The 57671-nt window shown below is 63.7% G+C and carries 51 protein-coding genes, 1 tRNA gene and 5 pseudogenes (2 of these 57 only partly in view); 36 read left to right on the top strand and 21 right to left on the bottom strand.

The window, feature by feature from the left end:
- On the bottom strand, positions 1-719 hold the start of the coding sequence (locus EN869_RS02280; protein ID WP_127228675.1) for a fatty-acid--CoA ligase. It extends 910 nt beyond the left edge of the window; the window shows 719 of its 1629 coding nt (coding positions 1-719); it begins with the start codon at positions 717-719; its stop codon lies off the left edge, out of view.
- Between the two features lie 190 nt (positions 720-909).
- Between EN869_RS02280 and EN869_RS02275 the strand changes: the two genes are divergently transcribed.
- Entirely contained in the window at positions 910-1266 is a 357-nt protein-coding gene (locus tag EN869_RS02275; protein ID WP_127228676.1) for a hypothetical protein, read from the top strand.
- A 19-nt stretch (positions 1267-1285) separates the two neighbouring features.
- Here the strand turns inward: EN869_RS02275 and EN869_RS02270 are convergent, their stop codons facing one another.
- Complete coding sequence (locus EN869_RS02270) at positions 1286-1474, bottom strand: hypothetical protein (protein WP_127228677.1); 189 nt, start codon at positions 1472-1474, stop codon at positions 1286-1288.
- Here EN869_RS02270 and EN869_RS02265 point away from each other — a divergent pair.
- Entirely contained in the window at positions 1473-1862 is a 390-nt protein-coding gene (locus EN869_RS02265; RefSeq protein ID WP_127228678.1) for a DUF427 domain-containing protein, read from the top strand. The genes EN869_RS02270 and EN869_RS02265 overlap by 2 nt on opposite strands.
- A 199-nt stretch (positions 1863-2061) precedes the next feature.
- Here the strand turns inward: EN869_RS02265 and EN869_RS02260 are convergent, their stop codons facing one another.
- The 3 genes from EN869_RS02260 to ppdK form a co-directional block, all read right to left on the bottom strand.
- Complete coding sequence (locus EN869_RS02260; protein WP_127228679.1) at positions 2062-2805, bottom strand: polysaccharide deacetylase family protein; 744 nt, start codon at positions 2803-2805, stop codon at positions 2062-2064.
- Positions 2806-2917: 112 nt separating this feature from the next.
- Complete coding sequence (locus EN869_RS02255) at positions 2918-4018, bottom strand: glycosyltransferase family 9 protein (RefSeq protein ID WP_245489535.1); 1101 nt, start codon at positions 4016-4018, stop codon at positions 2918-2920.
- Between the two features lie 324 nt (positions 4019-4342).
- Complete coding sequence (gene ppdK, locus EN869_RS02250) at positions 4343-7027, bottom strand: pyruvate, phosphate dikinase (RefSeq protein ID WP_127228681.1); 2685 nt, start codon at positions 7025-7027, stop codon at positions 4343-4345.
- A 217-nt stretch (positions 7028-7244) separates the two neighbouring features.
- Between ppdK and EN869_RS02245 the strand changes: the two genes are divergently transcribed.
- The 6 genes and pseudogenes from EN869_RS02245 to EN869_RS02220 all read left to right on the top strand — a co-directional run bounded on the left by EN869_RS02245 (position 7245) and on the right by EN869_RS02220 (position 12729).
- On the top strand, positions 7245-7589 hold the full coding sequence (locus EN869_RS02245; protein WP_127228682.1) for a VOC family protein: 345 nt from the start codon (positions 7245-7247) through the stop codon (positions 7587-7589).
- A gap of 89 nt (positions 7590-7678) precedes the next feature.
- Positions 7679-9103: a phosphomannomutase gene (locus EN869_RS02240; protein ID WP_127228683.1), complete on the top strand. Its 1425-nt coding sequence runs from the start codon at positions 7679-7681 to the stop codon at positions 9101-9103.
- A gap of 22 nt (positions 9104-9125) precedes the next feature.
- Positions 9126-9362 (top strand): annotated as a pseudogene (locus EN869_RS02235) (GDP-mannose 4,6-dehydratase); the annotation flags it as partial.
- A 74-nt stretch (positions 9363-9436) separates the two neighbouring features.
- Positions 9437-10414, top strand: coding sequence for a GDP-mannose 4,6-dehydratase (locus EN869_RS02230; RefSeq protein ID WP_127228684.1), 978 nt, complete (start codon positions 9437-9439; stop codon positions 10412-10414).
- A gap of 231 nt (positions 10415-10645) precedes the next feature.
- A tRNA-Gln gene (locus tag EN869_RS02225) sits at positions 10646-10720 on the top strand.
- 296 nt (positions 10721-11016) lie between these two features.
- Positions 11017-12729, top strand: a complete 1713-nt coding sequence (locus EN869_RS02220; RefSeq protein ID WP_127228685.1) for an HAD family hydrolase — start codon at positions 11017-11019, stop codon at positions 12727-12729.
- Positions 12730-12759: 30 nt separating this feature from the next.
- On the opposite strand, the gene smc is transcribed toward EN869_RS02220, so the two are convergent.
- The 3 genes from smc to EN869_RS02205 all read right to left on the bottom strand — a co-directional run bounded on the left by smc (position 12760) and on the right by EN869_RS02205 (position 17710).
- Positions 12760-16221, bottom strand: a complete 3462-nt coding sequence (gene smc, locus EN869_RS02215; protein WP_127228686.1) for a chromosome segregation protein SMC — start codon at positions 16219-16221, stop codon at positions 12760-12762.
- 63 nt (positions 16222-16284) lie between these two features.
- Positions 16285-17046 carry a DsbA family protein gene (locus EN869_RS02210; protein WP_127228687.1) on the bottom strand — a complete coding sequence of 254 codons (762 nt, stop codon included), beginning with the start codon at positions 17044-17046 and terminating at the stop codon, positions 16285-16287.
- 154 nt (positions 17047-17200) lie between these two features.
- Entirely contained in the window at positions 17201-17710 is a 510-nt protein-coding gene (locus EN869_RS02205; protein ID WP_127228688.1) for a DUF721 domain-containing protein, read from the bottom strand.
- Between the two features lie 32 nt (positions 17711-17742).
- Here EN869_RS02205 and mutY point away from each other — a divergent pair, with 32 nt between their 5' ends.
- The 3 genes from mutY to EN869_RS02190 are packed head-to-tail and all read left to right on the top strand — an operon-like array spanning position 17743 to position 19891.
- The gene (gene mutY / locus EN869_RS02200) at positions 17743-18861 is read left to right on the top strand and encodes an A/G-specific adenine glycosylase (protein WP_127228689.1); all 1119 of its coding nucleotides are present in this window, start codon (positions 17743-17745) and stop codon (positions 18859-18861) included.
- 24 nt (positions 18862-18885) lie between these two features.
- Positions 18886-19497 carry an HAD family phosphatase gene (locus EN869_RS02195; protein WP_127228690.1) on the top strand — a complete coding sequence of 204 codons (612 nt, stop codon included), beginning with the start codon at positions 18886-18888 and terminating at the stop codon, positions 19495-19497.
- Position 19498: 1 nt separating this feature from the next.
- Complete coding sequence (locus tag EN869_RS02190; protein ID WP_127228691.1) at positions 19499-19891, top strand: hypothetical protein; 393 nt, start codon at positions 19499-19501, stop codon at positions 19889-19891.
- A gap of 123 nt (positions 19892-20014) precedes the next feature.
- On the opposite strand, the gene EN869_RS02185 is transcribed toward EN869_RS02190, so the two are convergent.
- Positions 20015-21148, bottom strand: coding sequence for a site-specific DNA-methyltransferase (locus EN869_RS02185; protein WP_127228692.1), 1134 nt, complete (start codon positions 21146-21148; stop codon positions 20015-20017).
- Between the two features lie 170 nt (positions 21149-21318).
- Between EN869_RS02185 and EN869_RS02180 the strand changes: the two genes are divergently transcribed.
- Positions 21319-22008 (top strand): HAD family phosphatase, encoded by a 690-nt coding sequence (locus EN869_RS02180; RefSeq protein ID WP_127228693.1) that lies wholly within the window; start codon positions 21319-21321, stop codon positions 22006-22008.
- A gap of 15 nt (positions 22009-22023) precedes the next feature.
- Here the strand turns inward: EN869_RS02180 and EN869_RS02175 are convergent, their stop codons facing one another.
- Positions 22024-22485 (bottom strand): cupin domain-containing protein, encoded by a 462-nt coding sequence (locus EN869_RS02175; protein WP_127228694.1) that lies wholly within the window; start codon positions 22483-22485, stop codon positions 22024-22026.
- A gap of 109 nt (positions 22486-22594) precedes the next feature.
- On the opposite strand from EN869_RS02175, the gene EN869_RS02170 reads away from it, so the two are divergent.
- Positions 22595-24157, top strand: a complete 1563-nt coding sequence (locus EN869_RS02170; RefSeq protein ID WP_135916102.1) for a winged helix-turn-helix domain-containing tetratricopeptide repeat protein — start codon at positions 22595-22597, stop codon at positions 24155-24157.
- A gap of 221 nt (positions 24158-24378) precedes the next feature.
- Here EN869_RS02170 and EN869_RS02165 read toward each other — a convergent pair whose 3' ends face one another.
- The gene (locus EN869_RS02165) at positions 24379-24816 is read right to left on the bottom strand and encodes a nuclear transport factor 2 family protein (protein WP_245519970.1); all 438 of its coding nucleotides are present in this window, start codon (positions 24814-24816) and stop codon (positions 24379-24381) included.
- Between the two features lie 837 nt (positions 24817-25653).
- Here EN869_RS02165 and EN869_RS34275 point away from each other — a divergent pair.
- A complete protein-coding gene (locus EN869_RS34275) occupies positions 25654-25830 on the top strand; it encodes a hypothetical protein (protein ID WP_167506984.1) in 177 nt (58 codons plus the stop codon).
- Between the two features lie 138 nt (positions 25831-25968).
- Here EN869_RS34275 and EN869_RS02160 read toward each other — a convergent pair whose 3' ends face one another.
- The 8 genes from EN869_RS02160 to EN869_RS02125 all read right to left on the bottom strand — a co-directional run bounded on the left by EN869_RS02160 (position 25969) and on the right by EN869_RS02125 (position 30917).
- Positions 25969-26289, bottom strand: a complete 321-nt coding sequence (locus EN869_RS02160) for a thioesterase family protein (RefSeq protein WP_245489515.1) — start codon at positions 26287-26289, stop codon at positions 25969-25971.
- Positions 26290-26405: 116 nt separating this feature from the next.
- On the bottom strand, positions 26406-27161 hold the full coding sequence (locus EN869_RS02155; RefSeq protein WP_127227855.1) for a class I SAM-dependent methyltransferase: 756 nt from the start codon (positions 27159-27161) through the stop codon (positions 26406-26408).
- Entirely contained in the window at positions 27151-27645 is a 495-nt protein-coding gene (locus tag EN869_RS02150) for a helix-turn-helix domain-containing protein (protein ID WP_127227856.1), read from the bottom strand. The genes EN869_RS02155 and EN869_RS02150 overlap by 11 nt, the downstream gene beginning before the upstream one ends.
- Positions 27646-28392: 747 nt before the next feature.
- Complete coding sequence (locus EN869_RS34270; RefSeq protein WP_167506983.1) at positions 28393-28545, bottom strand: hypothetical protein; 153 nt, start codon at positions 28543-28545, stop codon at positions 28393-28395.
- 676 nt (positions 28546-29221) lie between these two features.
- Positions 29222-29650, bottom strand: a complete 429-nt coding sequence (locus tag EN869_RS02140) for an SgcJ/EcaC family oxidoreductase (RefSeq protein WP_127227859.1) — start codon at positions 29648-29650, stop codon at positions 29222-29224.
- An 85-nt stretch (positions 29651-29735) separates the two neighbouring features.
- A complete protein-coding gene (locus tag EN869_RS34265; RefSeq protein ID WP_189341252.1) occupies positions 29736-29948 on the bottom strand; it encodes an RNA-binding protein in 213 nt (70 codons plus the stop codon).
- 343 nt (positions 29949-30291) lie between these two features.
- Positions 30292-30585, bottom strand: coding sequence for a hypothetical protein (locus tag EN869_RS02130; RefSeq protein ID WP_127227860.1), 294 nt, complete (start codon positions 30583-30585; stop codon positions 30292-30294).
- A gap of 155 nt (positions 30586-30740) precedes the next feature.
- Entirely contained in the window at positions 30741-30917 is a 177-nt protein-coding gene (locus tag EN869_RS02125) for a Flp family type IVb pilin (RefSeq protein WP_127227861.1), read from the bottom strand.
- A 1301-nt stretch (positions 30918-32218) separates the two neighbouring features.
- On the opposite strand from EN869_RS02125, the pseudogene EN869_RS02120 reads away from it, so the two are divergent.
- Both EN869_RS02120 and EN869_RS02115 read left to right on the top strand, forming a co-directional pair.
- Positions 32219-32419: pseudogene (locus tag EN869_RS02120) on the top strand (IS481 family transposase); the annotation flags it as partial.
- Positions 32420-32619: 200 nt separating this feature from the next.
- Positions 32620-33885 carry a pilus assembly protein TadG-related protein gene (locus tag EN869_RS02115; protein WP_127227862.1) on the top strand — a complete coding sequence of 422 codons (1266 nt, stop codon included), beginning with the start codon at positions 32620-32622 and terminating at the stop codon, positions 33883-33885.
- Positions 33886-33947: 62 nt separating this feature from the next.
- Here EN869_RS02115 and EN869_RS35625 read toward each other — a convergent pair.
- A pseudogene (locus tag EN869_RS35625) lies at positions 33948-34338 on the bottom strand (hypothetical protein); the annotation flags it as partial.
- A 19-nt stretch (positions 34339-34357) separates the two neighbouring features.
- On the opposite strand from EN869_RS35625, the pseudogene EN869_RS02105 reads away from it, so the two are divergent.
- Positions 34358-34813, top strand: a pseudogene (locus EN869_RS02105) (transposase); the annotation flags it as partial.
- 3 nt (positions 34814-34816) lie between these two features.
- On the opposite strand, the pseudogene EN869_RS02100 reads toward EN869_RS02105, so the two are convergent.
- A pseudogene (locus tag EN869_RS02100) lies at positions 34817-34945 on the bottom strand (helix-turn-helix domain-containing protein); the annotation flags it as partial.
- Positions 34946-35041: 96 nt separating this feature from the next.
- Here EN869_RS02100 and EN869_RS02095 point away from each other — a divergent pair.
- From EN869_RS02095 to EN869_RS02005, 19 genes are all read left to right on the top strand, one after another.
- Positions 35042-36016, top strand: coding sequence for a sugar-binding transcriptional regulator (locus EN869_RS02095; RefSeq protein ID WP_127227863.1), 975 nt, complete (start codon positions 35042-35044; stop codon positions 36014-36016).
- Between the two features lie 45 nt (positions 36017-36061).
- The gene (locus EN869_RS02090) at positions 36062-37507 is read left to right on the top strand and encodes an extracellular solute-binding protein (protein WP_127227864.1); all 1446 of its coding nucleotides are present in this window, start codon (positions 36062-36064) and stop codon (positions 37505-37507) included.
- Positions 37508-37703: 196 nt separating this feature from the next.
- Positions 37704-38627, top strand: a complete 924-nt coding sequence (locus EN869_RS02085) for a sugar ABC transporter permease (RefSeq protein WP_127227865.1) — start codon at positions 37704-37706, stop codon at positions 38625-38627.
- Between the two features lie 10 nt (positions 38628-38637).
- Complete coding sequence (locus EN869_RS02080) at positions 38638-39495, top strand: carbohydrate ABC transporter permease (protein ID WP_127227866.1); 858 nt, start codon at positions 38638-38640, stop codon at positions 39493-39495.
- Between the two features lie 5 nt (positions 39496-39500).
- Positions 39501-40619, top strand: a complete 1119-nt coding sequence (locus EN869_RS02075; RefSeq protein WP_127227867.1) for an ABC transporter ATP-binding protein — start codon at positions 39501-39503, stop codon at positions 40617-40619.
- Entirely contained in the window at positions 40616-41740 is a 1125-nt protein-coding gene (locus EN869_RS02070; RefSeq protein WP_127227868.1) for an ABC transporter ATP-binding protein, read from the top strand. The genes EN869_RS02075 and EN869_RS02070 overlap by 4 nt, the downstream gene beginning before the upstream one ends.
- Positions 41740-43296: an FGGY-family carbohydrate kinase gene (locus EN869_RS02065; RefSeq protein ID WP_127227869.1), complete on the top strand. Its 1557-nt coding sequence runs from the start codon at positions 41740-41742 to the stop codon at positions 43294-43296. The genes EN869_RS02070 and EN869_RS02065 overlap by 1 nt, the downstream gene beginning before the upstream one ends.
- Positions 43297-43304: 8 nt before the next feature.
- The gene (locus EN869_RS02060) at positions 43305-44345 is read left to right on the top strand and encodes a 2-hydroxyacid dehydrogenase (protein WP_127227870.1); all 1041 of its coding nucleotides are present in this window, start codon (positions 43305-43307) and stop codon (positions 44343-44345) included.
- Positions 44346-44391: 46 nt separating this feature from the next.
- Complete coding sequence (locus tag EN869_RS02055) at positions 44392-45909, top strand: glycerol-3-phosphate dehydrogenase (protein WP_127227871.1); 1518 nt, start codon at positions 44392-44394, stop codon at positions 45907-45909.
- Complete coding sequence (locus tag EN869_RS02050) at positions 45909-46979, top strand: class II aldolase/adducin family protein (RefSeq protein ID WP_127227872.1); 1071 nt, start codon at positions 45909-45911, stop codon at positions 46977-46979. The genes EN869_RS02055 and EN869_RS02050 overlap by 1 nt, the downstream gene beginning before the upstream one ends.
- Positions 46976-48250, top strand: coding sequence for an FGGY-family carbohydrate kinase (locus EN869_RS02045; protein WP_127227873.1), 1275 nt, complete (start codon positions 46976-46978; stop codon positions 48248-48250). The genes EN869_RS02050 and EN869_RS02045 overlap by 4 nt, the downstream gene beginning before the upstream one ends.
- On the top strand, positions 48247-49113 hold the full coding sequence (locus EN869_RS02040; protein WP_245489514.1) for a TIGR01459 family HAD-type hydrolase: 867 nt from the start codon (positions 48247-48249) through the stop codon (positions 49111-49113). Before EN869_RS02045 ends, EN869_RS02040 begins: the two co-directional genes overlap by 4 nt.
- 15 nt (positions 49114-49128) lie before the next feature.
- Positions 49129-50067 (top strand): TIM barrel protein, encoded by a 939-nt coding sequence (locus EN869_RS02035; RefSeq protein ID WP_127227874.1) that lies wholly within the window; start codon positions 49129-49131, stop codon positions 50065-50067.
- A gap of 247 nt (positions 50068-50314) precedes the next feature.
- Complete coding sequence (locus tag EN869_RS02030) at positions 50315-51337, top strand: ABC transporter substrate-binding protein (protein WP_127227875.1); 1023 nt, start codon at positions 50315-50317, stop codon at positions 51335-51337.
- Positions 51338-51412: 75 nt separating this feature from the next.
- A complete protein-coding gene (locus EN869_RS02025) occupies positions 51413-53887 on the top strand; it encodes an ATP-binding cassette domain-containing protein (RefSeq protein WP_127227876.1) in 2475 nt (824 codons plus the stop codon).
- Positions 53884-54924, top strand: a complete 1041-nt coding sequence (locus EN869_RS02020; RefSeq protein ID WP_127227877.1) for an ABC transporter permease — start codon at positions 53884-53886, stop codon at positions 54922-54924. Before EN869_RS02025 ends, EN869_RS02020 begins: the two co-directional genes overlap by 4 nt.
- A gap of 108 nt (positions 54925-55032) precedes the next feature.
- On the top strand, positions 55033-55860 hold the full coding sequence (locus EN869_RS02015; protein WP_127227878.1) for a phosphogluconate dehydrogenase C-terminal domain-containing protein: 828 nt from the start codon (positions 55033-55035) through the stop codon (positions 55858-55860).
- Between the two features lie 284 nt (positions 55861-56144).
- Positions 56145-57086, top strand: a complete 942-nt coding sequence (locus tag EN869_RS02010; protein ID WP_127227879.1) for a D-ribose ABC transporter substrate-binding protein — start codon at positions 56145-56147, stop codon at positions 57084-57086.
- A gap of 81 nt (positions 57087-57167) precedes the next feature.
- Positions 57168-57671 carry the 5' portion of a DUF2291 family protein gene (locus EN869_RS02005; RefSeq protein WP_127227880.1) on the top strand. It continues 162 nt past the right edge of the window, so only the first 504 of its 666 coding nucleotides appear in the window; it begins with the start codon at positions 57168-57170; its stop codon lies off the right edge, out of view.

Genomic DNA, 57671 nt, shown 5'->3' with positions numbered 1-57671 from the left:
CTCTGGCCAAGCCCCCAGGCGTTGGCGTGGAACATCGGCACCACTGGCAGGACGATATCGCGCGACGAGATGCCCATGGCGTCCGGCATCGCGGCGGTCATGGCGTGGAGAACATTCGAGCGGTGGCTGTAGAGGACGCCCTTGGGGTCGCCGGTCGTGCCGGACGTGTAGCACATGCCGGCAGCGGTGTTCTCATCGAACGTTTTCCAGGCAAAGTCGCCGTCGGCCTCGGCCAGCCATTCCTCATAGGCGACGGCATTCGCCAGCGATGTTTGCGGCATATGCGCCCGGTCGGTCAGCACGATCACCTGCCGCAACGATTTGACCGCGCCGGCAATCTTTTCCAGGATCGGCACGAAGGTCAGGTCGACAAAGATCGCCTTGTCCTCGGCATCGTTCATGATCCAGGCGATCTGTTCCGGGAAGAGCCGCGGGTTGAGCGTGTGGTAGATCGCGCCGATACCCATGATGCCGTACCAGGCCTCGATATGGCGCGCCGTGTTCCAGGCAAGCGTGGCGATGCGGTCGCCAAGCACGAAGCCGTCTCGCTCCAACCGTTGCGCCACCTTGAGCGCCCGGCGGTGGATTTCGGCATAGGTGGTGCGCACGATCGGCCCCTCGATCGAGCGCGAGACGACCTCGCGGCTGCCGTGCTGGCGTTCGGCATGGTCGATCAGCTTGTAGCAAAGCAGCGGCCATTGCTGCATTAGTCCGAGCATCGCTTCCTCCCCTTGGCGCTTTCGCGTCGTTGTTTCACGCATTGTGAAACGATCCGGCGGATTGTCCAGCTTCCATAAGTTCAAGGCGGTGGATGGAGTGAAAACCCTGCGAAACCCGCCATAATACGGCCATCGTCGCCGTTAAGTTTCGTTAACGGGCTGGGTGAGATTGGCGAATGGAGTGGTTCGCATGGACGCGCAGCTCGACGAAAAAGCCCTTGAAAGCACGCTTGCCGAGAGTCTGGACGATCTGACGCCGGACACCAAGGCCGTTTCCGAAGATGAATTTGCCGAGGTCGTCGGCGGCGCGCTGGAGGCCGTCGGCGGAACGCTGCTGTTCAAGATGCGCGTTGAAAACGGCGGCGACAGCGAGCATGTCGCGGCTGCCTGCATCGGCGACGGCGGCAATCGCCAGTTCCTGCTGCTCACACTGCCGACCTCCGGCGGCGCGCTTAAGGTCGAAACCGCGGCGAGAAGCACCAATCCGGTCGCCGGCATCGCCGCCGCCTATGCCGGCCTGATGGATGCCTTCAAGACGGCCGCCTGACGGGCTGGGCGACAGACGTTCAATGAATGGTGATGGCGCCTCGCGCCGCGCGAGCTTGCGTTGCGCGCTTGCCCGACACATGTAAGTCTTCCCGAGAACGTTTCGCTGTTTCATGGAAACGACGAAACGCTCTCTCTTTGTTTTGACGCAATTCCGGACGGAAAACCGCTTCGCACTTTTCCTGGAATTGCTGCAGGAGACCATTCATGGACAAGCTTGCCAATCCCGCCCCCGGCTTTCAGCGCAATCCCGACAAGGTGATCACCGTCGAACCCTATCGCGGCAGCGTCACTGTGCGCGCCGGCGACACCGTCATCGCCAGATCGACCCGGGCCAAATTGCTCTCCGAACCGCCCTATCCGGACGCCCTCTACATCCCGTTCGACGATATCGATTTCAGCAAGCTCGCCGGCACCGAGCATTCGACCCATTGCCCGTACAAGGGCGATGCCAGCTACTGGAGCGTTCGATCCGCCGGCGAAGCCGGCGAGAATGCGATGTGGGCCTACGAGCAGCCATTCGACGAAATGACCGAGATCCGCAATCACGGCGCGTTCTATACGAGCAAGGTGACCGTCGAGGCCACGCCCGACTGATCATTCTTGGCGGATCCCGCCAAGGTGCCTTGAGATTCAGGTCAGGCCGAGTCGAGAATGGCGGGTTCCGAGAACCGGCCTACGCCGGCCGTAGCCTTCACTCACTACCAAAGGTCGTAAGCATGGCTTCGGCCGGCGAAGGCCGGAAGCGCAGGAAGCCGCCATTCGCAGGCCGGCCTCACCTGAATATCATGGCACCTCAATCGGTGGTGCCGTCATTGCCGACACCCTCGGCATCGTCCAGGCGGACGAAAATCATGCCCTTCTGCTTCAGGGCGAGCAGGCCCTGAACGACGCCCTCGCCGGCCGCATGGGTCGGCTGGTTGATGTGGGCGATGATGACGTCGCCATCCTTGGCGGCGCCGATGCGGCGTGCCGTTTCCTTGGCGCCGAGCAGCGAGCCGCCGTCGCCATTGACCGAGAAGCCGGCGATCTTGAAGCCCAGCTTGCGGATCATGGCGATCGCCGAGGGGCTGTATTCGGCGGTGGCGCCGCGAAACCATTTCGGTGCCGGCCCACCCGCGCTGGCCAAGGCCGCGGCGCCGGACTCGACCTCGGCCTGCACGGCATCCGGACTGCCGGCGCTGCTGATGCCGTAGATCTTCCGCGGCGAATCGACCGCCGGAATGTGGCGGCCACCATGGTTTTCCAGTTCGAACAGATCAGGATGCGCCCGCATGATCTCGACCGCCTCGGCATTGCGCTTCAGCCAGATGCCGGTGACGAAAATCGTCGCCGGTATCCTGTTGTCGACAAGCGCCGAGAGAATCCTCGTGTCGGTCTTTCCGCCGCAGGCATCGAGCGTCAGGGCGACGCGGCCGCCGCCTTCGACACCCTGCGGCTTCACATGCAGCGTCGGCTCGAGCAGCGCGGTGGCATTGCCCGCCGACGCCGTGAACAGCGACAGCGCCATCGCGCAAAGAGAGTTCCGAAGCACGCGCATCTTCATTTCAAGTCCGTCATATCGAACAGTTTGGGTAGCCACGCCAGGATGACCGGCATCTAGGCGAAAATCGGGATGCCCCGACCGGGAGGCGCGGAATTTGGCCGCAATATCAGACAGTGCGCTCCAAGGCCACCTCCGTCCGCGACAGAAGCTCGCGCACTGCGTCGACGACCGCGCCCACTTCGAGGCGCCAGACGCAAAATGCCTTGCTCGGATCGGTCCGGCGGCACAGATCGCCACCCACGCACTCGCAAGGCATGGAGGGCCGCAGCGAAACGCTGGGCACACCGACCGGCGCCCAGCGGATCGGGTTGGTCAGGCCGAACAGGCCGACGACCGGCGTGCCGGCCGCGGCCGCTATATGCATCGGGCCGCTTTCATTGCCAAGGAAGAGCCGCGCTTCCTTGAGCAGCGCCAGCAGCGTTTCAAGCGACAGCGCTCCCACCAGGTTGACGACCGGCGCCTTGACCGTGGCCATGATCTGGTCGTTGGCCTCGGCCTCGTCGGGACCGCCGACCAAAACGACGGAGAGACCCGTTTCGTTCGATATCGTGTCAATGACCTGAGCGAAGCGCTCGGGCTGCCACCGGCGTCCCGGAAAGCTTGCTCCGGCATGCACGACCAGGAAGGCATTGCGCCGAAGACCGAACTTTTCCAGCAACGCCAGGACCCGCGCCGTTTCCGCCGGCTGCGGCCGAATTGAGGGAAATCTCACTTGCAGATCCACGCCTACCGCCTCCAGCGGAGAAAGGTAGCGATAGAGGAAATGCGCCTCGCCGTATCCAAACGGCTTGGCCAGGACGTTGGCGGATTGGCGCTCGAACCGGCGCAACCGCCGTTCGGTCGGAAAATAGCCGACCCGGATCCTGGCGTTGAGGACCATGGCGAGGAAGTGCGTCGTCCTAGAATCGGTCAGGTCGATGGTCATGTCGAAGGCGAACCGGCGCAGCGCACGCACTATCCTGTAGAGTTCCAGGCCGCGCTGCAACACGCTGCCACGCGCGCTGGCGCGCTTGAAAGCGACGGTCTCAGCGGCGATCCCATGCGCGGTCAGGAAGCTGGCGAAGCGAGCCTCGCAAAGGAAGACAATCCTGGCGTCCGGATAGGCGATCTGCAGATTATTCGCCAGCGCCGAGGCAAGAACCAGGTCGCCGATATATTTCGTTTGGAGGATCAGGATCGAGCGGACCCCTTCGAAGGGACCCTGCAAGGTTCGTTTCCGGGCGCCGGACGAATCGGATTCCCCTAAACTGGGTTGAGATATCGACATGTGGAACCGTCACGCGCCTATTCAAGCGATCTCATATACAAGACCATAAGATCGCGTGCCATAGTCGCCGATGAACTTGGTCTGCACGATCAGAATCGATCGGAAAGCGGTAGGGAAAACCTGCAGCATGGTTTTCCGACACCAATAAATTCGGTGTCGGAAACTTCCTCGAAACAATGTCGGGATTCAGGGCGTCACGCGCACGTTCGCGTGACATTACATACAAAATCGTAAAGTATCCTGATGCTGCTCCCCGAATAACCCTCAGGCGCGTTTTGCGGCGCCCTTCGCCGCCGCCACGGCCGCCTGCGCGGCCGCCAGCCTGGCGATCGGCACACGATAGGGCGAGCACGATACATAATCGAGCCCGACTTGCTCGCAGAAGCGGATCGATGCCGGATCGCCGCCATGCTCGCCGCAGATGCCGAGCTTGATGCCGGGCCGCGTCGTCTTGCCCTTCTCGGCGGCGATGCGTACCAGCTCGCCGACGCCGTCGATGTCGAGCGACACGAACGGATCCTGCTCGATGATGCCCTTCTGCCGGTAGGTTTCGAGGAAGGATGCCGCGTCGTCGCGCGAGATGCCGAAGGTCGTCTGCGTCAGATCGTTGGTGCCGAAGGAGAAGAATTCGGCCGCTTCGGCAATGACATGGGCGCGAATTGCCGCGCGCGGCAGCTCGATCATCGTGCCCGTCAGGTAGTCGATCTTGATGCCGGTCTCCTGCATGACGCTTTGCGCCACCGCATCGATGCGCGCCTTGACATATTCCAGCTCCCTCACGAGGCCGACCAGCGGCACCATGATTTCCGGCACCACGAGCGCGCCGGCCTTGCGGCCGGCCTCGACCGCCGCTTCGAAGATGGCGCGCGCCTGCATCTCGGCGATCTCCGGGTAGGAGACGGCGAGCCGGCAGCCGCGATGGCCGAGCATCGGGTTGAACTCATGCAGCGCCTCAGTGCGCTGCCGCAGCTTGTCGGCCGAAACATTCATGGCCGCCGCCACCTCGGCGAGCTCTGCCTCGGTTTTGGGCAGGAATTCATGCAGCGGCGGATCGAGCAGGCGGATCGTCACCGGCAGGCCGGCCATGATCTCGAACAGTTCGAGGAAATCCGAGCGTTGCATCGGCAGGAGCTTGTCGAGGGCCGCGCGCCTGTCCTTCTCGGTGTCGGCCAGGATCATCTCGCGCATGGCGACGATGCGGGCGCCGTCGAAGAACATGTGCTCGGTGCGGCAAAGGCCGATGCCCTCGGCGCCGAAGGACCGCGCCATGCGCGCGTCGAGCGGCGTCTCGGCATTGGTGCGCACCTTCATGCGGCGCGCCGCGTCCGCCCATTCCATGATGGCGGCGAAGTCGCCGGAGAGCTCCGGCTGCAGCATGGCGACCGCGCCTTTCAGCACCTGGCCGTTGCCGCCGTCGATGGTGATGATGTCGCCCTTGCGGAAGGTCTGCCCCATCGACATCAGCGTGCCGGCCTTGTAGTCGACGCGCAGCGAACCAGCCCCCGACACGCAAGGCTTGCCCATGCCGCGCGCCACGACTGCGGCATGGCTGGTCATGCCGCCGCGCGTGGTGAGGATGCCTTCGGCGGCATGCATGCCGTGGATGTCCTCCGGGCTGGTCTCGATGCGCACCAGGATCACCTTGCGCCCCTGCGCCCTGGCATCCTCGGCATCCGCGGACGAAAAGACGATCTCGCCGGTGGCCGCACCCGGCGAGGCCGGCAGGCCCATGCCTATGACGTCGCGGGCCGCTTTCGGGTCGATGGTCGGGTGCAGCAGTTGGTCGAGCGAGGCCGCATCGATGCGGGCGACTGCCTCCTCCTTGGTGATCAGCCCGTCCCTCGCCATCTCGACGGCGATCTTCAGCGCCGCCTTGGCGGTGCGCTTGCCGGAGCGGGTCTGCAGCATCCACAACTTGCCGCGCTCGATGGTGAATTCGAGGTCCTGCATGTCGCGGTAGTGCTTTTCCAGCCGGTCGGAGATATCGACGAAGGCCTGGAAGGCGTCGGGCATCAGCTTCTGCAATGACGGCTTGTCGGAGCCCGCGGCGATGCGCGCCGCCTCGGTGATGTTCTGCGGCGTGCGGATGCCGGCCACCACATCCTCGCCCTGGGCATTGACCAGGAATTCGCCGTAAAGCTGCCTGTCGCCGGTCGAGGGATTGCGGGTGAAGGCGACGCCGGTGGCGGACGTGTCGCCCATATTGCCGAACACCATGGCCTGGACGTTGACGGCCGTGCCCCAGCTTTCCGGGATGTCGTGCAAGCGCCGATAGGTGATGGCGCGGTTGTTCATCCAGCTCGAAAACACGGCGCCGATCGCGCCCCAGAGCTGCTCCCGGGGATCCTGCGGGAACGGCTTGCCGAGCTCCTCCTCGACCTTGGCCTTGTAGAGCGAAATCACGCCCTGCCATTCCGCGGCCGTCAGTTCGGTGTCGAGCTCGTGACCGAGGCTCGCCTTCTGGTCCTCGAGGATTTCCTCGAACACTTCATGGTCGAGGCCCATGACGACGTCGGAATACATCTGGATGAAGCGGCGGTAGCTGTCATAAGCAAAACGCGCATCGCCGGAATCGGCGGCCAAGGCCTCGACCGTCTCATCATTGAGGCCGAGATTGAGCACCGTATCCATCATGCCGGGCATGGAGGCGCGGGCACCGGAACGCACGGAAACCAGAAGCAGCTGCGAGGGATCGCCGAAGCGGCGGCCGGTGATCCGGCCGATATGGTCGAGCGCGGTGATAACGTCCGCCTCGAGTCCATCGGGATAGGCACGACCGTTGGCGTAATAAGCGTTGCAGACTTCGGTGGTGATGGTGAAACCGGGCGGCACCGGCAGCCCGAGGCTGCACATCTCGGCGAGATTGGCACCCTTGCCGCCGAGTAGGTTGCGGTCGCCGGCCCCGCCTTCGGCGGCGCCGTCGCCGAAGGTGTAAACCCACTTGGTCATGCTTGCCCTCCAGTTCGTGGAAGAAAGAAACATCCGGACCATTGTCCGGTTCCCCCGCCTTCCCGGTTCGAGCGATAGGATGCTGCAGTGCGAAAGGCAAGGCACCGGCAAAGCGAGCACCACCGCTAAAATCGATTAAGCAAAAGCTGCGTCAAAAAGACTTGCCGCGGAGTGACGCGACAGATAGAACATAAAGGGAACATAGTGGAGTAGCGTGATGAAACTCAACGGAAAACTCGACTATCTGGAGCTGCCTGCGACAGGCGGCACGCTGGACAGCGTCAAATCCTTCTACAGCGCCGCCTTTTCCTGGTCGTTCACCGATTACGGCCCGACCTATTCCGCTTTCGCCGAGGGGCTCGAGGGCGGTTTCCAGGCCGATGCCGGGGAAGCGCCGGCCAAGCCGCTGCCCGTGCTCTACTCGGAAAACCTCGAAGAAACGCTGGAGGCGGTCGAGAGCGCCGGGGGGACCGTCGTCAAGCCGATCTTTGCCTTTCCCGGCGGCAGACGGTTTCATTTCCTCGATCCGGCCGGCAACGAACTGGCGGTGTGGGGATATTAGGAAAGGTGCGGATTTCCAATATTTTTTGCTGTTGACAGCCGGGCTCACTGCAATAAGTAGCAGCGATCGTCCAACAGCAAAGCAGACTGATGAAATTCGGGTCAAGCGGCGTTCGGGGTTTGGCTTCCGAATTGGCTGGAAGGCCAAGCGGACTTTATACCGAGGGTTTTGCGCGGCGCTTGCGGGCGACCGGATTTCAGCAAGGCAAGGTTTTCATCGCGCGCGACTTGCGCGACAGCAGTCCGGCAATTGCGCAGGACTGCATGGCGGCACTTGCCGCATCCGGCTTCCAGCCGATCGATTGCGGTCCGATCCCCACACCCGCGCTAGCCTTTTACGCGCGCCAGCATGGCGCCGCGGCGCTGATGGTGACTGGATCGCATATCCCCGCCGACCGCAACGGCATCAAGTTCTATGGACCGCAGGGCGAGATCGACAAGGCCGACGAGGCCGCGATCACCACTTATGTCGCTGAATTGTCGGACCAGTATCCCTGGCCGCCGGCCCATGCCGACTGGGAGACCGGCCATGAACAGTCGCTCGCGGCCTTTCGAGAGCGTGTCACGGCTATCCTCGCCCGTGGCGCCCTCACCGGAATGAAGCTCGGCGTCTACCAGCACAGCACCGTTGCGGCGGAGCTGCTTGTCGAGGTTCTGCAATCCTACGGCGCCGAAGTTACCCCTGTCGGCAAAACGGAAACTTTCGTGCCTGTCGATACCGAAGCCGTCAGCCAGGAAACGATGGCGAAGGCGAAGGACTGGGCGCGCGAATTCAAATTCGACGCCGTGCTGTCGGCCGACGCAGATGCCGATCGCCCTCTCGTCATCGACGAAAATGGCGAGCTCTTCCGCGGCGACCTGATCGGGCTGGCCACGGCCCTGTTCGTCAAGGCCGACATCGTGGTGACGCCGGTGACGTCCAATTCAGGCATCTCCGAAGCTTTCGGCTTCAAGGTGGTGAGAACGAAGGTCGGTTCGCCCTTCGTCATAGCGGGCATGGAAGCCGCGCAGCCGGCCGGCGGCACGATCGTCGGCTTCGAGGCCAATGGCGGCGTGCTGCTCGGATCGGACTGTCTTTTGAACGGCAAGATTGTGTCGGCGCTGCCGACACGCGATTCCTTCTTGCCCATCCTGGCGGTGCTGGGCACTGTGGCATCGACGGGAAAATCCCTGTCGGCCCTGCGCGAACTCTGGAACCTTCCGGTCTGCGCCAGCGAGAGGCTTGAGAATTTCCCGGTCGAGAAATCGCATAGCCTGATGCATCGGCTGGCCGATCGCGATGCCTTGCAGGCGTTTCTCGCGCCTTTCGGAACCGTCGCCGACGTCGACCTCACCGACGGTCTCAGGGCGCGCATGGCGAGCGGCGAGATCGTCCATCTGCGGCCTTCCGGCAACGCTCCTGAATTTCGTTGCTATGCCGAGGCCGCCAGCCATGACAGGGCGACTGAAATTGTGGCAATGGCCCTGAAACGGGCACGGGACATGGGACTGGCAGACGAGCGAGGGGCCGTGTAGCGAAAGGTGTCGGCGCCGCCGCAGGACGACGACGGTGTGCGACATGTGCAGGATCGCCTTCGAGTATGTAGGGCTGAAGATGGACGACCATCTCGTCATCGATCCTGACCTGTTCAGGCCCGCGGAAGTCGAAATCCTGCACGGCAATCCGGCCAAGGCACAGGCGAACCTCGGATGGGAAGCGACGATTTCGCTGGAAGAGATGATCCACGAAATGATGGACGCCGATCTGGCGCGCCACTCGGCCGCCAGGCGTTGAAGGGAAGCCCTTGCATTACGGATCGATGACATGACACACCGTCCTTCCGCCCCGCATCCGCCCGCGGACGACGCATGGTGGTTCGTGAGGCCGGCATGCGGGTTTTGATAACCGGAGCCAACGGCTTCGTCGGCCCCTATGTGGGCGACGCGCTGCGCAGCGTTTGCGGCGAGGATGTTGCCATTGTCGCAACCTCCAAGGATGGCGGTCCGCATCCCGTCTTCGGTCAGGTTGAGGAGGTGGATGTGACAGACACCGCCGCCGTCCAAGACGCCATCGCCCGTCACCGGCCAACGCAAGTCATTCACATGGCTGCGGTCGCAGCACTGGGCGCTGCCCGGGCAGATCCTCGGAACACGTGGCGCATCCATGTGGGCGGCGCGCTCAACGTGGCCAATGCCATCCTCGACAAGGCTCCGGACTGCTGGCTGGTTCATGTCGGATCGGGCCTTGTCTATGGCGAGAGCGCGAATACCGGACGACCGCTCGACGAAAACACTCCGCTTGCTCCGATCGACGACTATGCCGTGACCAAGGCCGCGGCCGACCTCGCGCTTGGCGCGCTTTCACGCCAGGGGTTGAAGTGTGTCCGGATGCGTCCCTTCAACCATACAGGCCCTGGCCAGACCGAGGCATTTGCCGTGCCGGCCTTCGCCATGCAGATCGCGCGGATCGAAGCAGGCCTGGCCCCGCCGGTCATCCGCGTCGGCAATCTCGATGCCAGGCGCGATTTCCTGGATGCGCGCGACATCGCCGGCGCCTATGCCCGCGCGGTCTTGAAGAGTCGCGACCTCGCGCCGAACACCATTTTCAATGTTGCATCAGGCCTGTCCTGGCGGATGGGAGACATCCTCGATCGGCTGCTGGCGCAAAGCCGCGCCAAGATCGTCACGGAGCAGGATCCTCTGCGGCTGCGACCGAGCGATCTGCCATGCATCGTCGGCGATGCGAGCCGCGCCCGGACCCTGCTCGGCTGGGCGCCCGAGCGCCCGTTCGAAGATACGCTCGCGGCCGTCCTGCAGGATTGCCGCGCACGTGTGGCCCAAGCGTAGGCAAGGATCCCTCGCCTTCTTCCCGGAAGCCTGAGCTGAACTGCTCCTTGGCCAGCACGCCTGGGAAGCTGCCGCGCCGGTGCATGCGGCTTGCGAACCACCGTCGGCGATCGGGCGACGACTGGCCTAGCTGGCGGCCCGCGTCGCCGCAGATTTTAGTTGATCTCCCGGCATTGAGCTTTGCGCCGCCCCGTCCTATAAGGCCGCGCGCAGCGGGTATGCCCCGCCTGCTGGGGCGTCGCCAAGCGGTAAGGCATCGGTTTTTGGTACCGACATTCCCAGGTTCGAATCCTGGCGCCCCAGCCATCCTCTCTCGCATGGCTTGTCCACGCCGCCCGGCCTCATCCGGCGGGGGCTGGCCTCGTTTCAACTGCGCCGCGTGGCGATCTGCCGGCGAGAATGCCAGCCCGACCAGCGCTTGTTGAGAAAACCATTGAGGCCGAGAATGCTGCGGATCACCGGCTAACCCCGGCCGCGTTGAATTAAGCCGGCGCGGCGTAGCGCAGGCCTGAGAGCAGTGTGTCAGCCTAAACCTTTTCCGCCGACAGGCGTTGTTCATTCCAGACGGACCGGACGCGACAGCCAGCGGAGAGGCTCAATCGATGTATTTCATGGCACTTGCCACCGATTACGACGGCACACTGGCGCATGATGGGCTGGTCACCGCAAGCACGATCTCGGCGCTGGAGAAGCTGAAGAAGTCCGGCCGCAAGCTGATCCTGGTCACCGGCCGCGAACTGCCCGATCTCAAGGAGGTCTTTCCCGAACTTTCCCTGTTCGAAAAGGTCGTGGCCGAAAACGGTGCGCTCATCTACACGCCGGCCAGCGAGGAGGAGCGCACGATCTCGCCCTCGCCTTCCGCGGATCTCGTCGACAGGCTGAAGAAGCGCGGCGTGAAACCGCTATCTGTCGGGCGCTCGATCGTCGCCACGTGGGAGCCGCATCAGACCACGGTGCTCGACGTCATCAAGAAGCTTGGACTGGAGCTGGAGATCATCTTCAACAAGGGCGCGGTGATGATCCTGCCTTCCGGCATCAACAAGGCGACCGGACTGGCGGCGGCACTGGAGGATCTAAAACTGTCACCGCATAACGTCGTGGCTGTCGGCGACGCCGAAAACGACCACGCTTTCCTGAGGGCTTCCGGCTGCAGCGTCGCTGTGGCCAACGCGCTGCCCGCCGTCAAGGAAACCGCGGATCTTGTCACCAGGGAGGCGCGCGGCAAAGGCGTCGAGGAAGTGATCCGCAAGCTGGTCAAGCACGACCACCTGATTGCCAGGAAGCGCTCGCGCGGTGTGCTGCTCGGGACTTCGCGCGGCAAGGAGATTTACCTGTCGCCGACAGAGACGGTGCTGATTGCCGGCAGCTCGGGCATCGGCAAATCGACCCTGGCCACGGCACTCACCGAGCGGCTGGTCGAGAAGGGGCTGCAGTTCTGCATCTTCGATCCCGAAGGCGACTATGACGGGTTGACGGGCGCGGTGCCGCTCGGCAACGCATCGACCGCGCCGAACAAGGAGCAATTGCTGGAACTGCTCGAAAAGCCGCAAAACAATGTCGTGGTCAACGGGCTGGCGCTGAAAGTCGATGAGCGTGCCGGTTTCTTCGCCGAACTGCTGCCCGGCCTCGGCAATATCCGCTACCGGACGGCAAGGCCGCACTGGCTGGTCATCGACGAGGCGCATCACTTGATGCCGAAGCGGCGCGGGGACACGCGATCCGTACTTTCGATCGAGCTGCCCGGCACGGTGCTGATCACCGTCCATCCCGAAGCGATTTCCACCGATGCGCTCGGCCTGGTGACGGCAGTGATCGCGCTCGGGCCCAAGGCAAAGGGCGTGATCAATACCTTCTGCAAGGAAACCGGGCTCCAGGCGCCCAAGAACATTCCATCGCCCAAGGGCGACCGCGTGCTGTTCTGGCGGCCGCATGACGGCAAGAAGCCGTTCACGGTCAAGGCGACCGAACCCGATCAATCGTTGAAGCGCCACAGCCGCAAATATGCCGAAGGCGAGCTCGACGAGGCGGGGAGCTTCTATTTCACCGGACCAAAGAAGGCGATGAACCTCAGGGCCCACAACCTCATCATCTTCGCGCAGATGGCGGAAGGCATCGACGACAAGACCTGGCAATACCATTTGCGCGCCGGGGACTACTCCAAATGGTTCCGCCAGCAGATCAGGGACAAGGAGCTCGCGCGAGAGACGGCCGAAGCCGAAAAAGACAAGTCGCTGTCGGCGGAAGAAAGCCGCAAGCTGGTGCTCGACGCAGTGCGCCGGCGCTACACGGCGCCGGCGTCTGCGCCGGAGAAATAGGATTGGTCGTCGAACCCGAGAAAGGCGAGCTCAGCTCGCCTCGCGCATCGCCTCGGCGGCCTGCAGGTCGACCGAGACTAGCTGGCTCACCCCCTGCTCGGCCATGGTGACGCCGAACAGGCGGTCCATGCGCGCCATGGTGATCGGGTTGTGGGTGATGATGACGAAGCGCGTCTCCGTCGTCTTCGACATCTCGTCCATCAGATTGCAGAAGCGCTCGACATTGTGGTCGTCGAGCGGGGCGTCGACCTCGTCGAGGACGCAGATCGGCGCCGGATTGGTGAGAAAGACGGCGAAGATCAGCGACATCGCGGTCAGCGCCTGCTCGCCGCCGGAGAGCAACGTCATGGTCTGCGGCTTCTTGCCGGGCGGGCGGGCGAGGATTTCGAGGCCTGCTTCCAGCGGATCTTCGGATTCGATCAGCTGCAGTTCCGCCGTGCCGCCGCCGAACAGATGCGCGAACAGCCGCTGGAAATGACCGTTCACGACCTCGAAGGCCGACAGCAGCCGCTCGCGGCCCTCGCGGTTGAGGCTCTGGATCGCCTGGCGCAGTTTTCTGATCGCCTCGATGATGTCCTCGCGCTCGGAAACGATGGTCTCCAGACGCTCGGACAGTTCCTTCTGCTCTTCCTCGGCGCGCAGGTTGACGGCGCCGAGCCGCTCGCGCTCGATCTTCAGCCGGTCGAGCTGGCGCTCGATCTCGGCCATGTCCGGCATCGAATCGTCGGCCTTGAGCCCGGTATGCTGGATGACGAGGTGCGGCTGCGTGTTCAGCGCTTCCTGGATGCGCGCCTCGACCTCGGCGCGGCGCTCGTCGGCGGCGGTCAGGCGCTCCTCGGCGCGGACACGGGTTTCACGCGCCTCGGCGAGCGACTGGATAGCGGCGGTGGCCGCCTTGTCGAGCTCGGCCTGCTTGGTCTCGGCTTCCTGCAGGCGGTCGCTCGCCGCCTGGCGCAACACCTCGGCCTCGGAAAGCTGTGACAGCAGGGCGCGGCGCTTGGCGTCGATCTCGTCCGGCGCATCGGCCAGCCGCTCGCGCTCGGCTTCGGCCTCGGCCTTGCGCTCACCAAGCGCGGCGATCTGCGTCGAGGCGTTCTCGGCGCGCTCCAGCCAGTTCTTGCGCTCCGCGCCGATGGATTCCAGCCGGCGCATGCGCGCCTCCGCTTCGCGACGAAGCCCTTCGTGCACAGCGCGCGCATCGGCAAGGGTTGCGCGGTCACGCGAGACATTGGCGGAAGCCTGTTCGAGCTGCAATTGGAGATCGCCGAGATCGGGCGCGCCCTTGAGCATCTCCTCGGCCTCGAGGAAGGCGGCCTGCGTCTCCTCATGGCTGTCGACGATGCGGGCACGTGCGTCATCCAGCGCAGCGCGCCGGCTCACCAGCTCGCCCCCGGCCTTCTCGGCCTCGGCCAGGGCGTTGCGGGCGGCATCCAGCGCATGCTGCGCGTCGCGGCCGGCTTGGCGGGCGTTGCGTTCGGCCTCGCTCGCCTGGCGCATCGCCTGCTCGGCGCGCGCCAGCGCCTCCTCGGCCTCGCGCACGACGCGCGTTGCCTGCACGGCTTCGGCATCGAGCTCGGCCAGACGGTTCTTCTGCGCCAGCCGCTGCGCGGCGGCGGTTGGAGCATCGGCACTGGCGGTCAGGCCATCCCAGCGCCACAGCGCACCGTCACGGCTGACCAGCCTTTGGCCGGGCGCCAGAAGCGCTTGCAGCCGGCGGCCGTCGGCTGCGTCGACGATGCCGATCTGCGCCAGGCGGCGCGCCAGCTGCGCCGGAGCGCGAACGACGCTGGCAAGGCTCTTCACACCTTCAGGCAGCGCGGCATCGCCCGGCTGTACAGCGCTTTCGCCCCAATGCACCGGGGCGCTGCGGTCGAGCGGAACGTCGAGATCTTCGCCAAGGGCCGCGCCAAGCGCAGTTTCGTAGCCGCGCTCGACGCTGATCTGCTCCAGCACCGACGAGAAAAGATCGCCGCCGCTGGTGGCGTTGAGGATCTTCGCCAGCGTGCGCGCTTCGGTCTCGATGCGCGCCAGTTCCGCCCTGGCATCCTGCAGCGGAGGTCTTGCGGTGCTTTCGGTGGCGCGCGCCTCGGCGACCGCCTGCTCGGCGGCGATCGCACCGGCTTCGCTTTCTTCCAGCCGGGCCAGCGCATCCTCGACCAAAAGCCGTTTCTCGGCGGGGTCAGGCAGGCCGGAAATGCGCGCGACGATGTCGGAGAGCTCGCGGTCGACCTCGGCCAGCTGGCGGGCGAAACGGTCGCGACGCTCGGCGGTCTCGCGCAGCGTGCGCTCGATCTGGTGGCGCGAGGCGGCCGCCTCGGCGCGTTCGGCGGTCAGCGCGGCGAGCTTTGCTTCGCTCTGCGCCAGCGTCGCCCCGGCCTGCTCGAAGGCGGCGCGTGTGGTCGCCTCGCGCTCGGCGGCGCCGGCATTGTCGGAGTTGAGCTCTGCCTCCTCGGCGCGCAGGCGCTCGAGGATGTCGGCATTGTCGCGCACCATCCGCTCCTCGCGGGCGATGTCGGCGTCGAGCTGCTGCAGGCGGCGTTCGAGCTCGGTCTGGCGGGCGCGGATGCGGCCGGCCTCCTCCTCGATCTGCGTCTTGGCGATCGACAGGCGCTGGAACGCCGCGGCGGCGGCGGCTTCGGCGTCGCGCAGGTCCGGCAGCCGGTGGGCGGCGATGCCCTGCTCCCTGGCGGCCGCCATCTGGGCTGCGGCTCGGTCGCCGACCAGCGTGGTGGCGACGGCAAGCGCGGAGCGCGCCTCGCCCTCCTGGGTCTTTGCCAGCATCCAGCGCAGATGCAGCAGCGTCGCTTCGGCCTTGCGGATGTCGGCCGACAGGTTCTTGAAACGCGAAGCCTGGCGCGCCTGCCGCTTCAGGCTTTCGATCTGGCCTTCCAGCTCGCCGACGACGTCGTCCAGCCGCTCCAGGTTCTGCTCGGCCGCTTTGAGCCGAAGCTCCGCCTCATGCCGGCGCGTGTGCAGACCGGAAATGCCCGCCGCTTCTTCGAGCAGCGCGCGGCGGGCCTGGGGCTTGGCCTGGATCAGCTCGCCGATGCGGCCCTGGCCGACCATGGAGGGCGAACGAGCGCCAGTCGACTGGTCGGCGAACAGAAGCTGCACGTCCTTGGCGCGGGCTTCCTTGCCGTTGATGCGGTAGAGGGAGCCCGCCTCGCGCTCGATGCGGCGCGACACCTGCAGTTCATCGGCGTCGTTGAAGGCGGCGGGCGCGCTGCGGTCGGTATTGTCGAGGAACAGCGTGACTTCGGCGGTGTTGCGCGCCGGCCGCGCTCCGGAGCCCGAAAAGATCACGTCGTCCATGCCGGACGCGCGCATGTTCTTGTAGGAGCTTTCGCCCATCACCCAGCGCAAAGCTTCGACGAGGTTCGACTTGCCGCAGCCGTTTGGCCCGACAATGCCGGTCAGCCCGCGTTCGATGACGAACTCGCCGGGCTCGACGAAGGATTTGAAACCGAGGAGGCGAAGGCGCGAAAATTTCATTCGCGCCGCCCAACACTACAGGCGTGAGCGCCGAAGCCGGACCGCTTCGGCGCGGCCTGGATGTCAGAGCAGAGGGTCGATGATGGCCGACATTTCCTCAATCGACATCGCCCCTTTGTAGGTCTTTCCGTTGATGAAGAAGGTCGGCGTCGAGTCGACCTTGAACTCGTCCGCTCCGCGTTTCTGGACTGCTCTCACATCGTCCAGAAGCTTCTGGTCCGTCAAGCAGGACTCAAAGGACTCCTGTGTAAAACCGGCGAGCTTGGAGATCTGCAGCAGCGCTTCCTTGGTGTTGTTGACACCAACCCAGCTCGGCTGCTGTTTGAACAGCACGTCGACCATGGCGAAGTAATTGTCCTTGGAGCAGCGCGCCAGCATGAAGCCGGCCTCGGCGCTCGGATCGAACGGGAATTCGCGAAGGATGTAGCGCGCCTTGCCGGTGTCGATGTATTTGGTCTTCAACTCAGGAAAGGTGGTCATGGCGAAATGCGCGCAATGCGGGCAGGTCATCGACGCGTATTCGACGATGGTGACCTTGGCGTCGTCCTTGCCGAGCTGCTTTTCGGGCAGCGCGCCGGGCTTGAGCAGTTCCGCCATGTCGACCGTGCCCTGTGCCTCCGGTACCTGGGCGGCCGCAGGAGTGGCAGCGGGCTTGGCAGGAGTCGACGGGTCGGCGGGCTTCACATTGGCGGCCTTCGCCTCTTCGCCGGAGTCGCTGCATGCAGCGAGCAGAGCCACCGCGGGAACGGCGGCCAGCGTGGTCAGGACGTTTCTGCGGGACAAGCTTTTGCCAAACGGGCTTTTGCCAAACGGGGCACGGTTCATGCGAATCACCTGATATCGGTTGGATTTTGCAATGCAAGGGCTAGAAAAGGCGAGAGTTGGCGCGAATTAAGGCATCGCGATCCCCAATCCAATCGCTAAACCTGACCATCGGCATCACGAATGCGCGAGATTGGTGACGCATTCATGACGCTTCTTACGACCCTTTGGGCTTCCTTTCACCCAAAATTGTAGCGCCGAGGCGCTCCAACGAAGCGCGCAGGCCGTCGTCCTCGATCTTGCCGACCATATGCGAGAGTTTCGACTTCTCGGCCTCGGTCAAGGGTCGCGGCGCGGGCTTCGGCCGCGCCTTCTGCGAAAGCACCGGCTTCTGCAGGATCTTGATGCGGCCGATGGCGTTGAAGCCCAGGAAGGCGTTGACGCGGTTGATGACCTCACCGGCTTCGTGCTGCAGGTGCAGCGCCGCCATGCCTTCGCAGGCGATGATCAGCGTCGCAGGCTCGAACGGATCGTCCTCGTGCAGGCGGCGCGGCCATTGGATCTTTTCCGGGCGGGAATGGATGGCCAGGCGGGGTCCAGCGATCTCCTCCCAGGACTGCACCAGGCCGATCGAGATGCCAGCGCGCTTCCTCAGCACCGGATCGAGGATCTCGGTCGCGAGATCGCTCACCGGAACGGGATTGCCGAAGGGCTTTTTCCCTGCCATGTGCGTTCTCCAGTCCCCAGTTCATCCGATCAATGACACCGCTCGACCAGACCCGCAAGGCATCACAGACGGCCGCATCCTCGCATACCGGTGCCGAGCGACTGCTTGCCTGGTATGACGCGCATCACCGCGACCTGCCCTGGCGCGTGACGCCGGTCGCGTTTGCGCGCGGCGTGAGGGCCGACCCTTATCGCGTGTGGATGTCCGAGGTGATGCTGCAGCAGACCACGGTCGAGGCGGTGAAAGCCTATTTCCGCAATTTCATCGAGAAATGGCCGACGGTCGAGGCGTTGGCGGCAGCACCCGCCGAGGACGTGATGAAGGCGTGGGCCGGGCTCGGCTACTATTCCAGGGCGCGCAACCTGAAAGCCTGCGCGGACCTCGTCGCGCTGCGGGGCGGCCGCTTTCCCGACACAGAGGCCGGCCTGCGTGAATTGCCGGGGATCGGTGCCTATACCGCGGCGGCGATCGCGGCGATCGCCTTCGACCAACCGGCGGCGGTGGTCGACGGCAATGTCGAACGGGTCATGACCCGGCTCTATTCGATCGAAACGCCGCTCAGCGAAGCCAAGCCGCAAATCCGCGCGCTGGTGGAAGAGTTGGTGCCGCAGACACGGCCGGGCGATTTCGCCCAGGCGATGATGGACCTCGGCGCGACGATCTGCACGCCGAAGCGGCCGCGCTGCATGCTCTGCCCTTTGCGCGAGGATTGCAGCGCCATCCTTTCGGGCGACCCGGAACGCTTCCCAGTCCGCTTGCCGAAAGACGACAAGCCGCTGCGCAAGGGCGCCGCCTTCGTCGCCGAGCGCGACGACGGCGCCATCCTGCTGCGCAAGCGGCCGGAGAAGGGCTTGCTCGGCGGCATGACCGAGGTGCCCACCACCGGCTGGACGGCGCGGATCGACGGCGCCACGACGGCCGATGCCGCGCCCTTTCCCGCCGCTTGGCGGCGCGCCGGGCAGATCGGGCATGTCTTCACCCATTTCGCGCTCGAACTCGATGTTTTCCATGCCCATGTCACAGGCGATGCGCCGGATGGGCATTTCTGGTCGCTGGCCCATGAAATTTCCGGGGAAGCGCTGCCAACCGTCATGAAAAAGGTAATCGAGGCGGCCATACCGGGCGCGACCAAAAAGCAGCGCCCGCTTTGAGCGGCAGACGGAGTAAGACACAGCATGACTGAAATCCGCCATATCGTGTTCGACATCGGCAAGGTGCTGGTCCATTACGATCCGGACATCCCGTTCAGCCGCCTGATCCCAGATGCGGCGGAGCGGAAATGGTTCTTCGACAATGTCTGCACCAGCGCCTGGAACCTCGAGCAGGACCGCGGCCGGACCTGGGAAGAGGCCGAGGCGCTGCTGATCGCCGAGCATCCCGAACACGCGGAAAACATCCGCAATTTCCGCCGCCACTGGCACGAGATGGTGCCGCATGCCTATGACGACAGCGTTGCCATCATGCTCGGCCTGATCGAGCGTGGCCACGATGTGACCATGCTGACCAACTTCGCTGCAGACACCCTTGCCGAAGCCAGGCAGCGTTTCGACTTCCTCAACCGGCCGCGCGGCGTGACGGTGTCGGCCGACATCCGCCAGATCAAGCCCGACCGCGCCATCTACGACCATCACGTCGCGGCATTCGGCCTCGAACCATCAGCCACATTGTTCATCGACGACAGCCAGAAGAATGTCGACGGCGCCAAGGCCGCCGGCTGGCATGCGGTGCTTTTCACCGATGCCAAGACGCTTAAAGCGGACCTTGAACGGTTTGGGATTGTGGCCTGACGTGGGAAAGCTTGTTCTGACATTTGATCCGGAATGCCCGATACTCGATGCCGATGTCGGGCGTGGCCATTTCCGTGGACACGGTCAGACATATTTTCCGGTCAAAGAACTTGGTGACTTTCTCGCCGGCCTGCGGGCATACCCTCTTCAACGAGCAAACCTGACATTGAAGACCCCTGGCGTCATCGCCATCGCGGTCTTCCCGGCCGATGGCGTCGGTCACCTTTCCGTCCAGGTCGATGTCGCTGAGAGTATCGAAGCGCGTGATCTTGCACGCGTGCGGCTCCGCACCGATTATTCGCGCATCACCCGCTTCGCCGATCAGCTTTCGCTGATGGCGAAAGGCGAAATCACTGAGATCATTCTCGAAGAAGACAAGACCTTCGGTGGATGATCAATAGATGCAACCATCCGTGCCAAAGCGCTTAAAGCAGACCTTGAGCGGTTCGGGACTGCGGCTTGATCTGAATCGCTTGCAGCGATCCGTTGAAGTTCCGATTCAAGGGCAGTTTACGGCTCAGGCCCCTGCCCGCTCCATGCCGAGACGGGCGATGCGGCGGAGTTCATCGATCGGGGTGAGGCCGCCGCTGCGTTCATAATGCCAGAAGGTCCAGCCGTTGCAGGCATCCAGACCCTGCACCTCGGCGCCGATCTTGTGGATCGAGCCGGCGCTGTCGCCGATGGCCAGCGTGCCGTCGGCGCGCACTTTGGCCGCCCAGCGCTTCTTGGCGTCGTAGAGCGTGGCGCCCGGCGCGACCAGGCCGTTGTCGATCAGGCTGATAAAGGCGACGCGCGGTTCGGCGCGCTTGCCCGAAAGCACCGTCAGATCGGCGTTTTCCAGCGGACGCACCGCGGCGATGCGCTCGTTAGCGGCATCGATATAGGCCTGCTCGCGCTCGATGCCGATGAAGTGGCGGCCGAGGCGCTTGGCGACGGCGCCGGTGGTGCCGGAGCCGAAGAAGGGATCGAGCACGACGTCGCCCGGCTTGGTCGAGGCCATCATGATGCGGGCAAGCAGCGCCTCCGGCTTCTGCGTCGGATGCAGCTTGTTGCCATTCTCGTCCTTGAGACGCTCGCCGCCGGTGCAGATCGGGAACAGCCAGTCGGAGCGCATCTGCAGATCGTCGTTGGAAGCTTTCAGCGCTTCGTAATTGAAGGTATAGCCCTTGGCCTTCTGGTCGCGCGAAGCCCAGATCATCGTCTCATGCGCATTCTGGAAACGGCGGCCGCGGAAATTCGGCATCGGGTTGGTCTTGCGCCAGACGATGTCGTTGAGGATCCAGAAGCCGAGGTCCTGCATGCGGGCGCCGACACGGAAAATATTGTGGTAGGAGCCGATGACCCAGATGGTGCCGCTGGGCCTCAACACGCGTCGCGCAGCGAGCAGCCAGGCGCGGGTGAAGGCATCATAGGCCTCAAAACTCTCGAACTGGTCCCAGTCGTCGTCGACGGCGTCGACCTTGGACTGGTCGGGACGGTGCAGGTCGCCATCGAGCTGCAGATTGTAGGGCGGGTCGGCGAAGACGATGTCGACCGACTTTTCCGGCAGCCTGTCGAGGGCGGCGACGCAATCGCCCTTCAGGATGGTGTCCAGCCACTCGGACTTAAGGGGAGCGTGGGAAAGCTCGTCGAGAAGACGCACGGCGGACATCAAATCACCCAAACAAACGCGTTACGGTTTACTGCCTGTTATGGTTACCGATCAGCGTAAACATTCGGTGAAGGCCTGCCGGCAGGCTCACACGGTTTGCGCCGGCCGGCCCGTTGGTGTATGCCGCGCCGCTTGAGCCATCAGGGCCTCCCCAACGTTTTCGGATTGCCATGCCCCAGCCAGATCTTGTCATTTTCGATTGCGACGGCGTGCTCGTCGATTCCGAAATCATCGCCGCGCGCATCGAGGCCGAGCTTTTGACCTCGGCCGGATTCGAGATCTCGGCCGAAGAGCTCGCCGAAACCTATGCCGGGCTGACCTTCAAGGACATCATGCTGCGGGTCGAGGAGAAGTCGCAGATCCCGTTCCAGGCCTCGCTGATCGATCGGGCCGAGGAACTCGTCGACCGCAAGCTGCGCGCCGACGTGCGCATCATCGACGGCGCCCGCGAGGCGGTGGCCGCCGTCACCGCGCCGCGCGCCGTCTGTTCCAACTCGCGCACGGAACGGGTCGAGTTCATGCTGGACAAGGTGCGTCTGCTGCCCTTCTTCGCCGGCCGCATCTTCTCCGGGCTCGATATCCCCAGCAAGAAGACCAAGCCGGCGCCAGACGTGTTCCTCTATGCCGCCGGAAAGCTCGGCGCCAATCCGAGGAACACCTTCGTCATCGAGGATTCCGTGCATGGCATAACCGGCGCCCGGGCGGCCGGCATGCGCGTCATCGGCTTCACCGGCGCCGGGCACAGCTATCCCGGCCATGCCGACGCGCTGACCGAGGCCGGCGCCGAGACAGTCATCCGCCGCTGGGGTGAATTGAACAGCACGATCGCGGCACTGTCGGAGTGGTCGGAAGACGCCTGAAACCTGAGAGACTGCTTACGCGCGCGTCGTCAGCGTCGACAGCTGGTCGGTGTCGTAGCGGTTTCGCAGATCGGCGAGCGCTTTTGGATCGGGCGCCCCACGCGCCGCGAGCGCGGCCAGCTCTTCAAAATAATGCTCATGGCCAGGCGGAGAGACGGTCATCAGCACGCGCGCAGGCTTCTCGCTGACATTGGTGATGTTGTGCGGCACTCCCGGCGGGATGAACAGGAAGGTTCCCGGCGTTGCACGGATCGTCCTGTCGCCGACATGCCATTCACACTCGCCCTCGAGCAGATAGAAGGTCTCCTCCTGCACCCGGTGAACATGTCGCCCAGTGGCGAATTCCGGCGGGATCGTCCAGTCGAACATGCTCGTATGCTTGGCAATTTCATCGGTGACGAGGAACGCCATCGGATAGCCCCGCAACATGACGCCCTTCTTCTCGTCAGGCATGCGGATGACGGCAGCAGCGCTCATATGATCCTCCTCTGACAGGGCGCTTGTTTCTCGCAAGCGTTCGCGCAACATCGGCCGATCGCGCCGGAAAGTCGTGAATCCGTTGCCAAAAATTTGCTAAAAGGTTCCAATGACAGCCAGGGGCGACGTCTACCGCTTTGGCCCTTTTCGCCTCGATCCGGAGGTTGGCATTCTTTTTTGCGAAGATGAGCCGACTATGCTCGGGCAGCGCGCCGTCGCGCTGCTGCAACTGCTGATCCAGAACGCTGGCCAACCCGTGTCCAAAGACGCGCTGATCGACGCCGGCTGGGGCGGATCTGCGATTGCCGATAATAATCTGACGGTTCAGATCGCAGCCTTGCGCCGGACACTGGCCGACGCCGCCAATGTCGCCGACTGGATCGAAACATTGCCGCGCCGCGGCTATCGCTACGTCGGACCGGCTGTAGCCACGAACGTTCCCGACGCCTCGGCCGCCGTCCGCGCCGGGTCGGCCCCAAGCTTGCCCGAGAAGCCGTCCGTCGCGGTCCTGCCGTTCTCGAACTTGAGCGGCGATCCGCAGCAGGAGTACTTCGCCGATGGGATGGTGGACGACATCATCACAGGCCTGGCACGCATCAAATGGCTGTTCGTCATCGCGCGAAACTCGACCTTCTCCTACAAGGGTCGCGCCGTCGACGTGAAGCAGGTCGGCCGCGAGCTTGGCGTTCGCTATGTGCTCGAAGGCAGTGTGCGCAAGGCCGGCCACAGCGTGCGGGTTACCGCGCAGTTGATCGATGCTTCGACCGGCACCCATATCTGGGCCGAGCGCTATGACCGCAGCTCCGACGACATCTTCGCGCTTCAGGACGAGATAGCTCTGGCAGCAGGGGGCGCGATTGCGCCAAGCGTCCGGAAGGCCGAAATCGAACGTGTCAGGCGCAAACGCCCCGATAGCCTCGATGCCTACGATCTCGTGCTGCAAGCCCAGCCTGATGTCGATTCAGGCATGCCGGAGCAAGTGACCAGAGCGCTGGTCCTTCTCGAGCGTGCGATCGCACTCGAACCTACCTATGCGCTGGCGCATGGCAACGCCGCGATGTGCCATCACTGCCTGTTCCTTCGCGCCGGCCTGCAGGAGATCAACCGCGCGTCTTCGATCCGCTACGCGCGGTCGGCCATCGTCCACGGACAGGATGATGCGCTGGCACTCACATGGGCCGGCTTTTCCATCGGAATGGATGCGCATGATCGCGCCTCTGCGTTCGCGGCGTTGGAAGCCGCGCTCGCCATCAGCCCGTCATCTGCCCTGACCTACATCCTTGGCAGTGTCATTCTCGGATGGAGCGGTGAAGCGGAGCGCGCGATAGAGTGGAGCGAGCAGGGTTTGCGGTTAAGCCCGTTTGATTCATGGGCCTGGGCCGCATTTGACGCGCAGGCGATGAGCCATCTGCTGCGCGGACGTTATGAAGAGGCTTGCCGTGCTGCCTACAAGTCCGTCCAAGCCAATCCGGCACACAGTATCACCTATGTGCAATTGGCTGCCGCGCTGGCCAAGCTTGGCCGGCTGGACGAAGCGAGGGCGGCCGCCGCTCGCGTGCTCGAATTGCAGCCGGGCTTTCGCTACAGCCGCCAGTTTGCAGGGGTGAATTGCGCGCCCGCGCTTGCGAAGGCTCTTGGCAACGCGCTGCGGGAAGCCGGACTGCCTGAGTAGCTCACAACTGCACGGGCTCGCTGGGCGGTTCGAGGGAAGCTCGATATGCAATGGATAGGATGGCGTCGTCGCGACCTCACAGCGCTTGGACGATTTTGTCAGATCTGGCAGCGAGACCATCGGACCTCAAACAGTACCTTCGGCATGATCCTGCTTTACTGGCAACCCTGCCGCAGCAAGCGCTTGCGAGATCGAATCGCTTCCCCAAATCACAACCGCGTCTATCGGCGGAGTACCGAATCTGCCGGCTGAGCCGTCGTTATCGGATCGGCATGACGATGCACAATCTTCCAGACACCATCTTCTGGGCGAAAGACGGTCGTCACGCGCAACGCCAGAGGCGCGACATCGCTTCGACCGCCGACCTTGGACCTGAGCCGTTCTACCTCGACGAGGTATGCCAGCTCAGGCGTCACACACTTCGCTATGCAATCGAAGCCGGCAGCGTCGCCGTCCCTGTAATGCGATGCCGCTTCCTCCATCGTCTCAACGACCTGCTTCCATCCGTGCGCGAAAGGGCCAAAGGGATTGCCCAACGTTACATCGTCTCGTTCGGAGTAGAGCTTCTTCGCGGAGGTGTGGTCTCCTCTCATGAACTCACCCAGAGCCAGGTGGTATTTTTCAACCGCTTGATCGAAGTCATTGGCGTCGAGTGACACATCATCCTCCCGTCGTTTTATTTCTGATCCAGACTGGCGACTCTCCAGGTCAACGTTTTGTCTGTCCGCAGCGGTGAGGCATTTTCGCTCACTGCGCCGCAGTGCAGGTTGGCTCGGTCAGTATAGCACGGCGCGAGACAAAGTTCGCGTCAGCGTGTCGAGATGGTAGTGGGTCGGTTTGAAAGTTCAGGGTCAATGATAACCGGAGTGCCGGATACAACTGTGACCTTCATAATCTCGTGTCCGCCGATATCGCGAACTGTGCAGACTATATCGCGGCTCTCACCGTGGGCGGTCGGTACGGCCACGAACCGCGCACGATTTCGAAGGCGCGGTCCTGAGCCTCAAGTGGGCCTTTTAAGCTGGTCCCACGTGCGTCATGGTAGACCTCCCCACTATTTATATGGGCCTGTTGCATAATTCCGAGGGCGCAAAATCGCCCACTATGGCGAGGAATGGATTTCCAAGAGGCCCTCTTGCGCGACGAGCAAATGAATCAAATTTCTCGCTGGACCCTCCCGCTGGAAACGAGATTCTCAAAATCCGAGCCACATTTGAAGCCCCGGCACCTTGGGCTGAATTATGCAACGGGCCCCACTATCGGAGAGATCGAAAAAGAATCTGGGCATGGCGGGTTATAACTGCCCAGCAGCGGAAAGGTTCAGCCGGCGGTCATCACGGTCAATGCTTGTCGCTGTAGGCGAGTGCCTGCCCAGCAGAGCGCGGAAGGCCGTAGCACTGGCGCGCGCAAGCCTGGCTCCGCGCGACCGATGCGCAGCGTAGGCGGTCATCGACGCCCACCCCGACATCATCACGTCCTATCGATACCTCGCCGCCTTGTCGGCGATGAACGGCGACCTGGAGACCGCCCGCTGGGCCGCGCAAAAGCTCATGGCCGCCCAGCCGAGCTTCACGATCGAGCGATTCCGGTCGCTGCCTGTCTTTGACAACACCCCGGAATGGGCGAACCAGGTGGCCGAAGACTTGAAGCTAGCGGGACTGCCCGGACGCTGATCGCAAGGAGTGATCGCGGGCGCGGCCACGTTCCGTGGCTGAAGGACGCTACCTCGACCACGGCGGGCACGCGCCGAGCAGGCACCCGAGCCGCCGACAACGGCCTCGCCGACGTCGGTCCTCCGGTGGGAGAAGCCCTCAAACATTGCAGTTTCTTTTCTTTTCCATCACGCGCTTCCAGAATGTATCGAATTCAATGATTGATCTTTCGTGCGTCCCTTCGCTGATAAGACCGGCCTCGTCCGAGCATCGGACCAGGAAGCGAAGTTTTCTCCCTTCGACCGAACTCAACTCGACATCGGCCGTGACGGTCATGCCGACGGGGGTGGCCGCCACGTGGCTGACATCGACATGGGTGCCCACGGTGCGGTCTTCGGCCGCGAGGCATGGACGCAACGCTTCGATGCAGGTCTGCTCGATAAAGCCGATCATTATGGCCGTGGCGAGCACCTCCGGCATGTCACGGAAGCCGGGCCATCCTCCATCGATTTCCGGAACGGTGTGTTGGGGCGCCACGACAAGCTGTTCACTGTGGCGTAGTCCAGGTCGCAGGGGAGAGCGGATAGCGCTGTGGCTCACAGGCGCCCTAGCCTCATGTTGACGGGCCAGGTCACTGGCTGCTCGCCTTCTCCCCAGTGTCGGGACAGATCGGTGACGAAGCGTTCGAGGATATCTTCCCGGCCGGCTTCGATGACGCGCCGCGTCGCTGACCACGTGGATATGTAGCCGAGGAAATCGCGCAGTTCCCAATTGCGGTCGATGAACAATTGCGGAGGCTGAAGCTCGGAGAACGGGAACGGAATGGTCGCATAGCCCGTGTCCACGAGCTTGCGCTCCGGCGGCCAATAAGGCCCTATCTCCTGCCTGTAGAATTGGTTGAACCGCTCGTTGAGCTCAGGGGAACCGAATTGCAGAACGCCGTAGCTGATCAAAGCAATCAACGCATTGTCGCAACTAATCCGACGCACCTCTTCATAGAAGTGCGGCAGGTCGAACCAGTGAGCCGCCTGCGCGGCAGTTATGACGTCGGCGCTGCGATCGGGCAGGGGGATGTTCTCGGCTGGTGCGCAGATATAGCGGACGCGCTGATGGATCATGACGTTTGCAATCTGGTCGGCGCTGGGATCGAGCCCAATTGCCTCATCGAAATGGTCAGCCAGTTGGGTCGTAAGCTGTCCATTGCCGCAGCCTACATCCACCGCTCGGCGGCGCATGGGCGCTGCCTCGGCAAGAAACCGCGCAATTGCCAGGGGATATTCCGGCCTGAAGCGCGCATAATCGCGGCCGCCCTGATCGAACCAGTTCCTTGATCCTTTGGTTTCAGTCGCCATCGACAGGCTCCTCTGTGTGGCGTTTAACCCCGGCGGCCCTGAGGCGAGCGGCGAAGTCCTGTCGCTCGAGCGCGAGCGCAGCGTCCTCCAGAACGCGAAGCAGTGGATGGCCGATTTCCTTTTCCAATTGGTCGATGGCCTTGAAGATGCAAAGCCATAGCGGTTCGAGTGTCTCCAACAATTCCTCCCCGCGGGCAGTGAGGTGAACGCCGCTTTTCCGGCCATCTTCGAGGCCATGCCGGGCAACGATCCCGTCAGCCACCATCAGACCTATGGTCTGGCTTATTGCGCCTTGGGTTAGACGGGTCCGGGCGGTGATGTCAGTGACGCTTTCCGCGCCAGCCCTGACTGCGCGCAGCACCGGCGTATATCTTGCGCGATAGTTGAGATTGAGGGCGCGGTATTGCGCCTCCGCGCCCTGATCGACCAGTTCGCCGACAAAGCGGAGCAATTCTCCCAAACCTGGCTTAATGCGTAAGGTCATGCCCGCAAATTACATTAGCACTAATGTAATTTCAAGTGGGCTGCGAGCGCAAACGGAGACGCCATGGCACAACCTGACCGAAACAAATGCCTGGCGCGAAGGAAACCGCAGGTGCCGCCATCACAATCGCCTTGCCTGCAGCGCTATCCCCAAGGCGAGCAAGCTAAAGCGTAGGATTGACAACCCGAAGGCTCGAAGTCGATTTCGTCCTTGGTTCAGCGAAGACCGTGCCACAGTTGGCAAGCAGGGAACGCCCACGAGCTGGGCCCGGCCGGCGCGCGGTACGGGGTAGGAACAATACGCCAGCTTGATTTCATTATATCAGCTACGCCTAAGATATCTGCCGTGCGAATAGAGGACCTCAGTAACCGAAGACCAACAGCGCTACGCGGGCGCAAGTGCTGGCCGCGGCGCCAGACGAGCGATGTCGGGGATCCCAGACCACCCGGTGGCGATAGGCTGGAAGGTAATAGCCCGCCGCAACCACGTCGATCACGGCCCAAACTTCACGCGGCAAATAGACGGGCATGATGAGATTTAATATCGCCGCGGCAAAGAGCGTCCAAGCCGAAGGGCGATTTTCAGGACCCGAACGCGAGACCATGGCACCCGCAATAGCTGCTAGCGAAAAAGCGCCAGGACGCGAGGTAATTGATGGCCAGGACGCCAATGCTAGCAGCATTGCAATGGCGATTACGACTGCGACGAGGCGCATCGGCCCACCTGGCCAAGCCAGAATCGTTCTCATCATTGTCCTGCGCGGGGCCTGGGAGCATCGTGCCATGTAATGGTGGCCGCGGAAGCCCTCACGACAATTACGAGGAAGAAAATCAACTTGGCGGCGACATCAATGACGAGCCGCAGCACGATGAGGAGCGTGAGGCAGACGAGGCTGAACATGACTAGCCCGCCTTTATCGATGGCGGCAAGGGCTCTGAAATCCAACTGCGTGTTGATATTGGCCCGGCTGCTATGTTGGCCGGGCTGATCCGCTTAGCCGACTAGCTGAGCGACTGAGGTCCCAAAACGCCGCGCATAGGTCCAAGGTCCTTTGCTGGCCAAGTATAGTTACCGTAACGTCAACACGGCGCATCCATTTCGGGGTGTGGAGGGTGAAGGGGCGTGTTCATGAGGTTCGTTATTACTCTTGGCGCAGCTATCGTATTGGCCATGACTGGTGCTGCCGTTGCGAAAGAAAAGAGGGTGGCCGTAAATCAGGGCGTGAGCCTGTGTTCCACCAGCGCAAAAGGTGTCACTCCGAAACTTGATTGCAAGCCGACAGGGACCGTTGCGCAAGGCTCGGATGGGTCCGAAAATGCGCCGGAACCGCGGTTGGGGTACAGCTCCAGCCCATGGTTCGTTTTATCCGGCTTCTGAACAGGCGACCGGTTACGCGACTTTGTCGGTCCGAGCTCCGAAGGTGGCCGGCTTTTTCTACGTGAATGGGGAACGTGAAGTCGGGATCCTGGTTCTCATGTCAGGGCCTAGGCATTCCCCAACAGAAATGGCCCCTTCGTCTCAGGCAACCGACTGCTTTGATCCTCAACCCGCCCGCAAAGCGCCGGTTGCCGCCTTATCACCTCACCTCGGGCAGGGGAGCAATTGCGCCTGGAACAATGTCGGTGTTCTGGGCCACCTTAATCAGCCAGCCGGACCGTTCCTCCTTTACAATCAGAAGCAGGATACCTTTCCGCGGTCCGGCTGGTGAGCCGTCCGGAGCTGATGCGCCGGCCAGCGTCCAGGCATAGTGCACCGAAGCAACGCCGGGAGCCAGTTCGACAACTGAAGAGACAACACCTTCTAATCGGCTATCACGAAACATCGTTTCATGCGTTGCGCGGTGGGCCGCTTCGATCTCGCTGCGATTTTTCCACCACATGCCCACGACGTTGACGAAATTGGCGTCTTCGCAGAACAACGACGCGAAGTCGGCCATGTCGTGCCTGTTCCAGGCATCGGCAAAGGCGCGCCCGGCATCTGCGGGTCTGTTGACCACCAGTCCCATGACATGATCTCCGTCACTTCCGCTAACATCGAATTGGAAGGTAGCCGCGTCATCAGGCGTTGTCACTGAGCGGCACCTGCGATGGTTAGGCTCTGCTCCGCTTCGAAAGCGCGCGCCATAAGTCGGTTTCGTCGGTGACGCCGTCTTCGAAAAATCGGAAGACTTCCATGGCCAGATATTCTCGCTGGTCGCGGTCTTTCTTGGCCAGGCGCCGCTCATCACACAGGCGGTCAAAAACCCGCTGGAGTTTGTCCAAGTCCTCGGGCCAGTAGACGCCACCGCAATGCCACAATGACATGACCGCCGCCCCTGTGCGCGGCATATATGCAGATTATCTCACGGAACGGTTCGAACACAAATACCGCGTCCCAAACTGGGAACGATGTCATCGCTTAATCATTAAAGGTTAGCGGTCGGTCCAGGGGACGTTAGCCGCTACAAATCGCAAGAGCCCGTCGCTTACGCTTATTAGCTGCGACGGGCTTTTTGTTAGCGATACCTAAAATTGTTAATGTCGAGGGATCAAAGCTGGCGCATTATGCGGAGCCTGCCCCGCACTTCAACCGGGGTAAGGGCCCGGCCTGTACGCCCGAAGTCCCCCGACTCCCCGCAGGCCGGGCATCGTGTATCTGGGGGTGCGGCTAGTTCAGCCTCGGTGCCTTGTCAGCAATGAACGGCGCCAGTGCCGCTGCAACGCGCTGTAGAAACGGCGCCAGATCGAGTACCACGCCGTTCGGCTCGACAAAGATGTCTACCTCGTCCTGCCGCCGAGGATGTTCAAGCGTCACGACAAAGGTATAGTCCGGCATCGCCGCTGCTAGGGCTGCCTCCATCTGCGCTCGATAGGCCGCGCTCTCGTACCGCGCTTCCCTTGGCGGCACGACGAGGAATTCCTTCGCCGACATGCCCGCCGCGATGCGCTCAAGCCATTGCATGATGTTCGCCCCCGCGAACTAGCCCAAACTAGCCGGCCTGAAAAATCCGGCGGCCGACGCTGACGGGCGCCGGCCTTGACGATCGGAACCTGCAGTTCACCAACCACGCGATGACGCTGGAGAGGTGGACTCTCCGTCCGTAGACTTAGCGTACCTTACGGTGCGACGGCGCCGTTGACAGTGGTGGCAATCGACACAAACTGAGCGTTTAGGGCGCCACCCAGTGAGGTTGCCCCAACCATGATTCCCAAGGCGATAAGCGCCGCAATCAAACCATACTCGATCGCGGTTGCTCCGGAATTGTCACGCAGAAAACCCGCTACCAATTGCATTTTTTCACAAGCCCCGACTGCTGATCACGCAAGTATAGGGATTGCTCATTTATTTGGGGTAAACGGACGTTCCTGGTTTTTAACCAGTTAGAAAAGCCGGCCGAGACGAAGGCCTTGTCCGTCTCTCGGGCGCAACTGAAGACTTCAACACAAGCTTGGGGTAGCGAGCGGCCCGGCAGGCCAACTCAGGGAAGGCCTGCCGGGCTGACCGGTGAGGCTCTGGGCTGAGCCGCACACCAATGGATTTATATCAATGCTTGGCATCGATGGGCGCAACGCTTATCGCCAACAGCCATCGATGCGCGGCATGCACAGGTTATGAATTGATCGTTTATCAGCTCGCGCTTCGATCATGTCGCGCGCGAGGCGCTTGCAGGAATTCAGACCCACGCGTCCCTCACCACAGCGAGTATACCTGGTACACGGTCAACAACTGTTTGAGTGGGGTGACCAGCGCGTCCTCGCGCTAGCCTTGTATCGTGACGGTCAACGGTCCCGGAGCGCCTTGTCACGAACGCGCCTCGGGTTGTAGCCCGGACCAAAGCATTGCCCGCATTCCGGTCGATCGAACTCGTAACCATTGCGTTCCGCGTAAGACAGCATCGCCAGCTGACCATGGAACAATCGAATAAGGCGTAGCCACCAGGTCAAGGTCGGCTTCAGGTCAAACTCGCTCGGGTGGCGCGTCCGGTGGCATCTGTGGCAAACGTTCGGCATCGGTCAAATGAGACTGTCGGATTTCAAATTATTTCCGATCACAGAGAAACCGGTGATCGACCCAGACTGGCGGGAACGTCGGGCACTAGCTGGAGGGGGACAATCGCCGTTGTGGATCACACTAGGCGCTCGATGGGCGCCTTCAATGAAAAAGGGCGGTTCATAGTGAACGAACTGTCACTATCCACAACCCATATCATATCCGTCTGGCTGCATTGCAGCTTGTATCGGTCTGCTACCCGAGGACCCGACCGAAATCGGATGGATCGCGCTGTATGTCTCCGGTTGCGACTGTCACCTGAATGAGCCGGGTTACGCTAGCGGATGCCGTATAGTTGGATGACGTCATCGCATCGGAATCGTTTGTGGGGAGGGTGGTGAGAAAACACCACGAAATCTGGCCCTTCGATCGGCAGGCGGGATAGGCTGCACGGTTGCGGCGCCGCTGCCGAGCGGGCCCAAGCGTAACGCAATACCCGAAACGTTCTGCGCCCCGCGCCGCTACCCTTGCCCCCTTGGCAGCAAAGATGCTCTCCTGCGGCATGGTCGGGCAAGCTGGATTCTAGCCCGTTTTATGCGCCGCATTCCACGTCGACGTCGCCGAGGTCCAGACAGAACAGGGCAAGCCACACATGTTCGTGGCCATCGACCGCACCTCGAAGTTCGCCTTCGTCGAATTGTACGAAAAGGCCACCACCGCCGTCTCGCGAGAGTTCCCGTTTCGGTTGATCGCGGCCGTGCCCTACAAAATCCAGACTGTGCTCAACAATGGCATCCCGTTCACCACGCCTGATGCATGTCGGTAGGCGCGGTCATCAGATTTCCATTTGTCTGCTCCGCCGCTCCGGTTCTGCTTTCCTATATGCGACGAAAGACGGCGGCGGCAGCGACTGAGGTCCGAAGGGAGCAAATCTAGCGGATTAATTAGGCATTCATTCATACGACAATGATGTCGTCGCGGCCGGAATAGTGTGGGCGCTCGGCCATGGCCCTTTCGGGTAGGTTCATCAGACAGCTCTTTTCTCGGCTCGCCTCTCGCCGCTTTTGCGAAGGCAAGGGCGGCAATGTCGCGACCATCTTCGCGCTTACCTTGCCGGTCGTCGTCGGCGGCGCCGGGTTCGGCATGGAGACTTCCTATTGGTACTATTCGAGCCTGAAGCTGCAGGCGATCGCGGACGCGGCCGCCTATGCGGGCGCGCTGGAAAAGATCCAGGGTTCCGACACGGCGACCATCACCGCCGCCGCCACGACATCGGCCGCCTCGAACGGACTGGGCAGCGGCACCATCGTCGTCAACACGCCGCCGACCTCGGGCCCGAACACGGCCAAGAAGGCGGTGGAGGTGATCCTCAACCAGAATCTCGACCGGATGTTCACCTCCATCTTCACCCAGACAAAGGTGCCGGAACAGGCGAGGGCGGTGGCGCTGATCACCGACGCTTCAAAGGCCTGCAACCTGGCCCTCAATCCGTCGGCCTCGCAGGCCATGCTCTTCTCCGGCAGCACCAGCGTCAAGCTCAACGGCTGCGTCGTCATGGCGAATTCGATCGCCAGCGACGCACTCAAGGTGCAGGGGTCGGCGGGTCTCCAGGCCGACTGCCTGATCTCTGCGGGCGGGGTCGTGCTGAACAATCCGGTGACCACGGTCTGCAAGTCCCCGATCACACAGGCTCTCCCGGCCGCCGATCCGTTCGCCAGCCTGCCGGCGCCTGCGGCCACCGGCGGCTGCAAGAATGTCAACGGCAACAAGACGACGCAAACAATCCAGGCCGGCACCTACTGCAGCGGCATGAACCTCAACGGCAATGTCGCGCTCTCTTCCGGGACCTATGTCGTCCAGGGAAATTTGAAGATCAACGCGGGTGCGGTCATCACCTGCGCCGCCCCTTGCACCAACGGCGTAACCATATTCATGGCCGGCAGCAACACCGTCAGCATCAACGGCAACGCCAGTGTGACGCTGAGCGCGCCGACCTCGGGTACCTATTCGGGCGTGCTGTTCTACGGCGACAGGACAGGGACCGCAGCGCAGAGCACCTTCAACGGCACCGCTGACTCGCTTTTGACCGGCGCCATCTATTTCCCTCGGCAGCAGGTCAACTATCTCGGCAATTTCTCGGGCGTGAATGGCTGCACGCAAGTCGTTGCCGACACCATCCAGTGGTCGGGCAATTCGACCATCAACCAGGACTGCTCGAGCCTCGGGATGAAGGACATCCCGGCCGCCCAGGCGGTTGCGGTCGTCGAGTAGCGTAATCGACTTCAAACGCTGGTGCGAGGAACGGCGAGCTTCACCGAAAGAGGCGAAAATGGCTACGTGATGCCCCAGCTTTTTCGTGCTCCCGGTACCGAGCGATACCCTCGGCCGTCCACAGCTCCTTGGCAGCCGCCAGTTTGCAGGGGTGAATTGAACTCCCATCGCGAAGGCTCTTGGCAGCGCGCTGCAAGACGCCGGATTGCCGGAGTAGCTCCGCAAGTAGGCGAACTCGCCACGGCGTTCGGCATACGATCTTGTAATAGCGTTGTCCGTGATCTTTCAGCGATTGCCTGAGTGGCGCTGTCGGAGGAGCCGGCCAACACCAGGTGCGCTTTCGTCTTCAAGCCGGCCCGCATGTTCAGCGATCTGGTGACATAGGACCAGCCGTCAGCGACGCGGAACAGAGCCGTGCACAGCGCCGGCAGCACGAGGGCAAATTCAACCGCGGCGGCGCCGGAGCGGTTCGGAGCTGATGGACGCCATAATGCTGTAGGCGCGCGCCCGCCCTGTGGACGCAGTATTGCCGGCTGCACGATCTCGTCGTCAAAATGGTGGCCCGCAGCGAACTGTGCCGACGCTTCATGGCCATTCCCGGCGTCGGCCCCGTCACTGCACTTTCGTTCATGACGGCGATCGATGATCCGTCGCGCTTCCGCCGCTCACGCGATGTCGCGGCTTACTTCGGGCTGACCTCGCGGCGATGGCAATCGGGCACCTCAATCGACGTTTAGGGTCGCATATCGAAGGCCGGCGATGCTGACGTGCGACGCTCTCTCTACGAGCGGCGTCGGGGCTGATGACGCGCATCAAGGGCTCCGACAAGGTCAAGAGCTGGGGCCAGGCGATCGCCAAACGCTCCTGCCACCGCAAGGCCTGTGTCGCTGTGGCGCGCAAGCTGGCGGTGATCATGCACGCGATGTGGAGCATGCCTGTAGATGCTGAGCTTGGATATCTTCGCCCGCTGAGCGACCATGTCCAATGTCGTCGCTTGAAAACCCAGTTCCGCAAAGAGTTCGCCCGCCGTGTCGACTATCTTCAAGCGTCGGTTGGTCATGGGCTTTTTGCGCGCGATTTCGCGCAGTGCCACTTGACTCCTGTCGGGCTCTATGAAAAATTTTGCATCAATTGATAAAAATATCAAAGGGCGGAAATGGTTGGGTTCGGCAACGGCTTTCTGCGCGACGACGAGACCAGCATGGCCGCCCGTGCCGCCTGGCTGCACTATGCCGGCGGCCTCACCCAGTCCGAGGTCGCCAAGCGGCTGGGCCTGACCAGCCTCAAGGCGCATCGCCTTATCACCAAGGCCAACCAGGAAGGACTAGTTAAGGTCTATATCGACGGCGAAATCTCCGAATGCGTGGCGCTCGAGGACGAGCTGTCCGGCCGCTACGGTCTCGACTATTGCGAGGTGGTGCCCGACTTCGATCCCGAGGATCTGCCGCTCAAGGCGCTAGGCATCGCCGGCGCGCAGTTCCTCAAGCGCGAGATCGAGCGCGGCGAGGATGCGCTGATCGGCGTCGGCCATGGCCGCACGCTTGCCGCCTGCGTCGAGTATCTGCCGCGCGTCTCGGCGAATGGCATTCGCTTCGTCTCGCTGCTTGGCGGCCTGACCAGGAAATTCTCCGCCAATCCGCACGACGTCATCCATCGCCTGGCCGAGCGCACCGGCGCCGCGGCTTATGTCATGCCGGTGCCCATGTTCGCCAACACGGTCGAGGACCGCGCCGTGCTGCTTGGCCAAAAGGGCATCAGTGAGGTGTTCGACCTCGCGCGGTCCGCTGATCTTTTGCTCGCCGGCATCGGCACCGCCGAGCAGGAGGCCTCGCTCGTCGCCACCGGCATGATCGAGAAGGGCGAGATGGAGGAAACCCGCCGCAACGGAGCCGTGGGCGAACTGCTCGGCCACTTCTTCGACGACGCGGGAAAGCAGGTCGCGACCACTGTTTCCAGCCGCGCGCTGGCGCTGGCGCGCGAGGACATCGCCAACCGCAGGATCGTCGCCGTCGCCGGCGGCAAGATCAAGGTTCGCGCCATCAAGTCGGTGCTGGAGGGCCGCTATCTCAAGGGCTTGATAACCGACGAGCGGACGGCGCGATCGCTCGTGGAGAAGACGCCGGTCGGGTAGCCGGCAACAGTTTCGTTGAAACTACCCTTTGGAGGAGAAGACGACATGCATGAGAAAGAGAAAGACCTGCTTGACGCGTTCCTGCGCGGACAAGTCGACCGCCGCGGCCTGATCAAGGGGCTGGGCGCCATGGGCCTAGCCGCCAGCACCGCCGGTGTGCTGCTCAACCTGGGGCAGACCCGCGCCCTTGCCGCCGATTTCGACTGGCAGGCGCATAAGGGCAAGACCATCAAGCTCCTGCTGAACAAGCATCCCTATGCCGATGCGATGATTGCCGATCTCGACAATTTCAAGCAGCTGACCGGCATGAACGTCACCTATGACGTGTTCCCGGAAGACGTCTATTTCGACAAGGTGACGGCGGCGCTCTCGGCAAGCTCGCCCGAATACGATGCCTTCATGACCGGCGCCTACATGACCTGGACCTACGGCCCGGCGGGCTGGATCACCGACCTCAACGAATGGATCAAGGACCCGGCCAAGACCAATCCGAAATATGCCTGGGACGACTTCCTGCCCGGCGTCAGGAATTCCTGCGCGTGGAACGGCAAGCCCGGCGGGGCGCTGGGCTCGGAAGACGCCAAGCAGTGGTGCATTCCGTGGGGTTTCGAGCAGAACAACATCACCTACAACAAGGCGATGTTCGACAAGGCCGGCGTCAAGCTCCCCGGCAACATGGACGAGCTGGTCGCCGCGGCCGCGAAGCTGACCAAGGATGTCGGCGGTGGCGTCTACGGCATCGGCGTGCGCGGCTCGCGCTCCTGGGCAACCATCCATCCGGGCTTCCTGTCGGCCTATGCCAATTTCGACCAGAAGGACCTGAACGTCTCGGCCGACGGCAAGCTGTCCGCCGCCATGGCCACCGCTGAATCCAAGGCCTTCCACAAGCAATGGGTGCAGATGATCCAGGAAAGCGGCCCGAAGGACTGGTCGACCTACACTTGGTACCAGGTCGGCACCGACCTCGGCGCCGGCGCCTCGGCGATGATCTTCGACGCCGACATCCTCGGCTACTTCATGAACGGCGGCAGCAACAAGATGGCCGGCCAGCTCGCCTTCTCGGCCTTCAAGGCCAATCCGGCCGCCAAGGCGCCGACCCCCAACATCTGGATCTGGTCGCTGTCGATGTCCAACTTCTCGAAGGACAAGGACGCCACCTGGTACTTCATGCAGTGGGCTTCCGGTCTCGACCACTGCCTGTTCGGCGCCACCAAGATGGACTTCGTCAATCCAGTCCGCCAGGCGGTCTGGAAGGACGAGATGTTCCGCGAGAAGCTCAACAAGAGCTATCCGGGCTATGTCGACATGTTCGACGCATCCGCGCCCGGCGCCAGCATCAAGTTCACCGCACAGCCGCTGTTCTTCGATCTCACCACCGAATGGGCGGCGACCTTGCAGAAAATGGTGGCCAAGGAAGTGCCGGTCGATGAAGGCCTCGACAAGCTGGCCGAGAGCATCAACGGCCAGCTCAAGGAAGCCGGCCTCGGCTGAACTGGGTGACGGCCGGGCCCGCCCAGACCAATTTCGCGAAAAGCGCGCAGCGGTTTTCCTGGAGTTGCACTTAGGCGGGCCGGCCGGACGCTTCCATTTTTTGCGACGCGGCGCCTATGCTGCCGTCAGTTCGCCCGGCCGGCCGCCTTGCTCCCTAGGCGACCGGCGCGGCGAAGCAACCGATACGGGCTGATAGATGACTTCGGCGACGATGCACAGAGCCAAGCCTTCAGGCTTCAGGATCAGCAAGAGGGTGCTGCCCTATCTTCTCAGCCTGCCGGCCTTGCTGGTCTGCATCGGCATCCTGATTCCCTTCCTGACCTCGGTGGTCTATTCCTTCCAGCGCTACAGGCTGAGCCAGCCCTGGGCGCGCCAGTTCAACTGGGGCGACAACTACATCTCCTTCTTCACCGATCCGAAGTTCTGGAACACGCTGGAGATATCGCTGCTCTATGCCGGCATCACCGTCGGGCTGGAACTGCTGCTCGGCCTCGGCATCGCCATGCTTTTGCAGAAGCGCTCGTCGCTGAACAACTTCATCTCGATCATGCTCCTGATGCCGCTGATGACGGCGCCGGCGCTGGCCGCGCTGATGTGGAAGCTGATGACCAATCCCGGCTTCGGCGTGCTGAGCTACCTCGCCAGCCTCATCGGCCTGCAGGATTTCCGCTGGGCGTCCTCGCCCTCGACGGCGCTGCTCACCGTCGTGCTCGTCGACATCTGGGTCTACACGCCCTTCATCATGATTCTGCTGCTCGCCGGCCTGCGCAGCCTGCCGACGCAGCCTTTCGAGGCGGCCGCTCTCGACGGCGTGCCGCGGAGCTTCGTCTTCTTTCGCATCACCTTGCCGATGCTGACGCCCTATATCCTGACCGCGACGCTGTTCCGCCTGCTCGATTCCATCCAGCAGTTCGACATCATCTACGCCATGACCCAGGGCGGCCCCGGCGACACGCTGACGGTCTTCCAGGTCGAAGCCTATCTCAACTTTTTCCAGTCGACCAATGTCGGCCGCTCGGCCGCGCTGATGATCATCCTGTGGGCGATCACCTATTTCCTTTCGAACATCTTCATCAAGAACTGGCTCCGGCTGCGCGAACGCGCGCGCGGCCAGGCATAGGAGGGCCGGCATGGAACACACGTCGCTTCTGGAACGGGTGCTGCGCGGTATCGCGCTCACGCTGGTCGTGGTCTTCTTCATGTTTCCGATCGTCTGGATCTTCATGATGTCGTTCCAGACCAACGAGATGATCCTGCGTATCCCGCCGCAACTGGTCTTCGAGCCGACGCTCGCCAACTATACGGCGTTGATCACCGGCAAGCTGCAGACGGCGGCCGGCACGCTCGACATCGCCTTCATGCGCAATCTGTGGAACTCCATCTTCCTCTCGGTGACCTCGGTCGCAGTGGCTTTGCTGCTCGGCGTGCCGGCCGCCTATGCGTTTGCTCGCCACAAGTTCCGCGGTTCGGAGGATATCGCTTTCACGTTGCTCTCGTTCCGCTTCGCGCCGGCGCTCCTGGTGCTGTTGCCGCTCACCCTCTATTTCCAGAAGCTCGGGCTGGCCAACACCTATTTCGGCCTGATCTGGGTCTACCAACTGATCTGCCTGCCGCTGATCCTGTGGATCGTGCGCGGCTACTTCGAGGATATCCCAGCCGACATCGAATACGCCTATCGCATCGCCGGTCATTCCTGGTTCGCCACCTTCCGGAAGATCGCGCTGCCGCTCGCCGGACCGGGCATCGCGGCTGCCGGCCTGCTCGCTTTCATCTTCGCCTGGAACAATTTCGTCTTCGCGCTGGTGCTCGCTTCCGCCGACAAACAGCCGGTGACGGTCGGCGCGCTCGCCTTCATCACCTCCTCGGGCATCCAGTACGGCCAGATTTCGGCGGCGATCGTGCTGTCGATCACGCCCACGCTGGCGCTTGCTCTCTATGCGCAGCGCTATCTCGTCGAGGGCCTGTCGCTCGGCGCGGTCAAGGGATAAATCGAATGGCCAGCGTTGAACTGAAGAACATCGTCAAGCGCTACAAGAGCCAGACCGTCCTCGACGATCTGTCGCTGACCGTCGCCGACGGCGAGACACTGGTCCTGTTCGGGCCCTCCGGGGCCGGCAAGACGGTGCTGCTGCGCCTCGTCGCCGGCGTCATCGATCCGGACGAGGGCAGGATCCTGATCGGCGGCGAGGACATGACGGACGTCGACGCCGAATTCCGCGGTGTCGGCATGGCGTTCCAGAATTTCGCCCTGTTCCCGCATATGAGCGCTTTCGAGAACATCGCCACGCCGCTCGAGGCCAAGCGCTCGTCCCACGGCGCAATCAAGGGCGGGGTCGACAGCGTCGCCAAGCTGCTCAAGATCGGCCATGTTCTCAGCCACAAGCCGCGCGCGCTGTCGAACGGTCAGAAGCAGCGCACCGCGCTTGCACGCGCGCTGGTCGGCTCGCCGCCGGTGCTGCTGCTCGACGATCCGCTGCGCAACGTCGATGCCAAGCTGCGTTTCGAGATGCGGCTGGAACTACCCAGGCTTCTCGCCGACCGCGGCGCGACCGTCATCTACGTCACCCAGGACTACAAGGAGGCGATGGCGCTTGGCGACCGCATCGCGGTGATGTCGCAAGGCGTCATCAGGCAGCTCGGCACGCCAGAACAGATCTATCGCGAGCCGGCCAATATCGAGATCGCGCGGCTGTTCGGCGACCCGACCATCAACCTGCTCGATGTCAAGCCGCAGCGCGACGCCAGGGGCATCTATGTCGGCCTGTCGAACGTGCAGGTGCATCTTGCCGGCGCTCCGGAGGCCGCGATCGGCCGCGACTGCGTCATCGGCCTGCGGCCCGAAACCCTGCACTTCGTCGCGGAGAGCGAGCCGGGCGCCATCCCCGTCACCGTCGAGGCAGAGACGCCCCTCAATGAAAAGATCGTCACGCTGGTTCGCACCGTGCGCGGCCGCGAGATCCTCGTCTCGCGGCCGTCGGGCACGCCGGGCCAGAGCGGCGGCAAGGCGCATCTCGCGGTCAACGCCAAGAGCGCGCTGTTGTTCGATCACGCCAGCGGCGAGCGCATCGGTTCGAAGAACATCGTCAGTCTGCGCAACGGAGAAGCGGCATGAGCGCGAGCGCCCTCACCATTTCCAGCGTCGACAAATTCTACGGGCCGATCGACCGCGGCGTGCATGCGGTCCAGAAGCTCAGCATCGAGATCGCCAAGGGCGAGATCATCGCGCTGCTCGGTTCGTCCGGCTGCGGCAAGACCTCGACGCTGCGCATGATCGCCGGCTTCGAGGAGGTTTCGCGCGGCGAAATCTCTGTCGCGGGCCGCAAGGTGCACAAGCTGCCGCCGGTCAAGCGCAATGTGGCGATGGCCTTCGAGGGCTATTCGCTCTATCCGCCGCTCACCGTGCGCGAGAACATGGCTTTTGCGCTGAAGGCGGCCAGGCTGCAGAAGAGCGAGGTCGATGCCAAGGTCGCCAGCATCGCCAAGCTGCTCGAGATCGAGGATATCCTCGATCGTTATCCGAGCTCGGTCTCCGGCGGCCAGCAGCAGCGCGCCAGCCTCGGCCGTGCCCTGATCCGCGACGCCGACCTGCATCTGCTCGACGAGCCGATGGGCCAGCTCGAGCCGCAATTGCGCGCCGTGCTTCGCGGCCGCATCAAGCACTTCATCAAGGAGCGCGGCCTGACCGCAATCCTCGTCACCCATGACCAGACCGAGGCCAACGCTCTTGCCGATCGCATCGCCGTGATGGAGGGCGGCGTGCTGCAGCAGTTTGACACGCCGCAAATGATCAAGGAGCGTCCGGCGAACCTCTTCACCGGCACCTTCGTCGGGGAGCCGCCGATGAATGTCTTCGAGGCCTTCGTCGGCAGTGGCGCCGGCAGAATCAACCTCAGACTGCCCGACGGGCTTTCGCTCGACTATGACAAGGACGCCTTCAGCGGCCCGGTCCGCGAGGCGCTGCTCAATCGCGAGCGTGTCATCATCGGCATCAGGCCGTACGCCGTTCGGCGCTCGAAGGATGGCGTCCCGGCCACCGTCTCGGCCAATCAGTGGCTGGGCGACCAGACCCATATCGCGGCGGATTTCGCCGGCGGCTCGCTCGTCCTCGTCGAGCATGACCGCACCCGTCTCGAACTCGGGGCGCCGATCAACGTCAGCATCGACCCGGCCAACCTGCATGTCTTCGACCAGTCGAGCGGCAACGCCATTTCGCACGGTATGGAGCTTGCCTGATGAAGGATGTGGTGATCGGGATCGACGCCGGCACGTCTGTTATCAAGTCCGTCGCCTTCGACACGGCGGGCCGGCAGATCGCCGCGACGTCCCTGCCAAACCGCTATGACACGCTTCCTGGCGGCGGCGCCGAGCAGGACCTGGTGCGTACCTGGGCCGACACCGCGACCACGCTTCGCCAGCTGGCCGACAAGGTGCCCCACCTCGCCAGTCGTACGATCGCCATCGCGGTCACCGGCCAGGGCGATGGCACCTGGCTGATCGACAAGGAGGGCGAGCCGGTCACCAAGGGCTGGCTTTGGCTCGACGCGCGCGCCGCCAGGGAGGTCGAGGAAATCCGCGCCAGGCCCGAGGATCGGCTGCGGTTCGAGAAGACCGCCAGCGGTCTCGCCGCCTGTCAGCAGGGATCGCAGTTCGTCTTCATGAAGCGCAACATGCCGGAACTGCTGGCCAAGGCGTCGACGGCCTTCCATTGCAAGGACTGGCTCTATTTCAAGCTGACGGGCGATCGCGCCACCGATCCGTCGGAGGCAACTTTCACCTTCGGCGACTTCCGCACGCGCGAATACTGCGACGATGTGCTCGACGTGCTTGGCGTGGCCGACCTCAGGCACCTGCTGCCGCCAATAGTCGACGGCAGCAGGCAGAGCGCCGGCCTGTCGAGGGCGGCCGCCGAGGCAACCGGGCTTTCCGCCGGCACGCCGGTGGTGCTCGCTTATGTCGATGTCGTCTGCACGGCGCTCGGCGCCGGCCTGTTCGACCGCCAGCGCAAGCCCGGCTGTTCCATCATCGGTTCCACCGGCATGCACATGCGGCTGGCAGAGACACCGGACGACGTCCTGCTCAACGAGGCGGCGACCGGCTACACGATGACCATGCCGGCGCCCGGCGTCTTCGCGCAGATGCAGTCGAACATGGCGGCGACGCTCAACATCGATTGGGTGCTCGGCCTCGCCTCCGGCATCCTCGCCTCGCAAGGCATCAGGCGCTCGAACGGCGAGATGATCGCGCTGGTCGACCAGTGGATCGCGTCGTCGCAACCGGCGTCGCTGATCTACCAGCCCTACGTCTCGGAGGCCGGTGAGAGGGGGCCGTTCGTCGATGCCAATGCCAGGGCCGGCTTTATCGGCATCTCGTTGCGTCACGGCTATGCCGACATAGTGCGCGCTGTGTTCGAAGGCCTCGCTTTCGCGGCGCGCGACTGTTACGCGGCCATGGGTCCGCTGCCGCGGGAGATCCGCCTGACCGGCGGCGCCGCCCGCAGCCCAGCGTTGCGCAATATCCTCGGCGCTGCCGTTGGCGGCGCCGACATCCGCACCAGCGAGCGCGAAGAGGCGGGCGCGGCCGGCGCCGCCATGATCGCCGCGGTCTGCCTCGGCCTCTACCCGTCGATGGACGACTGCGTCGGCGAATGGGTCTCGCCGCTGCTCGGCAAGGCGGAGCCTAGCGACGACAAGCTCGCAGCAATCTACGAAGCCATGGCTCCCTCCTACGCGATGGCACATGACGCGCTGCGTCCGGTCTGGCGGTCGATGGCTGCATCGAAAGTGAATTGAGAAGTAGCATGCACAAAAAGATTGCGATCATCGGCGACCGTTTCATGCTTCCGGAAGTGTTCCGCTCGGAGATCGAGAAGGCCTGCGGCAACAGCCTCGACATTCGCTCGCTGGAGACGGCCTGGCCGGACGAGCCGATGGAGTTCGGAAATCCGGCGCTCGGTCTCGACAAGGTCAAGGAATATTTCGGTCGGCCGGACGATGTGGTGGACTTCATCGGCGATGCCGAGATCCTGGTCACCCAACTGGCGCCGCTCTCGGAAGGCATGATGCAGCGTCTGCCGGGACTAAAGCTGGTCGCGGTCTCGCGCGGCGGTCCGATCAACATCGACATGGCCGCCGCCAGGGCCCATGGCATTCGCGTCGTCAACGTCCCTGGACGTAATGCCAGCGCGGTCGCCGAATTCACCATCGGCGCCATCCTCGCCGAGACGCGGCTGATCCGCGTCGGTCATGAGGCGCTGCGCAAGGGCGAGTGGCGCGGCGATCTCTACCGCGCGGACCGCACCGGCCGCGAGCTCAGCGAAATGACGGTCGGCGTCGTCGGCTATGGCAATATCGGCACCAAGGTCGTGTGCCTGCTGCGCGCCTTCGGCTGCCGCATCCTGGTCTGCGACCCCTATGTGCAACTGAGCGCGGAAGACAGGAATGCCGGCGTCGAGCTCGTCGCGCTGGACGACCTGCTCGGCCGCTCCGACGTAGTCACGATCCATCCTCGCGTCACCGAGGAGACCCGTGGCCTGGTCAACAAGGACACCATCGCCAGGATGAAGCCCGGCGTGATCTTCATCAATACCGCGCGCGGGCCGCTGGTCGACTATGACGCGCTCTACGACGCGCTGGCCTCGGGCCAGATCGCCAGCGCCATGCTGGAAACCTTCGCGGTCGAGCCCGTGCCTGCCGACTGGCCGCTGCTGCAGCTGCCGAATGTGACGCTGACGCCGCATATTGCCGGCGCTTCGGTGCGCACCGTCACCTATGCCGCCGAGCAGGCGGCCGAGGAAGTGCGCCGCTATCTGGCCGGCCTGCCACCGGTCAATCCGTGCTGACGGCGGCGGCGATGACGCGGCAAACCGGCACCGGGGCTCGATTGGGATGAGCGGCGATAGCGACATCGTCGACCTCTTCGTCATCGGCGGCGGCGTCAATGGCGCCGGCATCGCGCGCGATGCCGCTGGACGCGGCCTGTCCGTCATACTGTGCGAGAAGGACGATCTCGCCGAAGGCACCAGTTCCCGCTCTGGCAAGCTCGTCCATGGCGGCCTGCGCTATCTCGAATATTACGAGTTCCGCCTGGTGCGCGAGGCGCTGATCGAGCGCGAGGTGTTGCTCGAATCCGCTCCGCACATCATCTGGCCGATGCGCTTCGTGCTGCCGCACAGTCCGGACGATCGGCCAGCCTGGCTGGTGCGGTTGGGCCTGTTCCTCTACGACCATCTCGGCGGCCGCAAGCGGCTGCCTGCTACTCGAATGCTCAATCTTCGTACCGCGCCTGAGGGCGCGCCGATCAAGGACGCCTTCAAGCGCGGCTTTGAATATTCCGATTGCTGGGTCGACGATGCCAGGCTGGTGGTCATCAACGCGCTCGACGCTGCGCAGCGCGGAGCCAAGGTCCTGACCCGCACCGCCTGCACCGCCGCGCGCCGTGAGAATGGCCTGTGGGTCGTAGAGATGCGCGACGGCGGCACCGGCGTGAAGACAATGGTGCGGGCGAGGGCGCTGATCAATGCCGCCGGGCCCTGGGTCAACGATGTCGTCAACCGCGTCGCCGGCCAGAACTCCAAGCGCAATGTGCGCCTGGTCAAGGGCAGCCACATCGTCGTGCCGAAATTCTGGGAAGGGCGGCAGGCCTATCTTGTTCAGAACAACGACAAGCGGGTGATCTTCATCAACCCCTACCAGAACGATCTGGCGCTGATCGGCACCACCGACATTCCCTATGAGGGGCGGCCGGAGGACGTCAAAGCTGACGAAAGCGAGATCGACTACCTGATCAAGGTCGTCAACCGCTACTTCAAGCGCGGGCTCGCCCGCACCGATGTCGTCTATTCCTTCTCAGGTGTCAGGCCGCTCTACGACGACAACGCCGACAATCCGAGCGCGGTGACGCGCGACTATATCTTCGAGCTTGACGCGCCGTCCGGCCATGCGCCGCTGCTCTCGGTGTTCGGCGGCAAGATCACCACCTTTCGCAAGCTCGCCGAGCACGCGCTGGATCGCATCGAGCCCTTCTTGCCGAAGATGGGCAAAGCCTGGACTGCGAAAGCGCATTTGCCGGGCGGCGACATCGCCAACGCCGATTTCGAGCAGTTCCTCGGCGATCTCGGTCGCGACTATCCGTGGATGCCTGCTTCCTTGCTCAAGCATTACGGCCGGCTTTATGGCACCCGCGCCCGCGCCCTGGTCGGCGGCGCCGGCTCGCTTGACGATCTCGGGCGGCGCTTCGGCAGGGACTTCTTCGAACGCGAGGCCGCCTATCTCCTCGAGCATGAGTGGGCGTCGACCGCGGCCGATATTCTCGACCGCCGCACCAAGCACGGACTGCATATGTCGACTGCTGAGCGAGCTACCTTCGAGGATTGGTGCGCCAACCGATTGGCGAAGGCCGGCTGATGGTTGTTCGGATCGATCAGGAAGACGCCGAGTTGCGGGCGCTGCGCGTGCTGTCGGCCAGCGTCGGCGCCGATCCCCTGCTGGTCCAGGGCGCCGGTGGCAACACCTCCCTCAAACAGGCCGGCCTGTTGTGGATCAAGGCGTCAGGCACCTGGCTGATGAATGCAGCCACCAGCGACATCATGGTGCCGGTGGAACTGGCGCCCTTGCTCGAGGCGGTCGCCCACCGCAGCCCGGCGGCCGAGAAGGCCGACCAGTTCACGCCGGCCGACCTCAATCCGCATCGCCTGCGGCCTTCGATCGAGACGACGGTGCATGCGCTGCTGCCGCAAAGGATCGTCGTCCACGTCCATTGCGTCGAGACCATTGCGATTGCCGTGCAGGCCAATGCGGAAGCTTTGCTCGCCGAGCGCCTGCGCGGGCTGGACTGGGTCTTCGTGCCGTATCGCCGGCCGGGCCTGCCGCTGGCGCAAGGCATTGCCGAGCGGCTGAAGCCTCGTACCGATGTGCTGGTGCTCGGCAATCACGGACTGGTTGTCGCCGCCGACACCCTCGCCGAGGCCAATTTGTTGCTGAGGCGCGTTTCCGGCCTGCTCAGCCGCCCGCCGCGTGTTGCGCCGGCAGCCGACATCGACGCGCTGATCAGGCTGGGCATGGGCAGCGACTACCGCCTTCCCGTGGCGATCGAGGCGCATGCCGCCGCGACCGATCTCGCCAGCTGCCGCATTGCAGCCTCGGGCAGCCTCTATCCAGACCACGTCATTTTCCTTGGCGTCGGCTCGGTGATTGCCGGACCGAACGAGAACGCCGCCGCCGTGGTGGCGAGGACGAGGGAAACTGGCCAGCCGTCGCCGGCATCGATCCTGTTCCCCGGCAAGGGCATCCTGATGCGCAGCGACGCCAATGCCGGCGCAGAGGCGATGGCGCGCTGCCTCGCCGACGTCGCCTCGCGCATCGATCCAGGCGCGCGCGTCAACTATCTGAGCCCGCACGAGAATGCCGAGCTTTTGAACTGGGATGCCGAAAAGTACCGCCAGGAGCTCAATCGGCGCAGCGGGACATTGCAATGACGGCTGTGGTCGTCGGCATCGACGTCGGCACCTCGGGTGTGCGCGCCGTCGCCATGGATCCTGGTTTCGCAATCCAGGCCCAGGCCGGCGTCGCGCTGGCCGATTTCGGCACCGACTGGCGGGACCCCGCCAACTGGTGGCGCGCGGTCGAGGCCGCGATCGACGCACTGCTTCGCCTGGTCGACGCAAGGAATGTTCGCGCGCTTGCCGTCGACGGCACCTCGGGCACGATGCTGCCGGTCGATGCGGCCGGCGGGCCGCTCGGCCGGGCGCTGATGTATTCCGACAAGGTCGACGACGCTACGATCCTTTCGGCGATCGCCGACGATGCGCCGCCTCAGAGCGCGGCCCATGGCGCCACCTCGGGACTTGCCAAGCTGCTGCGGTTCCAGAAGGGGGCGAGGCCGGCGCGGGTTCTCCATCAGGCCGACTGGATCGCTGGCCGCTTCTGCGGCCGCTTCGACGTCAGCGACGAGAACAATGCACTGAAGACCGGCTATGACCCTGTGCGACGTGGCTGGCCCGATTGGCTCGCCAGGACAGGCGCAGATCTGGCCTTGCTGCCAGATGTCGTCGCGCCGGGTAAGCCATTCGGCACGATCAGCCCGGGCAGCGCGCAGCGTTTCGGCCTGCCCGGCGATGTGGCAGTAGTCGCTGGCACCACCGATGGCTGCGCTTCCTTCCTCGCCACGGGAGCGAAGGATGTCGGTGACGCCGTCACGGCTCTTGGTTCCTCGCTGACTCTGAAGGTGCTCTGCGAAAAGCCGCTGTTCGCGCCGCAATTCGGCATCTACAGCCATCGCATCGGCGACGCGTGGCTGGCCGGCGGTGCGTCGAACACCGGCGGCAAGGTGCTGGCGCATTTCTTCCCCGTCGAGCGCATCGTCGAGCTCTCCGGATCGGTCGATCCGGACCGACCGACCGGCCTCGACTATTACCCATTGATCGGCACCGGCGAGCGTTTTCCGATCGCCGATGCGGGCCTCGCGCCGCGCCTCGATCCGCGCCCGGCCGACGACGCGCTGTTCCTGCAGGCGATGCTGGAAGGCATTGCCGCCATCGAGACTAGCGGCTACCGGCAACTTGCCGATCTCGGTGGGCCGGCGCTGCGTTCCGTCCGCAGCGTTGGTGGCGGCGCCCGCAATCCGGTGTGGACGGCAATCCGTGAGAGGCAACTGCGCGTGCCTTTTTTCGAAGCGCTTTCCGAGGAGGCGGCGGCCGGTACGGCAAGGCTGGCGCTGCAGGGCGCGCGCACGGCGGGCTTGCTATGAGCACCGCGGCAATGAAACCCGTGACGCTGCGCGATCTCGCCGACCTGGCCGGCCGCTACGATCATTTCATTGTCGATCAATTCGGCGTCCTGCATGATGGCAGCGTCGCCTATCCGGGAGCAATCGCAGCGCTGTCGAAGCTGAAGGCCGCTGGAAAATCCGTGGTGCTTCTGTCCAATTCCGGCAAGCGTGCGGCGCCTAACGAGGATCGCCTTGTCAGACTCGGCTTCGAGCGCGGCTCCTGGGACGTCTTCGTCAGTTCCGGCGAAGTCGCCTGGCGGCGCTTTGCCGGGCTGGCCGGGCAGCCCGGTCTCCCCCGCGGCACGCGCTGCCTGCTGATTGCGCGCGATGGCGACACGAGTGCCGTCGACGGCCTCGACATCGTGCTGGTCGACGACGCCGGCCGGGCCGAAATCATCCTGCTTTCGGCAAGCGAGGGTGACCGTTTCGAGCTCGATCACTATCGCGAGATGCTGGCCCCTGCCGCGGTCTCCGGCGTGCCCTGCCTGTGCACCAATCCCGACAGGATCATGCTGACGAAATCGGGTCAGCGTTTCGGCGCCGGCAGGATCGCCGAACTCTACGAGGAACTGGGCGGCAACGTCGAATGGATCGGCAAGCCGCATAGGCCGATCTATGACGCGGCGCTCGCAATGTTGGGCAACCCGCCGCGCGAACGCGTTGTCGGTATCGGCGACAGTATCGAACACGACATAGCCGGCGCATCGGGCGCAGGCCTGTCGTCGGCGCTGGTGCGTTCGGGCATACTGGCCGAAATGAGCGGTCAGCAACTCGACGAACTGTTTGCGCGTCACGACGCCCGGCCGGACTTCATCCTGCCGCGCTTCGTCTGGCAGGTCTGAGCAAGAGGTGAAGCCATGGCTTTTACGCTGTCCCTCAACACCAATCCGCTGGTCAACCGCTTCGCCGATCCCGACGACCTGATCGACGCGATCGCCTATGACATCGGCATCAGGGATGTCCAGCTCACGCATGAGTTCGTCAATCCGGGCTGGCCGGCGGCGACGATCGCGAAATTCATCCGCCTGTTCCGCGCCGCTTTGGATCGTACCGGCGTGCGCGTCACGTCGGGCATGACCGGCCCCTATGGCAGGCTCAACCATTTCGGCCATCCGGATTCCGATGTACGCCGCTACTATGTCGACTGGTTCAAGATTTTCGCCGACATCTCGGCCGAACTGGGCGCCACAAGCATGGGCACGCAGTTCGCCATCTTCACCCACCAAGACTATGACGATCCCAAGCGCCGCGCCCGGCTGCTCGACATAGCCATGGAGTGCTGGCGCGAGGTGGCCGAACATGCCAAGGCGGCCGGACTGACCTATCTGTTCTGGGAGCCGATGTCGGTCGGCCGCGAATTCGGCCACACCATCGAGAATTGCCGGGCGCTGCACGAGCAAATCGAGGCGGCCAATCTGTCCATTCCGCTGTTGATGATGGTCGACATCGACCACGGCGATGTCACGTCGAGCAATCCCGACGATGTCGACCCCTATGCCTGGGCCGAGGCTTTCCCGAGACAATCGCCAATCATCCACATCAAGCAATCGTCGATGAACAAGGGCGGCCACTGGCCGTTCACCGCCGCCTACAACAAGGACGGCCGCATAACCCCGCAAAAACTGTTGGAGACGGTTCGGCGCGGCGGCGGCACCGACAACGAGATTTGCCTCGAGTTGTCGTTCCGCGAGCGCGAGCCGGTCGATCACCAGGTCGTGGCCATGATCCGCGAGTCGGTTGACTATTGGGCGCCGTTCATCGATGCGGGCAGGTGGGCGCTGTCGCCCCGTAGCTAGGATCCCGCGGCAGTGAAATCCGACCTGTCCGCTTAACCGAAACGATCCACCCGAGATCTTCGAGCGGCGTTCTGCTGCTTCGTGATCCGTCCGCTTGGGCCGTGCGCCTGGCGCCCTTGCCATCCTATCCCACCCAGAATGCACCGAAGAGCGCTTGCCTAATTGGTATACTGGTATAATGTGTATATGACATGGCGTGATCCTGAGTGGATGCGCCGTGCCCTGTGGTCTTTCTGGGAGGAATACAATGAGATTTTCAATCGTTGCGGCGCTAGCCGGCGCCGCGCTGGCAAGTGCTGCCGCGCTGCCGGCAATGGCGTCTCCGGACGCGCCGGTCATCGCGCTGGCCAATGCCTATTACGGCAATACCTGGCGTCATCAGATGGTGGAGGCTTTCGAGGCTTCGGCCAAGGAAGCTAAGGCCGCCGGACAGATCGCCGACTACATCGTCATGAACGGCGACGGCTCGGTCGCGCAGCAGAACAGCCAGATCGCCGAACTGATCCTGAAGAAGGTCGACGTTCTCGCCGTTGACGCCGCCTCGGAGACCGCGGTCAACGGCATCATCGAAAAGGCCTGCAAGGCCGGCATCATCGTTATCTCCTTCGATTCGGTTGCTTCGGCGCCCTGCAACTACCAGCTCAATTTCGACTTCAAGGGCTACAAGGCCGCCCAGGCGGAAGCCGTCTTCAAGATGCTTGGCGGCAAGGGCAACGTCATTCAGGTGCGCGGCGTGAAGGGCTCGGCGCCCGACAACGACATGTTCAACGCGCAGCAGTCGGTGCTGGCCAAGTATCCGGACATCAAGGTGGTCGCGACCGTCTACGGCCAGGCGACGGCATCGGTGGCGCAGTCGGCGATCGCCAACGTGCTGCCCTCGCTGCCGCATGTCGATGCCGTGCTCGGCCAGGGCGGCAGTGACGATGTCGGCATCGCCCAGGCCTTCGTCCAGTATGGCGGCGACTACAAGGACAAGATGCCGGTCATCGAAGGAGGTGGCGGCACCGACTTCGTCAAATGGTGGGCCGAGGAGAATGCCAAGAACGGCTACCAGACCGTGTCCATGAACACCACGCCGGGCATCGGCGGCGCCGCCTTCTGGCTCGGGCTGTCGCTGCTCAAGGGCGCCAAGGCGCCGAAGCTGATGATCATGCCGGTGGCAACCGTCGATACCGGCAACCTGAAGGATTACGCCAAGCTGCCCGGCGGCCAGATCATCAGCCCGAGCTACTCGCTGGATTGGGTCAAGCAGAACCTGCTCAGCAAGTAAGGCGACCGGGCCTAGGGATCGGGCGCTGGCCGCACGGCCCGGCCCGGTCTTCGCCCGGCAGGAATCCGAGGACGAATGTCCCACATCGCCGTCGCCGTACAGGCCACCGCTGCCGCCGCGGCTCCTGCCGGGCCGAGCGTCGTTTCGCTGAGCGGCATCACCAAGAGTTTTGGACCGACGCTCGCCAATGCGGGAATCGATCTTTCCGTTCGCGCCGGCGACGTGATCGGCCTGGTCGGCGGCAACGGCGCCGGCAAATCGACGCTGATGCGTATCCTGTGCGGCGCGATGTGGCCGACGCTCGGCACGATTTCGTTTGCCGGCGAAGAAGTGGCCTTCGCCGCATACGACACCGGCGAGTCGCAGCGGCGCGGCATACGCATGGTGCACCAGGAGCTGTCGCTCTGCGCCAACCTGTCCGTCGCCGAGAACTTCTTCCTGGAAACTCCCGCCGACTCGGCAAGCCGGCCGGGCTGGCGCGCACTCTACCGCACCCGCGCCCGCGCGGCGCTCGACGCCGTCTTTCCCGGCAATGGCATCGACGCCGACGCCGAGGTCGGACACCTGACCATCGCCGAGCGGCAGATGGTGGAGATCGCGCGCGCCGCGGCGACGCCGGGCGTCAAGCTGATCGTGCTCGACGAGCCGACATCCTCGCTCGACCTCGACCGCTCGAAGCAGCTGCGGGCCTTCATCCGCGAGCGGGCGAAGGCAGGACTCGCCTTCATCTTCATCAGCCACAAGTTGCAGGAGATCATCGACATCGCCACCGAGGTGGTGGTGCTGCGCAACGGCCGCACCGCCTGGCAGGGCCATGCCGCGGACGCGTCGATCGGCAAGCTGGTGCAGCTGATGGGCGGCGACGCCAATCCGGTCCACCAGCACCCCGTCACCGCCGCGTCCTCTCAGGACGTGCTCGTGCGGCTCTCCGGACCGCTGACGGCCACGCTCGGCCGCGACATCGAGATCGTGCGCGGCGAGATCGTTGGGCTGGCCGGCCTCGAAGGCAGCGGGCAGAAGGAATTGCTGCACGCTATCTTCAGCCCCGACCGAAAGCAGCATGCGGGCGTTTCCAGGCGGGCGGAGGCAGGCTTCATCGCCGGCGACCGACAGAAGGAAGGCGTATTCCCGCTGTGGAGCGTGCTTTCCAACATCAGCATCGGCGCCCTTGCCCGCAGGCCAGCGATCGGGCTGGTTTCCGATCGCGCCAATCGCGACACGGCCATCGGCGCCGCCAGCAAGCTGCGGCTCGACGACAAGCGCTTCCAGTCCAACATCACCGATCTCAGCGGCGGCAACCAGCAGAAGGCGCTGGTGGCGCGGGCGCTGGTCGCCGACACGCCGGTCATCCTGCTCGACGATCCGACGCGCGGCGTCGACATCGCCACCAAGCAGGATTTCTACCGCCTCTGCAACGAGGTCGCGCGCGGCGGCCGCGCGCTGGTCTGGCACACGACCGAGGACGCCGAGCTGCTCGCCTGCGACCGCGTGCTGGTCTTTTCCGGCGGCCGGATCGTCAAGGAACTGGCGGGCGAGGCGATCACCGAGCAGGCGATCGTCGGCGCCTCCTTCGCGCATTCGGCGGACGGCCAGGCGAGCGCCGCCAGCAAGCGGACCGCGCCCGCGAGGCTTGGGCGCAAGCTGGTCAATGCCGCGCCTTTCATCGGACTTGCCGCCGTGCTCGCCATCATGATCGCGATCAACCCGGCGGTCGCCTCGACGTTCGGGCTCGACCTGTTGTTGATGCCGGCGCTGTCGCTGGTGCTGGTCACGGCGGCGCAGATGTTCATTGTCGGCGGCTCAGAGATCGACCTCGGCGTCGGCGCCTTCGCCGGACTGGTCAGCGTGCTCAGCGCCACGCTGCTCTACGACCAGCCATGGCTCGGCGCGCTGGCCCTGGCGGCCGCGCTCGCCGCCTATGCGGGGCTTGGCGGCGTCATCCAGGCGCGCAAGATCCCGGCCATCGTCGTCACGCTGGGCGCGTCCTTCATCTGGGTAGGCATCGGCTACGCGCTGCAGCCGACACCGGGCGGCGCCAGCCCCGAGTGGCTGTCGACGCTCTTCGGCTGGTCGATCGGCTTCATGCCCACCTCGATCTTCATGATCGTGGCCGTGGCGCTGATCGTGCTTGTCATCGACCGGCTGCCGCTCGGCGTGGTGCTGCGCGGCTTCGGCAACAATCCCGCCGCGATGATCCGCTCGGGATGGTCGCCGACGCGCTACGCGCTGGTGCGCTACCTCATCGCCGGCTTGTTCGCGGGCGCCGCCGGCCTTTCGCTGACGGCCATCAACACCGCGAGCGACATCAACTCCGGCAATTCCTTCACGCTGCTCAGCGTCGCCGCCGTGGTGATGGGCGGCTGCTCGCTGCTCGGCGGCATCATCTCGCCGGTCGGCGCGGTCGCCGGCGCCGTGACGCTGTCATTGATCGGCGCGCTGCTCGGCACGCTCAGCGTCAGCAGCGACTACAACGCCGCCACCCAAGGCCTGATCCTAATCGCGCTTCTCACCCTGCGCAGCCTGACCGCCGACCGCAGGAGCAAGCAATGAACGCATTCGCTACGTTCGGTCTCTGGGCGCAGCGCAACCGCTGGATCTGGGCGGCGCTCGGCGTGCTGATCCTCTGGCTGGTGCTCTCCATCGTCACAAGCCGCTTCAGCCTGTCCAGCCTCTCCGGCGTCATTCTGTCGGCTTCCTTCCTGACGGTGGTTGGCATCGGCCAGATGTTCGTGGTGACGACCGGGCGCGGCAATATCGACCTGTCGGTGGCGTCGGTGATCACGCTCAGTGCTTTCGTCGCGCTGCTGACCATCAAGGGCCAGGACGCGAACCTCGCCATCGGGGTCGTCGCCGCCATCCTGCTTGGTCTTGCGGTCGGGGCGCTCAACTCGCTGCTCGTCGTCGGCCTCGGCATTCCGGCGATCATCGCGACATTGGCGACAGGCTATGTGCTGGCGACCGCGACGCTTCTGTCGAACAAGGCGATCCCGGGCTTTGCCGTCAGCCCTGCTCTCAAGGATGTCGCGACGGGGCGCATCGGGGGAGTACCGATCATGGCCGTTGTCGCCATCGTCGGAGTAGCCGTGACCTCCTTCGTGCTGCGCTACACCGTGTTCGGACAGCTCCTGTCGGCAGTCGGCCAGAACCGCGCCGCGGCGCGGCTTGCCGGCATCCGCAATGGCCGGGTGATCGCGTCGGCCTTCATCATTTCATCGGTGCTGGCGTCGCTCGACGGGCTGCTGCTCGGCGCCTATATCGGCGGCGCCTTCCTGGAGATGGGCCAGCCCTATCTCTTGCAGTCGATCGCCGCCGTGGTGCTTGGCGGAACGCTGATCTTCGGCGGCTCGGCGACGGCGCTCGGCACGCTCTTCGCCAGCATCCTGCTCGTCCTAATCGTCACCACCATGCAGATCATCGGCCTGCCGCCGGGCGCTCAGGACATCGTGCAGGGCATCGTCGTCATCTTCGTACTCGCGCTGGCCGGGCGCCAGGCGTTGGCGCGGCGTGCGCCTGCCGATCTTGCGGACGGTGACAAGGACGCCGCTACGAAGACGAGAGCGGACACAGCTACAGCCCTACCGAAATGACGGGAAACAAAATAAACAATGCCTCTTGCCAAACTTGGTAGAGTGATCATACCAGTATACAAGATGACGATCGGCGCCGCCGTCGTCTGAACATCAGGAGCAGGTTAGATGACGACGATCGCGCTGTTCGGTGCCGGGGGCAAAATGGGCTACCGCCTGTCGACCAATTTTCGCGGTTCCCCCTACAGCATCCGCCATGTCGAGATCAGCGAGGCGGGCAAGGAGCGTCTGAAAACCGGACTCGGCATCGACACGCTCAGTGTCGATGAAGCGCTCGACGGCGCCGAAGTGGTGATCCTGGCGGTTCCCGACACGCATATCGGCAAGGTCGCAGCCGGCATCGAGAGCAAACTCGCGGCCGGCACCATGGTCATCGTGCTCGACGCGGCAGCGCCTTTTGCCGGCCACCTGCCAAAGCGGCCCGATCTCACCTATTTCGTCACGCATCCGTGCCATCCGCCGATCTTCAACGACGAGACCGACATGGCGGCCAAGAAGGATTTCTTCGGCGGCGTAAAGGCCAAGCAGCATTTCGTCAGCGCCCTGATGCAGGGGCCGGAGGCGGACTACGCCAAGGGCGAGAAGATCGCCCAGATCATCTGGGCGCCGGTGATGCGTTCGCACCGGGTCACCGTCGAGCAGATGGCGCTGCTCGAGCCCGGTCTCTCCGAGACGGTCTGTGCGTCGCTGCTCGTTGTCATGAAGGAAGCGCTCGACGAGGTCGTGGCGCGCGGCGTCGACCGGCAGGCGGCGCTCGACTTCCTGCTCGGCCACATGAACGTGCTCGGCGCCGTCATCTTCGGCGAGACCAAGGGCGTGTTCTCGGACGCCTGCAACAAGGCGATCGAATTCGGCAAGCCGGTGCTGATGCGCGACGACTGGAAGCGGGTCTTCGAGCCGGAGGAGATCGCCGCCAGTATCCAGCGCATCACCTGAGGCGCCGGCGGCTCGCATTTTTGAAAGACGGCGAACCGGACGAGTCGTGAATCAGGTACATATCACCTTAATTAGTGATTGACTCATCATACCAGTTGGCTTTAGCTGTTCCGGCTCGGACTTCTGGGTATCCGACGACGGAGGACGAAGGACGGCGGGCAGCAGGACAAAGTTCGGATGAAGCCGGCAAGGCTTTCAAACCCAAGGGACGCAGCTGCACCGCCTGACAAATTCAGACAAATAGCCTCGGTCGTCCGGGGCAGGTTTTTCAACGGGAGGACTTCATGAAACTCACTCGCAGAATGACGCTTGCCGCTTTCGCCGGCGTGCTCGCACTCGGCACCGCGATGCCGGCCTACGCGGCGGACCTCATCGCCATCATCACGCCCTCGCATGACAATCCGTTCTTCAAGGCGGAGGCCGTCGGCGCTGAGGCCAAGGCCAAGGAGCTCGGCTACGACACGCTGGTGCTGGTCCATGACGACGACGCCAACAAGCAGTCGCAGCTGATCGACACCGCGATCGGCCGCGGCGCCAAGGCGATCATCCTCGACAATGCCGGCGCCGACGCCACCGTCGCCGCCGTGCAGAAGGCCAAGGACGCCGGCGTGCCCTCCTTCCTGATCGACCGCGAGATCAACGCCACCGGCGTCGCCGTGGCGCAGATCGTCTCCAACAACTACCAGGGCGCCCAGCTCGGCGCGCAGGAATTCGTCAAGCTGATGGGCGAGAAGGGCAACTATGTCGAGCTGGTCGGCAAGGAGTCTGACACCAATGCCGGCATCCGCTCCAAGGGCTATCACGACGTGATCGACGACTATCCGGACCTGAAGAAGGTCGCGCAGCAGTCGGCCAACTGGAGCCAGACCGAGGCCTACTCCAAGATGGAGTCGATCCTTCAGGCCAACCCGGACATCAAGGGCGTGATCTCCGGCAACGACACGATGGCGATGGGCGCTTACGCGGCACTAGCCGCCGCCGGACGCAAGGACGTCATCGTCGTCGGCTTCGACGGCTCGAACGACGTGCGCGATTCCATCACCTCCGGCGGCATCAAGGCGACGGTGCTGCAGCCGGCCTTCGCCCAGGCGCAGATGGCCGTCGAGCAGGCCAACGACTTCATCAAGAACAAGAAGTCGCCGGAGAAGGAAAAGCAGCTCATGGACTGCGTGCTGATCAATGCCGACAATGCTCCCAAGCTGGAGACCTTCGCGCTCAAGAACTAAGCCGGCGCGATAGAAGCTGCGAGGGGCGGACGCGCGTTCGTCCCTCGCCTCCATTTCATTTTCCGGGTGCCCTTGATTGTCATGACCAAGCCGACTTGTCCGACCAGGCAGACTTGGCTGATCCTCGCGATAACCGCCGCCATCGGTCTCAGCGCCTGCAAGATCCTGCCGACGCCGTCGGCGCAGGGTGGGGACAGCGCCGACAGCTCGGCCTTCAATCCCGACAAGCAAGTCGAGGAGATCTGGGCCTCGAAGGTCGTTCCCTATCTGCAGCAGAAAGCCGGTCCGTTCGCAGAAGTGCATGCGCTGGCCAAGACCGATCAGGCCGCCGCCGGCGCCAAATACGGCAATCCGAAGAAGCAGGCGAATTCGCCATGGACCTTTGCGGTGCGCATCGAAGGCAAGATCGTCGCCGCCAACACGCAGTCGCGCGCGGCGACCGTCGACGTCGACGTCGATGGCGACGGCAAGGCGGATGCGCGGGTGCAGATCGGGCCGGCGATGCGCGGCACCGCGCTGCGCGACAGCCTCGACTTCGTCCAGTTCAACGATTTCACCAATCAGATCGACTTCGCCCAATTCGGC

This window comes from Mesorhizobium sp. M2D.F.Ca.ET.226.01.1.1 (genome assembly GCF_004022705.2).
GTDB lineage: Bacteria > Pseudomonadota > Alphaproteobacteria > Rhizobiales > Rhizobiaceae > Mesorhizobium.
This window is presented reverse-complemented; position numbering and strand designations above follow the sequence as displayed.

Coding starts and splice junctions, on each gene's coding strand:
- EN869_RS02275 (WP_127228676.1), top strand. CDS start 910: ATGGACGCGCAGCTCGACGAAAAAGCCCTTGAAAGCACGCTTGCCGAG.
- EN869_RS02265 (WP_127228678.1), top strand. CDS start 1,473: ATGGACAAGCTTGCCAATCCCGCCCCCGGCTTTCAGCGCAATCCCGAC.
- EN869_RS02270 (WP_127228677.1), bottom strand. CDS start 1,474: ATGAATGGTCTCCTGCAGCAATTCCAGGAAAAGTGCGAAGCGGTTTTC.
- EN869_RS02260 (WP_127228679.1), bottom strand. CDS start 2,805: ATGCGCGTGCTTCGGAACTCTCTTTGCGCGATGGCGCTGTCGCTGTTC.
- ppdK (WP_127228681.1), bottom strand. CDS start 7,027: ATGACCAAGTGGGTTTACACCTTCGGCGACGGCGCCGCCGAAGGCGGG.
- EN869_RS02245 (WP_127228682.1), top strand. CDS start 7,245: ATGAAACTCAACGGAAAACTCGACTATCTGGAGCTGCCTGCGACAGGC.
- EN869_RS02240 (WP_127228683.1), top strand. CDS start 7,679: ATGAAATTCGGGTCAAGCGGCGTTCGGGGTTTGGCTTCCGAATTGGCT.
- EN869_RS02230 (WP_127228684.1), top strand. CDS start 9,437: ATGGTGGTTCGTGAGGCCGGCATGCGGGTTTTGATAACCGGAGCCAAC.
- EN869_RS02220 (WP_127228685.1), top strand. CDS start 11,017: ATGTATTTCATGGCACTTGCCACCGATTACGACGGCACACTGGCGCAT.
- smc (WP_127228686.1), bottom strand. CDS start 16,221: ATGAAATTTTCGCGCCTTCGCCTCCTCGGTTTCAAATCCTTCGTCGAG.
- EN869_RS02210 (WP_127228687.1), bottom strand. CDS start 17,046: ATGAACCGTGCCCCGTTTGGCAAAAGCCCGTTTGGCAAAAGCTTGTCC.
- EN869_RS02205 (WP_127228688.1), bottom strand. CDS start 17,710: ATGGCAGGGAAAAAGCCCTTCGGCAATCCCGTTCCGGTGAGCGATCTC.
- mutY (WP_127228689.1), top strand. CDS start 17,743: ATGACACCGCTCGACCAGACCCGCAAGGCATCACAGACGGCCGCATCC.
- EN869_RS02195 (WP_127228690.1), top strand. CDS start 18,886: ATGACTGAAATCCGCCATATCGTGTTCGACATCGGCAAGGTGCTGGTC.
- EN869_RS02185 (WP_127228692.1), bottom strand. CDS start 21,148: ATGTCCGCCGTGCGTCTTCTCGACGAGCTTTCCCACGCTCCCCTTAAG.
- EN869_RS02180 (WP_127228693.1), top strand. CDS start 21,319: ATGCCCCAGCCAGATCTTGTCATTTTCGATTGCGACGGCGTGCTCGTC.
- EN869_RS02175 (WP_127228694.1), bottom strand. CDS start 22,485: ATGAGCGCTGCTGCCGTCATCCGCATGCCTGACGAGAAGAAGGGCGTC.
- EN869_RS02170 (WP_135916102.1), top strand. CDS start 22,595: ATGACAGCCAGGGGCGACGTCTACCGCTTTGGCCCTTTTCGCCTCGAT.
- EN869_RS02160 (WP_245489515.1), bottom strand. CDS start 26,289: ATGCCGGAGGTGCTCGCCACGGCCATAATGATCGGCTTTATCGAGCAG.
- EN869_RS02155 (WP_127227855.1), bottom strand. CDS start 27,161: ATGGCGACTGAAACCAAAGGATCAAGGAACTGGTTCGATCAGGGCGGC.
- EN869_RS02150 (WP_127227856.1), bottom strand. CDS start 27,645: ATGACCTTACGCATTAAGCCAGGTTTGGGAGAATTGCTCCGCTTTGTC.
- EN869_RS34270 (WP_167506983.1), bottom strand. CDS start 28,545: ATGTTCAGCCTCGTCTGCCTCACGCTCCTCATCGTGCTGCGGCTCGTC.
- EN869_RS02140 (WP_127227859.1), bottom strand. CDS start 29,650: ATGGGACTGGTGGTCAACAGACCCGCAGATGCCGGGCGCGCCTTTGCC.
- EN869_RS34265 (WP_189341252.1), bottom strand. CDS start 29,948: ATGTCATTGTGGCATTGCGGTGGCGTCTACTGGCCCGAGGACTTGGAC.
- EN869_RS02130 (WP_127227860.1), bottom strand. CDS start 30,585: ATGCAATGGCTTGAGCGCATCGCGGCGGGCATGTCGGCGAAGGAATTC.
- EN869_RS02125 (WP_127227861.1), bottom strand. CDS start 30,917: ATGCAATTGGTAGCGGGTTTTCTGCGTGACAATTCCGGAGCAACCGCG.
- EN869_RS02115 (WP_127227862.1), top strand. CDS start 32,620: ATGGCCCTTTCGGGTAGGTTCATCAGACAGCTCTTTTCTCGGCTCGCC.
- EN869_RS02095 (WP_127227863.1), top strand. CDS start 35,042: ATGGTTGGGTTCGGCAACGGCTTTCTGCGCGACGACGAGACCAGCATG.
- EN869_RS02090 (WP_127227864.1), top strand. CDS start 36,062: ATGCATGAGAAAGAGAAAGACCTGCTTGACGCGTTCCTGCGCGGACAA.
- EN869_RS02085 (WP_127227865.1), top strand. CDS start 37,704: ATGACTTCGGCGACGATGCACAGAGCCAAGCCTTCAGGCTTCAGGATC.
- EN869_RS02080 (WP_127227866.1), top strand. CDS start 38,638: ATGGAACACACGTCGCTTCTGGAACGGGTGCTGCGCGGTATCGCGCTC.
- EN869_RS02075 (WP_127227867.1), top strand. CDS start 39,501: ATGGCCAGCGTTGAACTGAAGAACATCGTCAAGCGCTACAAGAGCCAG.
- EN869_RS02070 (WP_127227868.1), top strand. CDS start 40,616: ATGAGCGCGAGCGCCCTCACCATTTCCAGCGTCGACAAATTCTACGGG.
- EN869_RS02065 (WP_127227869.1), top strand. CDS start 41,740: ATGAAGGATGTGGTGATCGGGATCGACGCCGGCACGTCTGTTATCAAG.
- EN869_RS02060 (WP_127227870.1), top strand. CDS start 43,305: ATGCACAAAAAGATTGCGATCATCGGCGACCGTTTCATGCTTCCGGAA.
- EN869_RS02055 (WP_127227871.1), top strand. CDS start 44,392: ATGAGCGGCGATAGCGACATCGTCGACCTCTTCGTCATCGGCGGCGGC.
- EN869_RS02050 (WP_127227872.1), top strand. CDS start 45,909: ATGGTTGTTCGGATCGATCAGGAAGACGCCGAGTTGCGGGCGCTGCGC.
- EN869_RS02045 (WP_127227873.1), top strand. CDS start 46,976: ATGACGGCTGTGGTCGTCGGCATCGACGTCGGCACCTCGGGTGTGCGC.
- EN869_RS02040 (WP_245489514.1), top strand. CDS start 48,247: ATGAGCACCGCGGCAATGAAACCCGTGACGCTGCGCGATCTCGCCGAC.
- EN869_RS02035 (WP_127227874.1), top strand. CDS start 49,129: ATGGCTTTTACGCTGTCCCTCAACACCAATCCGCTGGTCAACCGCTTC.
- EN869_RS02030 (WP_127227875.1), top strand. CDS start 50,315: ATGAGATTTTCAATCGTTGCGGCGCTAGCCGGCGCCGCGCTGGCAAGT.
- EN869_RS02025 (WP_127227876.1), top strand. CDS start 51,413: ATGTCCCACATCGCCGTCGCCGTACAGGCCACCGCTGCCGCCGCGGCT.
- EN869_RS02020 (WP_127227877.1), top strand. CDS start 53,884: ATGAACGCATTCGCTACGTTCGGTCTCTGGGCGCAGCGCAACCGCTGG.
- EN869_RS02015 (WP_127227878.1), top strand. CDS start 55,033: ATGACGACGATCGCGCTGTTCGGTGCCGGGGGCAAAATGGGCTACCGC.
- EN869_RS02010 (WP_127227879.1), top strand. CDS start 56,145: ATGAAACTCACTCGCAGAATGACGCTTGCCGCTTTCGCCGGCGTGCTC.